We start from the raw sequence: 57,671 nt of genomic DNA, 5'->3' as shown, positions 1-57,671 counted from the left end.
TCCAGCACGTTCAGGTCAAAGTCGGTGGGGACCACGGATACCTCGACCAGCTCGTCGCCGCCGAAGATATCCAGTCCGGTCATTTCACAGTCGATCCAGATCAGTCGTGAATCCTTGGCGCTGTAGGTTTCTGCATCATGGCTGTCTACCATGCCCATGCCTCTTTTCGTGTTTCTCCCATGAGATAAGAACAGTTCAGACTATACCGCAGCATCTACATGCCGTTTCCCCGGTCTTCCGACTACGCACTTTTCGCACGAAAAGTCTCGAAAAGCCCCCTGCGAACCCCGATTCGTGCACTATTCGCGCGAAAAGTGCTGGAGAGACAGCGCTGGAGAGACAGCGCCGGAGAGGCTCCATATACGCAAAAAGGACCCGCATAAGCGGACCCTCTCGAAAGCAATCAAGGCAAATCGCCCCTGACCCGTTCCCAAAAAATATTGCCGTACTTGCTGTGGCCTATTTCGCGCGATGCCGAATCGGTGTGACTCGATTGTGTCGACGGGCGATGGCGGTGCCGATACTCGCGGTGATGCCCGCACCCGCAAGACTCCAGAACATGATGGTGCGTGGGTCATGCTGGCTATGTGCCGGTTTCGGAATCTGCCTGGGAATGGCAGCGCGGACGCCGGAAACAAGAAGCCGATGCGTGTTAATGCCATAGGGCGTGCAGGTCATAAGGGTGACGCGGTCTTCACCGGGTCTGATTGCAAATTGACTCAGATCGTTGGGTTCGATGACGCTGATACGGTCAATTTTGTAGCCGAGTTGTTCTCCCATGACTTTGATGTAGAACGAGTCACCGATCTTAAGCTCGTCAAGCCGAGTGAACATCATGGCTTGCACGAGCCCGCGATGTCCGGTGAGCACACTGTGGGTGGATGGTCCGCCGACAGGCAGACTGGTGCCGTATAAATGCCCCGATCCAGCCGCGAGGGCAGCGTCGCTGGTGCCGTGGTAGATGGGAAGGTTGACGCTGATTTTGGGAATGAGAATAGACCCCATAATGTTATCGCCGGCATCGAGCAGACTCATGTATTCGTCATCACGTGCGGAAGCATTGTTGCCATTGTTTGTTGAGGTGATGCCGGGTGCGCTGGAGAACGGGTCGGTCGCCTCGCCAAGGGTGCGATTATGGTCGGCGGCGAGCCGTTGATTGTAGAGTCGTGCAGCTTTGATGGCGTCTTCGGCTTGTGGATAGGGCCAGCCGTTAACAGTACGTTCGGTTCGGGCAACGACTTGGTCGTCGTAGATGCTGGACTGAATCCGCAGAATAATGGGATATCCAATTGCCGCCAAACCCGCGAGGATGACGGTCAGTCCGAACGCCAATAGGAGTGTCGACCGCCGTCGAGCATTGCGATATGCGGCTTTGAGCCGCATGGTTTCATTGTCCAGTCCGAGGATGAGCTCGTGGAACGTGGGCATCGGGTCCGGTGCAACGGTGACGGTCGTCATGGTGATCCTTGAAACGATAATTGGTGGAGCGAAATGGATATGGGATCCCGGCGAACAGGTGATGACCCTGTTCACCGGGATCCCTCAAACAAGAAGGAGTCCTTATCCTTTCGGATTTCTGCTCCTTCTCGGGCAATATCAGGCGACGCGGGCAATGCTCTTGCGGGACTTGACCACAATGGCCAAGCCACCACCGATCAGGAGCACGCCGAGAGCGACGAACATGGCGATGCCAGCAGCACCAGTGTTAGGCAGCTGATCCTTACGCTGAATGTTGGTGACGGTCCAGGTGCCGTTGTTGTCCTTGGCCAGACCGTAGTCGGCGAGGTCTTTGTCCTTGGCGAATTCAGCGGTGAAGGTCACGTCGGCGTTCTTGTCGGCCTGGGCGGCAGTAAGCGTCACCTTGAAGCCCGGCTGGTAGGCGGCGAGGTAACCGTTGGGAGTACCGGTTTCCTTGACGTAGTAGGTGCCGGCAGCAAGACCATCGAACTTCACAATGCCCTGAGCATCTGAAGTGACGGTGGCGATAACGTTCTTGTTGGCGTTCGCGTCGGCGGCGGAGGCGTACAGGCTGAAGGCCGCACCGGTCAAGCCGTTCTTATCTGCTTCGGCAACGCCGACCTTCTTGAAGGTGAAGGAGCCTTCCTGAACCTTGACGGTGTCGCCTTCGGAAGTGGCGCCGTTATCGGTGACGGTGGCAGTGTTGGTCAGCGGATCGGCAACAGCCTGATCGTTCACCTTGGCGGTGTAGGACAGGGCGATCACGTCGTTGGCCTTGATCTTCTGCAGACCATCGGCGGTGAAGGTGACGGTCAGCTGGTCGGTGCCGTTGCCGGCGAGCGGCAGGGCACCGGCATTGCCGTTAACGACCGTGGCGACGGTGTAATCAGTGCCGGCGGTGAACTTGACCGTGCTATCGGCCTGGTCGGTCACGGTAAGCGTGGTGTCGGCCGGGATGGTCAGGCCGGTGCTCGGAGTATCGGTGAAGGCGAAGCTGCTCGGAGCATCCTTGGTGGCCGTGTAGGTGATCTGGTAGGTCAGCGTGGCACCCTTGGCAACCGAACCGTTGTCGGCACCAGCAGTGACAGTCTTGGACGGCTTGTTGGCGGCGGAGTTCTTGATGGCAATGGTGCCGGCTCCGAACTGGTCGTTAGCGGTCTTGGTGCCGACCAGAATGGCGCTCGACGTGGTGGCGTGCGCACCTGTGGCGGCGGTCACGTCCTTGAGCAGGTACAGGCCGGGCTCGTCAGGCTTGTAAGTGTAGGCACCGTTCCTGGCGGAGGCATCGTCGATGGTGAAGGTCGGCTCAGCCGCGCTGACCTTGCTCAACGCCGGGTTGGCGTCGGCCGCGGTGGCGGCGGAGAGCTTGTCGGCGAGGGTACGAGCGGCAGCGGAATCAGCCGCAAGCTTACCCTGGTTGATCGCGTAGTCGAGCACATCGGCATTGCCGATGCCATCGAAGAAGCCGTTGTCATTGACGGCGGCCTTGACGGCGGCGTCTACGGCATCTTTGTTGGTGGCGTCGGTGGTCACGCCGGTGATGGTCGTGCCGTCGAGTTTGTAGCCAGCGATCTTGTAGACATCGAACTGGCGGCCACTGAGCTGGGCTTCAGAGCCGGTCAGCTGAATGCTGCCCTCTACTACCTGTTCGACCGGTGCGGCATTGGCCATGCCGGCACCGAACGCCAATCCGACGAGCGTGGCGATGGCGGCCACACCGGCGGCAAGTGTCTTGGTGAAGGTTCCCTTCATTGTTCTCTCCTTAGCGGGAGTGGTTTGATGTTCCTCCGAAGAGGACCTGAAAAATCCGACTGCTCGAACACCACCAATCCGCGCTGTGCAAACTGTTGGTGCTCGGTTCCGGGTTCAGGCCCCCGGAAGAATTGGGTAGGCTCACGCTGGGGCGGGTCGGATTGCCAAGCCCGGCATGGGATGGGGAAAAGAAGAGCAGATGATCTGATGGGTCAGACGCTGAGTGGTTGACGGCGCTTGCGTCCCAAATCGGAGCGGCCGATGGCCAGGCCCCCGGCGAAGAACGCGCAACCGGCAAGCAATCCAGCGAGCATGTTCGTACCCGCCGCACCGGTGAACGGCAACTTGTCGATCGGCTTGACGTATTCGTTCGTGAACACCATCGACTTGCCGGTGATGTCGTTCGCCGCCTTGTTGCCGGTGTCGCCGGTCGCACGATCGATGGTGGTCGCCGCCTTCAAGGTGTTTGTCGCCTCATCATCGCTCACTGTGATGGTCACGTGGTATACGGCTTTCGAATAGCTGAACGTACCGGTATCGTTTCTCGCGTTCTCGGTCACCGTGTAGTACCAAGTGCCGGCTTTGTCGAAACTGATCGTGCCGAGCGGCGCGGTCTTGCCCTTATAGTCGGTGGTCGGCGAAGAGTCCGCGTTCACACTCACCGTGCAAGCCGTGGCATTGCCGCTTAAGGGCGTGCAGTGCGCGCTATCAGGTAGCTTGGCGTCAGCTTCCTTGGCGTTGACGGTGAAGTCCTGACCGGTCTGCTGCACAGTGAACGTGAAACCGTTGCCAATCGCTTTCGCGCCGATCGTGTCGCCGCTCCACGCAGGAGCCGCGAACTGCGGGACGATCTTGGCCACTGCAAGATTGGCTTCCTGCACCCCGGCTGGCGGGATGGACGCCTGATAGACATTGACGAATGTCGGGCCGGACGCGGTGAACGTCGCGTCCACCGTGCTCGCGCACGTGCCGGAGGCCTTGTCGTAGGAGGCGAGACCGGAAACCGACAGCTTGTTCGCGGCGGAGTCAAGTGTCACCACCACACACACGTCTTTGGCAGCGTTGTCGTACTTCCAGCCTTGTGCCGTGGTCGTGGAAGTCTCGGTGGCACTCAGGTGATAGACGCCGGCTTCATTGAATGTGATTTGCGAGAACTTGGCGGTGTGCGAATCGGACTTCGTGCCGGTGTCCATCGTGAATTTGTCGGTCACGGTGCCGGTAGCGGCGGTCGCGGCGGTGGAGTCGCCAAAGCGCATGTCCTTCCGTTCGTCGCTCGCCTTGGTCAGCTGGAAGTTGAAGTCGTCGTCGGTGTCAAGGCCTTGGACGGTCTTGGTGAACGGCATCTGATAGGCCGCAGCCGTGGGGGCCGTCGTCACCGGTGCCTGGTCGGACGTGTTGGTGATCGTGATCGCGCCGGGCGCGCCGCTGACGCTATTGATGACGAAGGTCTCGGGCTTGCCATCATTGTCGTCGTCCTGTGTCTGCCCGTTACGCGGGGACGTGGCGATTGTGGTGGTCCATGTGGCAGTCTCGCCGGTGCCTTTGTGCATGGTTTCAGTCACCTTGTATTGGTGGCCGACTTCCACGTTAGAGAACTGGCCGGCCCAGTCGTCGCTGGCGTCGTTCGCCGTGGCGGAGCCGTCGACGAGTGTGATTTTGCCGACCTGCCTGCCGCCGTCGCTAGCGCTCGGATCCTGTGTGAGCGTCACATCGACGGTGGTGCCGGTGGCCGGTGTGGCCGCGGTAGTGCCGTCCTTCGCCTTCCATTCCTTCTTGACGGGGATGTCGACGATGCTGGTCGGCTGGTCCGGGTTCGGCACCGGCACCTCGATGTAGCCGCGGTACAGGGAGTGGCCGGCCTGCGCGTTTGCGCCAGTGACGACGCCTTGCTCAGAGCCGACGCCATCATCTGTCCAGTAGACGGGCTTGTACCACTTGCTCGGGTCCACGTCGGTGGCGTTCTTGTAGGGTTCGCGCTTCTTGAGGTCGGAGCCCTTGATCTTCTCCGCGTCGGACGACATGGCGAAGCCTTCGGCGTTCATCGGCTGAATGTTGTACGTACCGTTCAGGCCTTCCGGGGTCTTGTATACGTCGGTGACGGTGAACGCGCCGTTCTGGATGGTCATGTAGGCCACCTTGCTCATGCCGCCGGCCTGATAGTCCTTGCCGTCGGCGGTGAGCCCCGCGCCACCGCAGGTGTTGTCACAGCCGAACACCACGCGGTCATGGGCGGAATCGTAGAAGAGGGCCGCCACGGTCATCGCCTTGCCGTAGGTCTTGCCGTCGGCTGCGATCTGCAGCGCCTCGCGGGCGGACTGCGGCAGCTTGACTTCCTGCAGGATGGTGCCGGTGCCGTCCTCGTCCAGTTCCATCAGGTACATGTTGCCGTTCTGCTCAAGCCCAGCGAGGAACAGACCACCGTAATGGGCGGTGGTGCTCGGCGTATATGACTTGCCATCGATCTGGTACTGGTGGGCGACGAGATACGAATCGGGCAGGAAGGTGATGGCCTCGAAGCCAAGGTTCGCGTTCTTGTCTTTGACGGACAGTTCGTCGCCGAAGCGCACGTCCACGCCGTACTTGTTGCTGAGCTGGTCGTTGAACTGATATTCACGGACGGCGGTCAGGTCGTCGGCCACGTCGGTCTTGGCGCCCGTGGCATTGTCGCCTGCCTGATCCTTGAGGTTGGTCTTCGCGTTCTCCGCGTCATCGAGGTCGTAGACGAGAATCGAGTAACGGGGCACGTTTTTCGGCTTCTGGTCGCTGTTGCCGCTATAGGCGACTTTCTCCTCGCCGTTGTCACGTTCGGCTGCGGCGAACGCGTACTTGTGTCCGTCGGTGGCGTTGCGCACCAGCGTGACGCCTTCGGTGTCCGGACCGGACTGCCGAGTCGGGCTCGACGAATCCAAATCACTGCTCGCAGTGATGCCCGGATAGCGTAGCTGCTTGCCACCGTGGGTCTCGCCGCCGACTTGGAACGTCCAATTATTGTTGGGATCCTGCTGCCACGCGGGGTTGGTCGCACTGTAGTTATCTTGTGGCACCCATTTGCTGATGGCGCCCGGTCCCTTGAATTCGGTGCTGTCCATCGTGGGGTTCAGATCGTTGTCGATGGCCCACAGGATGCCCGGCCCACCGTCCATGCTGGGTTCGTAGGCAAGGTCGGAAAGGTTGCCGTCCTGATGGTTGCCTTTGGTGGAACCGCCACCCTGACCATACTCGTCCACGGCGTCGAGGGCCTCGGTCTCCTTGGGGCCGGGCCAATCCTTGAGCTCGGCGGCGGTGGACGGAATGTCGGTGTTACCGCCTTCAGTGCCTCCACCTTGCTGATTGCCGTTATCGGTGGGAGACGGAGCATCCTTTTTCCATGAACCAACACCCTTGTCGCGGTGCCAGGTTTCGTCGGTACCAGCTTTCTTCGTCCATGTGTACGAATCGCCGCTGCCGCTCAACGTCACCGAATCTCCGCCGTTACCAAGGCCGTCCGCATCAAACGTGCGGTACGTGCCGGGGGCGATATTACCCCTCAGCGTGGCAGCGACATTGCCTTTATCATCGGTGACCGTCCAACCGGTCAAGTCAACGGTCTGCGAACCCTTGTTATAAACCTCGACCCAATCGGTTGAATAACCGTTCGCACCGCACCCATTATCCGCGCATACCTCGCTGAACACGACATCACTGTTGGCCGCCTGCGCAACAGGATTCACGATTCCCAATGCCAAAGTAGTCAACATCCCCGCCGCAACACTTGCAGCCAGAAGCTTGACCCCCCGATTCTTTTCACTAACACGGCGCATAACCGGCTTCCTCTCATCCCTGAACTCACGACCAATTCCAAGGCTAGGGAGGCCAACGTGTCCAAACACCAGACGAAAAGTGAACCCGCATGAACAGCCAACACCAATGACGTTGCCTTCAATGTGAGCAACCGAACAATAAACCCGTTCGATACCTTTGGAGGAACATCGTTATCCCCCTATAATCCCCCGTATTGCACCGCAGTCAAAGCAATTAACCAGCACGACACGTAACAAGGCATTTCTGCGAAGCAGCTACATCTCCCCGGAATGCGCCGTCAGAGGCATGCGCATCCACGCGCATTCCATCAATGCGTTGCCATTCGCACACATACGAAAAGAGGGCCCGCATAAGCGGACCCTCTCGAAAGCAATCGAGGCGAATCAGTCCCTGACCTGTTCAGCAATCAGACAGGTCAGGAATCGGATCAGTTGTTGTGGAAGCCGGAGTAGTTCGGAGCTTCGGCGGTCATCACGATGTCGTGCGGATGGGATTCACGCAGACCGGCATCGGTGATGCGGATGAAACGGCCCTTCTCGGCCATCTCGCCGATGTTATGGGCGCCGATGTAGAACATGGACTGGTGCAGGCCGCCGAGCATCTGGTAGAGCACGGCGTTGAGCGGTCCGCGGTACGGCACTTCGCCTTCCACGCCTTCCGGCACGACCTTCTCGTTGGAGGTCACGTCGGCCTGGAAGTAGCGGTCCTTGGAGTAGGACTTCTTGCCACGCGGAGCCATGGCGCCCAGGGAGCCCATGCCGCGGTACAGCTTGTACTGCTTGCCGTGCAGGAGCACCTTCTCACCCGGAGCCTCCTCGCAACCGGCGAGCGTGCCGCCGAGCATCACGGAAGATGCACCGGCGACCAACGCCTTGGCGATATCGCCGGAGTAGTGGATGCCGCCATCGGCAATGCACGGCACGCCAGCGGCGCGGCAGGCCTGGGCAGCCTCATACACAGCGGTGAGCTGCGGCACGCCAACGCCGGCAACCACGCGGGTGGTGCAGATGGAGCCGGGGCCAATGCCGACCTTCACCGCGTCAGCACCGGCATCGATCATGGCCTGGGCGCCGGAACGGGTGCCCACGTTGCCGCCGATGATCTGTACGCCGTCGAAAGCGGAATCATGCTTCAGGCGGGAGATCATGTCGAGAGCCAGACGGGCCTCACCGTTGGCGGTGTCGACCACGAGCACGTCCACACCGGCCTCCATCAGCGCGGAGGCACGCTGCCAAGCGTCACCGAGGAAGCCGACACCAGCGGCAACGCGCAGACGGCCCTGCTCATCCTTGGTGGCATCCGGGTACTGCTCGGTCTTGACGAAGTCCTTCACGGTGATCAAACCGGTCAGGTGGCCTTCGGCATCGACCAGCGGCAGCTTCTCGACCTTGTGCTGGGCGAGCAGACGGTGGGCGTCATCCTTGGAGATGTTGGACGGACCGGTGACCAGGTTCTCCTTGGTCATCACGTCCTTGACCTTGAGGGTGTCGTAATCCTCGGAGGCGATGAAACGCATGTCGCGGTTGGTGATAATGCCGACGAGCTTGTTTTCCTTATCCACCACCGGCAGACCGGAGATGTGGAACTTGCCGCACAGCTTGTCGAGATCGGCCAGCGTGACCTCAGGGTTCACGGTCAGCGGGTCGGTGATCATACCGGACTCGGAACGCTTGACCACGTCGACCTGAGCGGCCTGATCGTCGATGGACAGGTTGCGGTGCAGCACACCGATACCACCGTTGCGGGCCATGGCGATGGCCATCTCGGACTCGGTCACCGTATCCATAGCGGCGGAAAGCACCGGGGCCTTCATCGTGATCTTACGAGTCAGATGAGTGGTGGTGTCCACTTCGGAGGGGATGACATCCGTCTCGTTCGGCAGCAGCAGCACATCGTCATAGGCAAGGCCGAGCTTGGCGAAAATCGGGGGAAGGGGGGCGTACGCCGACTGGGCGTTCAATTCATCAAGGTTTGTAGCCATGTAAACACTATATGAATATGCGCTGACCTTCACGACACCTGTGTTTGATGCTTTTCGTCCGAAAACTCTTCCTGAGTCTTTTCCGCAGACTGTTTCGGCGTCTCCCGCGCATCTTCGCCCATGGCCGCTTCCAAGGCCTCGCCCGAAACATGCTTCGCCTGCTGCCGAGCCGCCTCGCTAATCAGGTTCTCCGCACGGATCTCCGGAATACGGTGGCGCAAATACGGGTACATGGTAGCGGCCGTCAACAACACGACAGCGATAAGCATGCCCAATGCCACATACCGTGCCCTGAAGAACAGAATCGTCAGCGATCCAAAAGCGATCAGGGCCGCCCAGCCCCAGAGAATCAGCACGGCGCCGCGTACCGAATGCCCGATTCTCAGCATGCGGTGGTGCAAATGCATGCGATCCGGGTGCATAGGCGACTGCCCCTTGGCCAGACGTCGCACAATCGCCAAGCACATATCCAGCACCGGCAGGAACAATACGAGGATCGGCAGGAGAATCGGCATGAACACCGGCAGATAGATGCTGGTGTGAATTGAAGCCGGGTCAAGTCGCCCGGTCATCACGATCGAGGCGCAGGTGATGAGATAGCCGAGCAGCATGGAACCGGAGTCGCCCATGAACAGTTTCGCCGGATGCCAGTTATGCAGGATGAAGCCCACGCACACGCCCACCATCATCACGTCGATCATCGTGGCCAAGGAAGCGTAGCTCGGCGAGGATCGGGCGATCATATATGAATATGCGGCGAATGCAATGCCGCCGATCGCCACGATTCCGGAAGCCAGACCGTCAAGACCATCCACGAAATTCACTGCGTTGATCGATGCCACGATCAGGAAAGCGGTGATGGCCATGGACAGGCTCGGGCTGGCTGTAACCAGTGAATCACCGAGAGGCAATGAGATGATCTGCAATCCGCCCCATGCCACGAACACCGAAATCAGGAGCTGTCCGGCGAGTTTGAGCATCCAATCCAGATCCCACAGATCGTCCGCCATGCCCAACAGGCTGATCATGATGCCACCGGCGAGAATCACCCACATCTGGTAGTTGTCTTCAAATAAGCCCGCAAGGAACGGCAACCGGCTTGCGATAATCGTAGCTACGGTAAAACCGATCAGCATGCCAAGTCCGCCCATACGCGGGGTCGGAATCGTATGCACGTCTCGCGCACGGACCTCGCCCACAGCGCCGATCTCAATGGCGACGTGGCGAATCAGCGGGGTCACCAGCCAGGTGACGCCTCCTGCGATGGCTGCAATCAGTAGGTAGATTCTCATGCGCCCAGTCCTCCGCCATTAAGGTGAAGGGCCTTGCGAATCGTGGTTTGTGAGATGATTCCCTCACGTAGGATTTCGATGCCGTCACGGCCGTACGGATCGGCTTTGACGACGGTGCTGGACACATGTCCTTGCGTGGCCCCGCCATCCAAGTACAGATCAACGTCGGTACCGAACGCATGGAATGCCTCTTCGACGGTCTGAGCGCTCTCTTCTCCGGAACGGTTGGCGCTGGAGGCCGCCAGAGGACCGGTTGCCTTGAGAATCGCAAGCGTCAACGCCGAGTTGGGGATTCGCACACCTTGCGTCCCCGGCCGCCCATCGCCGGCATCGGCGACAGTGGCCAACGTACAATCGGTCCCGGCCACGGCGATCGGCGAAAAAGCGCCCGGCAGGAACGCCGCCGCCAAACGATTCAACGGTGAAGGAAGTTCAAGGCCAAGCTCGTCAAGCTGTTCGACTGAAGCCAGCAGCACCTGCAACGCCTTGTATCGCGGACGTCGCTTGAGCTGGTAGATGCGTGCGATCGCCTCCCGATTACGCGGATCGCACGCGATGCCGTACACCGTATCCGTAGGAATAACCACCAGGCCGCCCTCATGAATGATGCGCGCGGCCTCGGCCAGCGATTCGTCCGTGACTTTCAGCACTGATCCACGTTCTATGCCCATGTCATCTCCGTTCGCTTGTTCCATCACAATCTATCATTGCACCATTGCGCCCGGACGGTGAAAGGCAGCGGCACGGTTCGCATCATCGGTCGGCCCGCCGCATCGCCAACAGCAAAGTCAACGGGAGCCAACGGCAGGTTGACGATGGACGCGTCTGCGTATCACGGTTATCGGTTACTACAATGAAGCCTGTCTGTTCCCTTAGATCACGGAGGATCCATCATGAGCGACGTCACCGACGCCACCATCAGCCCAACCGACTCCCACAATGTCGCAAGCTCCGCAAACCCTGCGACATCGGCGAGCCCGACCGCCCGTACCACCGAGCTTCCGCCTGTCGAACTGCGCCGTCCACGGGCCAGCGAGCGCGAGGAGATGCTCGCCGGCCGTCTTTACAATCCCGCTGATCCGGAGCTCACTGCTTTGCGAGATAAGTCCGCCGATCTATGCACCCGATTCAACGCCACATCACGTGCCGATCACGCCACCCGTACCGCCATTCTCGACGAACTGCTGCCCGGGCACGGCAAGAACCTTGATATTCTCGGTCCGGTTTTCTTCGATTACGGATGCCACACCACCATCGGTGACCGCGTGTTCGCCAATTTCAATTTCACCGTGCTTGACTGCGCCCCGGTCACCATCGGCGACGATGTGCTGTTCGGTCCGAACGTCTCTCTGCTGCCGCCGATGCATCCGTTGCGTTGGCAGGATCGTAACGTACGTCAAGCTCCGGATGGTTCGATGTACGACTACGAATACGGCAAGCCGATTGTGATCGGTTCGAATTGCTGGTTTGGCGGCAATGTGACGGTAATCGGAGGCGTGACTATCGGCGAAGGCTGCGTGATCGGTGCCGGTTCGGTAGTGACTCGCGACATCCCGCCTCACACCGTCGCCGTAGGCAACCCCGCTCGTCCGATTCGTGAAATCACTGATAAGGATGCATCAGCTTTGCAATATTACGCGCAGTGACCGTTCGTTATTTTTCCGAGAACAGATATCGGTCGCGGCCGGTCCAATCCTTACCGGTTGAAGCATTGGCAAACCCAATGGCTCGCGCGTAGGCCACCAGTCGATCGCCTTGGCTGATATCGTGCTCCATAACGAGCGCCCCACCCGGCTTCAGCAGGCGGTAGGCACGCTCGATAATGCGCTCGGGAATCAACGTGCCGTCCGCCGAGCCGCCGTACAAGGCAAGCTCGGGATCCCAGTCACGCACTTCCGGCTGTTCGGGAACATCGGTTTCAGGCACATACGGCGGATTGGTAATCACCATGTCCACCGTGCCGTCGAGCTGGGCCAGTGTGACCAGCGATGTGGCATCGCCGATTTCCAGCTGATAATTCGAAGCGATGGAAGGATACTTCTTGGCCGTGTGCGTCAAGTTCCTTCGCGTCCATTCCGCTGTGCGGGGGGACAGCTCCACGGCCCATACCTGGCTTCCCGGCACTTCGGTGACCACGGCAAGCCCAATCGCACCTGAACCGGCGCACAGATCGACCACACGCGGATGCATAAGCCCGTGCTGGGTTATCCAATCCAGCCCTGCCTGAACCACGGTTTCGGTTTCAGGGCGCGGAATAAACACACCCGGACCGACTTGCAAATCCAAATACCTGAACGGCGCATGCCCCACGATATATTGCAACGGCTCACGCTTGGCCCGACGGTCCACCATACCCTGGAATCGGGTCTCGTCATACTCAAGCGCGCTACCCATGAGCATGGCCTTATCCACATCGCGCAGTTCCGCTCCGGCCGCTTCGGCCAGCAGCAGTTTCGCATCATGCTCAGGAGTCTCGATGCCAGCCTCGCGCAATCGCGCCGAGGCATCACGAACCACACTACTTACGATCACACCCAGCTCCTTCCCGAATATGGAACTACGCTATTCGGCAAGGCTTTGGCTGGCATATGTGATGTCCGACCGTAAAGACTTGGCCAGAGCGGCCCGGAGCGTGTCGGACATCACATATGCCAGCCAAAGCCGCACGCACTAATTACTGCTGGTTGGCCAGGCGCTCGGCCTCATCGGCCTGGATATCCGAATCGATGACGGCCTGCAGATCGCCATCAAGTACGGCATCCAAGTTGTACGCCTTGTAATTCGTACGGTGATCGACGATACGATTCTCCGGGAAGTTATAGGTACGGATTCGCTCGGAACGATCCAGCGATCGCACCTGCGAGTGACGCATATCAGCGGCCTCTGCAGCTTCCTGCTCATGTTTCATAGCCAGCAGGCGGCTCTTCAGCACGCGCAGGGCTGCGGCACGATTCTGAATCTGCGATTTCTCATCCTGCATGCTCACCACGATGCCGGTGGGGATATGGGTCATACGCACGGCGGAATACGTGGTGTTCACCGACTGTCCGCCGGGGCCGGAGCTCATGAAGATATCGATCTTCAGATCCTTCGGATCGATCTCGATCTCATCATCGTCCTCGTCGGCTTCCGGGAACACGATCACGCCAGCGGCGGAGGTCTGGATACGTCCCTGCGATTCGGTGACCGGCACGCGCTGCACACGGTGCACGCCACCCTCATACTTCATCGACGCCCATACGCCATCTTCCGGAGCGGGAGTGCCCTTGGCACGGATGGCGATCTGCACATCTTTCACGCCGCCAAGTTCGGTGGTGTTCTCGGATTGGACAACGACGTTCCAGCCGCGCTTCTCTGCGTAACGCGTGTACATACGCAGCAGATCGCCGGCGAACAGCGCGGCCTCTTCGCCACCGGTTCCGGCCTTGATCTCCATGATGGTGTCGCGCGCATCATCCGGATCGCGCGGAATCAATGCAGTGCGCAGCTTGTCTTCCACCGTCGGCAGTTCAGCTTCAAGACGTTTGGCCTCTTCGGCGAAGTCTTCGTCCTCAGCGGCCATTTCGCGTGCCGCTTCCAGATCATCCTTGACTTGCAGATAGTCCTTGTATGCGCTGACGATGGAGCCAAGTTCGGCATGGCGACGACCCAGCTTGCGCAGTTTGTCCGGATTGGACACGATTTCGGGACTGGCCATCTGCTGCTCGATGGATTCGTATTCCTCAAGCGCGGTAGCCGCCGCGGGGAACTGTTCGTCTGCCATGACGATTCCTTCCATGGTTGACATTCAAAAAACGAAAGAAATTAAGGGGAAATGGATACAAAAACGCCAGTCCTACCGGTGTTGGGCGCGCGAAAAAACGCGCCGAGCCGGACTGGACTGGCGTGAAGTATGCTACTTGCTCTTCTTGCCGTAGCGACGCTCGAAGCGAGCAACACGGCCACCGGTGTCGAGAATCTTCTGCTTGCCGGTGTAGAACGGGTGGCACTGGGAGCACACGTCAACAAACATGTGATCTCCCTTGCCAGCAGTGCGGGTCACGAAGGTGTTGCCGCACGAGCACGTCACCTCAACGGGGTGATAATCAGGATGAATACCCTGCTTCATTGTTGTCTCCTATGGATTCGGGGGACCCGGGTCGTCATGCCCCTATGGCAGACGTGAACCGGAACTTCTGGAAGTGTACTCTCGCGGCTGGACTGCCAAAACCATCATCGCCGAAGGGAGCTCGCACGTGCGCCATCACGTGCTTCACCGAGAACTCCGCAAGCAATAATCGACCGACAAGCACGCAACCGTTTCAGGTTTCAGATATGCCAACAAGAGCCCGGTAAAGAAAAGTGGGGCCGCAGGGGCTTGAACCCTGGACCGGGCGATTATGAGTCGCATGCTCTAACCGACTGAGCTACGGCCCCATGTTCGCTGCGAAACAGCCAACTTGCCAAAGTGTAGCACGACCCCACGCTCACCGACGAGACAGGCCACGCTGCCGCCTTCCCGAATACTCCATGGACGTCACTCCATGAACGTCAAAGGACTGTCGATAAACCGGCGCAATCCCATCTCAGCCGCACCATAGAGCGAGGGATGTGAAGCCACAGGCGGTACGAACACTCGAATCTTGGCATTGGGGTAGCCCAGAATTTCAGAGCGCAGACGACCGGACAGCACGTTGGCCAGCTCATCGCCGAAATGCTCCCATAGGCCACCGAGCAGCACGGTATCCACATCCACCAGATTCACCGCGGACGCGATGGCGGACACCAATGCGTCTGCAGCCTGATCGACCACGTGAGCTACGACCGGATCCCCGGCATTCCACCGTTTGAGGAATGTATTGATGGCTTCGCTGCTGGTCGCGTCTGCCCCCTCGGTGATTTTGGCCGCTTCAACCAACGCCCGGCGCCCGGCGAACGCCTCAAGGCATCCATGTCGTCCGCAACTGCACAGCGGTCCGTCCATAGCCACCGACAGATGACCGATTTCTCCGGCGAATCCGTGCGACCCCATCACCACTTCGCCGTCACGCACCACCGCGCCTCCGATGCCGATGTCCGTGGAAAGATAGATGAAGGAATCCATGCGGTCCACCACGTTCAGGAAATTGGCCCGTTGCGTGGCATAGCCCGGGATCTGGGCGATGGCCGCCATCTTCGCCTCATTGCCGGCCACCACGTCCAAACGTCGCACCACGTTGAAACGGGTCAGATTCACGTTCTCCCAGCCGAGGTTCCTGGCTACCAGCAACCACATATCGTCGGTCACGATGCCCGGCAATGCCAATCCCGAGCCGACGACCCGACAACCGCGACGCTTCAACCGGCTTTCCAACGGGAAGGTCATGGCATCAAGCTTGGCGAAGATCTCATAAGGATCCGTGCCGGTCATGTCTTCGCTGATCCACTCGCGTCCCAACGTGTCACCGTTCAAATCAAGAGCCAAGCATCCATAACCATCCGTGTTGATCTGCAATCCGATGCCCGCGATATGGCCACCCTGTATCTGCAGCGGAGTGCTGGGGCGTCCATAGGTAGTGGAGACCACCGGGTCTCCCTCGCATACCACACCGCTGTCAATCAGCATTGAGGCAAGCAGGGAAAGCGTGGCCTTGGTCAGTCCGGTTTCCTTGGCCAGATCGGCACGGCTCATAGGCTTCTGTGACCGCAACAGGGTGTCGAGCGTTACCGAGAGATTATGGTTACGCAGATCCTCCTGATTGATTCTGCGCAGATTTGGCATCCTCCCCAACCTCCTCACCTTCCCTTGAGTCGTAGACAGTATAAGCGACCGAGAGCGCTCTCAAAGCATTCCACCCAGGAACAACGAGCGCCCGCGAGCTGCATCCGGGCACGCATCTTCGCGTGTTTCCGTTTGCAATCGCACGTTGCAATACAGTATAGTTTAATCGTCTAACTTATTGGTTATGGCGCGCCGCGAATAGAGAGCGCGACCCTCATCGAGGAGGAATGCATGACAAGAGTACTGGTTGCCGGTGTCGATACGTCAACCCAATCCACCAAAGTCCGCATCACCGATGCCGCCACGGGAGAGCAGGTCCGTTTCGGTCAGGCCAAGCACCCCGACGGCACATCCGTCAATCCGGAATTCTGGTGGGAGGCGTTCCAGAAGGCGGCCGAACAGGCCGGCGGCTTGGATGATGTGGCCGCTCTCGCCGTCGGCGGCCAGCAGCACGGCATGGTGATTCTGGATAAGCAGGGCAACGTGATCCGTGACGCCATGCTCTGGAACGACATCAGTTCCGCCCCGCAGGCCGCCGCCCTGATCGACAAGCTGGGAGCAGCGCCGGCCGAAGGCGACGAACCCGAGGACGTGACCGCCCGTGGCAAGCAGCGCTGGGTCAAGGCCGTCGGCTCCTCCCCCGTGGCCTCCTACACGCTGACCAAGGTGGCTTGGGTGGCGGAAAACGAGCCTGAAAACGCCAAGAAGATCGCCGCCATCTGCCTGCCTCACGATTGGCTGAGCTGGCGCATCGCCGGCTACGGTCCGGTGGCCGAAGGCGAGGACGCCCATCTTGATGCCCTGTTCACCGATCGCTCCGACGCCTCCGGCACCATCTACTACGACGCCGCTCACGATGAGTATCGCCGTGATCTCATCGCCATGGTGCTGACCCCGGCAGAGGGCGAGGAAGCCGCCAAGGCCCATGCCGACACCATCGTACTGCCCACTGTGCTTGGCCCCACCGAATCCGCAGCGGTACAGGCCTCCCCCGCCGTCGCCGGCAAGGATGTCGAAGGCGGCTGCATCCTGGGCCCGGGCGGCGGCGACAACGCCATGGCCTCGCTGGGCCTCGGCATGGCCGTAGGCGATGTTTCCATTTCACTGGGCACTTCCGGCGTGGCCGCCGCCATCGCCGAAAACCCGGTGTACGACCTCACGGGCGCAGTCTCTGGATTCGCCGACTGCACGGGTCACTATCTGCCTCTTGCCTGTACGATCAACGGTTCGCGTATCTTGGACGCCGGTCGCGCGGCTCTCGGCGTGGATTATGATGAGCTGGCCGATCTGGCTTTCAAGTCCGAGCCCGGTGCCGGTGGCATCACGCTGGTGCCGTACTTTGACGGCGAGCGCACGCCGAACCGCCCGGATGCCACCGCTTCTTTGACCGGTCTGACACTGCACAACACCACCAAGGAAAACCTTGCGCGTGCGTTCGTGGAGGGTCTGCTGTGCTCCCAGCGCGACTGCCTGGAACTCATCCGCTCTCTCGGCGCTCAGATCAGCCGTATTCTGCTGATCGGCGGCGGTGCCAAATCCGTGGCCATCCGCACGCTGGCCCCTTCGATCCTGGGCATGGACGTAACCCGCCCGGCCACCGACGAGTACGTGGCGATCGGTGCGGCGCGTCAGGCCGCTTGGGTGCTTTCCGGCGAGGCGGAACCGCCCGCATGGAAGCTCAACATCGAGGGCGTGGAAACCGGCGAGCCTACCGAATCCGTCTACGCCGCCTACGCCAAGGCCCGCGGCTGAGCTTCAACACTGCGTATCATCAACCCGGATCGCAACTTCAGGCCGTCAGCCAAGAATCAACACTCATGCAATATGCATGCGTCGTTCTGGCTGACGGCCTTTTGTTGCCAGAGCATCACATCGTTGCGATACTGGCTCCGCGGTAAGCTCGGCCGGCAATCCTGACATAGCGGATGCTCGTTACGCCATACCATGTTGCGTTATAGCGACCTCGCTATAATCAAATGGCTTGCACTTTTTTGGAGAAACCTTATGAATGATCGCTCACGTATGATGCTGTACGCCCTGACCGCCTTGGCCTGTGTCGTCTGGATCTGGCAGTCTGTCCAGGAATCAATGGCGGACGGCACTATGATCAGTACGTCGAACATCATCTTTCTGGTGTGTATCGGCATCGCCGCCATCTATTGCGCGGCCAATGCCCTGATGTTGTGGTGGCACCAGCCCGGCAATGACGACAAGGGCGACGCACCGACCGACGATCATGACGACGACGCTGACGCCGACACTGACGAGCCCACGGAAGATGACGATTCCGAATCGCACAGCAACTGACCCTTCATTCCCTTCCGACAAACCGACCTTAATCACAACACATCGATAACTTTTCAGGCGGCGACGGCACAATCTGGCGGTTGCCGCTTTACTATTATGCTCAGGTCTTATATTGCCGTTTTATCGCAATCCACCGCTGGCCGAGCAGCGGAATCTGCGTAATCACAACGGCACTGCACATAGACACATGGGCACACATCATCAAAGGAGCATCATGGATTCAGCCACCATGGAAATTGCCATCAGCGCAGCGCTAGGCGTCGTTTGTGTCCCCTGCGGCACATTCCTTGGCCTTATTCCGATGAAGGCCGATCAGGTAACCACCAAACAGTCGCGCGCCTCACAGATGATGTGCTTCATCATCGCACTGGTGTTCATCGGTCTGCTTATCGCCGAACGAGACATGGAAACATGGGCCATCGTGGCCGGTCTGCTCATCGGTTTCGGCATCGGCAAGATTCCGCCTTTCCATCAGTGGGCGCTTGCCAAGTGGCCGTTCCTTGAGCCCAAGAAGCCTGTCGCCAAGCCAAAGCGCGTCAAGAAGGCCAAAAAGAAGTAAGCACCTACGCTTGCGGCTACGCAACAAACCGGCGTTATGCATGCGGTCCAATGAAGCCCGCGTACATAACGCCGGTTTTAGTGTCTTTGTCCTCACTAGGTATGCAGCTATGTATGCAGCAAGATGGTCCCGCCACGCACATAGTGAGGGTCGGAGGGCACACCGGACCAGCGCACGCCGCACACGCCGCGCATGAGTGCCCCCATACGTGCGAAAAAGGGACGCCGCATCAGCGACGCCCCTTTCGGAGGAGGAAGGGAACTATGGGTTCCTATCCTTGTGGGGTTCGATTCGTTGGAAGATTCGGACCGAACCCCACGGCTGTTCTCAGCCCTTCTTCTTCTTGGAGAGCAGATCGTAAGCCACAGCGGCGATGACCACGAGGCCCTTGATGGTCTTGACCCAAGCGGCGTCCACACCCATGATGGACAGACCCTGGTTCAGCACGCCCATGATCAGTGCGCCAACCATAGCGCCCGGAATGGTGCCGATGCCACCGGTAACGGCCGTGCCACCGATGAAGCAGGCGGCGATGGCGTCCATCTCGAACTCCATACCGGTCTGTGCGGAAGCGGAAGCCAGACGGGAAAGGGTGATGATGGAGGCGATGGAGACCAGGAAGCCCATGTTCAGGAAGATCTCGAAATCAACCTTCTTGGTGTCGATGCCGGAGAGGATGGCGGCCTTGCGGTTGCCGCCGACGGCGTAGACGTTACGTCCGAAGACCATGCGGTTGAGGACGAAGTAGTACACGCACACCAGCACGCCGATGATCACGAGAACGATCGGGATGCCGCCCTGAGTGGCGTTGCCGGACATGGCCAGCAGGTAGGTGACGTAGCCGATGGCGAGCGCGGCGACGACGCACTTCAACACCACGAAGCTCATCGGCTGTGCGGGCAGACCGTTCTTGACGGCCTTGGCGCGCTTGGTCAGCTGGCTCCAGATCACCAGCACGATGGCGGCGATGCCGACGATCAGCGCGGTCAATGCGTACGGTCCGACGAAGATGGTCGGCACATAGTCCTTGGAGATGGCGCGGAAGGCGGCGTTGGAGACCGGGATGGACTCGCCGGCCACGACAGTGGCGAGACCACGGAAGATGAGCATGCCGCCCAGGGTGGTCACGAAGCCGGGGACGCCGACGTAGGCGACCCAGAAGCCATGCCATGCGCCGATGACCAGGCCGATCGCGATCATGAGCAGAATCGCGGCCCACCACGGTACGCCGTGTTTCATGGCCAACGCGCCGACACCGCCGATAAAGGCGACCACGGAACCCACGGACAGATCAATGTGGGTGGCGATGATGATCATCAACATACCGATGGCGGCGATCAGCACGTAGGCGTTCTGCTGGAACAGTGCGACCACGTTGTTCGGGTTCAGCAAACGGCCCGAGGTCAGAATCTGGAAGACGACGATGACCAGCACGAGGGCCAGATAGATGCCGTAGGAGCGCATGTTGCCCAGCAGCAGGGACTTGAGGCTCTGCTCCTCGCCCTTCTTTGCGGCGGGGGAAACGGTTGCGGTAGACATTTGGAAATTATCCTTTCAAAGCTTCTTTGCTATAGGCGCTTGAAACGCCGGATTCGCGAAGGCCCGTCAAGCCGAAGCGCTGACGTTGCGCCGGACTCGACAAACCGGGACGACGTCAGGCGAAGACCTGATCCTTGGGCAGGGCCGTCGGAGAAGTCATGTACTTCATCAGCTCCTCCTGATTGGTGGTCTTGGCATTGAACACACCGGTGATCTGGCCCGCACTCATGGTGTAGATGCGGTCACAGATGCCCAGCAGCTCGGGCAGTTCGGAGCTGATCACCACGACGGCGGAACCGGAGTCGGCCAACTGGTCGATGATCTCGTAGATGTCGTACTTGGCACCCACATCGATGCCTCGTGTCGGCTCGTCCAGAATCAGCACCTTGGGGTCCGTGGCCATCCACTTGGCGAGCACGACCTTTTGCTGGTTGCCGCCGGAAAGGTTGCCGGCCGGCATTTCGATGGTCGGCGCCTTGGTGCGGAACTCCTTGCGGTACTTCTCAGCCGTTTGCTTCTCACGGGTCTCGTCCACCACACCCAGTTTGTTGGACAGTTCCTTGAGGCTGGCCAGAGACGTGTTCTCGCGGATGGTCTTCATAAGGTTCAGGCCATAGACCTTACGATCCTCGGTGGCGTAGGCCACGCCATGATCGATGGCGGAACGCACGGTCGGGAACTTGACTTCCTTGCCTTCCACGAAGATCTTGCCGGAGGCGTTGGTGCCGTACTGACGGCCGAACACGCTCATGGCGGTTTCGGTACGGCCTGCACCGATCAGTCCGGCCATGCCGACGATCTCACCGGCGCGCACGTTGAAGCTCACGTTCTTGGCGACCAGTCGGTTTTCGTCGAGCGGATGATGCATCTTCCAATCCTCGACACGGAACATCTCCTTGCCGATATGCGGCTCGTGCACCGGATAACGGTTGGTCAGCGGGCGACCCACCATGTCGCGGATCAGCACATCCTGATCCAGCGGATGCTCGGCGTCAATGTCGATGTGGCTGATGGTATGACCATCTCGAATCACCTGCACGGCGTCTGCGGAGTAGGCGATCTCGTTGAGCTTATGGGAGATGATGATGGCGGTGATGCCCTGCTCGCGGCGTAGGCCGTCAATCAGGTCAAGCAGATTCTTGGAATCCTCATCGTTCAGGGCGGCGGTCGGCTCGTCCAGAATAAGGAGCTTCACGTTCTTGGTCAGGGCCTTGGCGATTTCGACCAGCTGCTGCTTGCCAACGCCGATGTTGGAGATCAGGGTGTCCGGGTTCTCATCCAGACCGACCTTCTTCATCACATCGTAGGCGATCTTGCGCTGCTGGTCGGCATCGATCGCGATGCCCTTCTTTTTCTGGTTGCCCAGGAAGATGTTCTCCTGGATTGACATATATGGCACCAGTGCAAGCTCCTGATGGATGATCACGATGCCCTTCTCCTCGGAATCGCGAATCGTCTTGAACTTGCAGGTTTCGCCGTTGTATACGATGTCGCCCTCGTAGGTGCCGTACGGGTACACGCCCGACAGCACGTTCATCAAGGTTGACTTGCCGGCGCCGTTCTCACCGCAGATCGAGAATATCTGGCCCCTCTTGACCGTGATATTCACGTCGTTCAATGCGGTGACCGGGCCGAAGCGCTTTACGATATGACGCATCTCAAGAATCACGTCACCGTTTGTAGCCACAGTTACCTCCTCCGATAGTAATGTCCCTGTGCATGGTGGAGGCGCCGTACCGCAACGATGCAGTGCGGCGCCTCCTGTTCTGTGAGCTAGCTGCGAACTGCCATAGTCCGCGTACTTCTCTTGAGTTCGTTATGCCTTATGGCTGGTGATCGGCTTCCTCTGTACGATCACAGGCCGGCATCGGCAGCGGAGATATAGCCGCCGTCGACGAGGACTTCCTTGAGGTTGTCCTTATCCACGGTGACCGGGGTCAGCAACTGGGACGGAACGTCCTTGGTGCCGTTGTTGAAGGTATCCGGAGCGGACGGCTCCTTGCCGTCGACGAGGGCCTTGATCATCTCAGCGGTGGCCTTGGCCAGCTCGCGGGTGTCCTTGTAGACGGTCATCGACTGCTTGCCCTGGACAATGGCCTGAACGTTGGCCTTCTCAGCGTCCTGTCCGGTGATGATCGGGTAGTAGTCCCAGCCGGCGGCTTCAACGGTGTTGTAGGTACCGGTTGCCTCGGCGTCGTTCTGAGCGAGCACGGCGTCAAGCTTGGTGCCATCGTTGTAGAAGGAGTTAATTCGGTTCTCCATCTCGTTCTGGGCCTTCTGGCGATCCCAGTTGTCGATGCCGATGGACTGCCAATCGTCAGCGGAAGACGGAACCTTGCCGGACTTGGACTGCAGCACGCCGGACTTGAAGTACGGTCCGAGCACATCCCATGCGCCCTTGAAGTAGTAGCCGGCGTTGTTGTCGGTCGGAGAGCCGGCCATGAGCTCGACATTGAACGGGCCCTTCTGACCATCCTTCAGACCAAGCTTCTGCTCGATGTACTCGCCTTGCATGCGGCCGACGTCCTCCAGAGAGAAGGTCGCGTAGTAGTCGACGGCGTCGGTGTTCATGATAAGGCGGTCGTAAGCGATAACCTTGCCACCGTTGGCGGCCACCTGCTCTGCGGCAGCACCGGTTGCGGTGCCGTCGATGGAGGCGATGACCACATAGTTCATGCCGTTGTTGGCCATGTTCTGAATCTGGGAGGTCTGCAGATCGGTCTTGCCATCTGCATACTGCAGAGTGACGTCGTAGCCGTAGCCTTCAAGCTGCTTCTTCAGGTTCTCGCCATCGATCTTCCAACGCTCAAGCATCTGCTCAGGCATTGAAATGCCGACCTTGACGCTATCGGAGCCGCTGTTGCCACCGGCAGTGGTGCCACGCGTTCCGCCGCCGCAGGCAGCCAGTGGGACGAGCATAGCAGTCGCGGCAAGTACGCCGAGAGCCTTGGTCCACTTATTCATGGGGATTCCTTTCGTCATTGATAGGAACTTTGTTTCCTCTTCCTTGCGGTCCAGCAGCCTTCGCTGAACCTGTAAAAAATATACCACATAGTTTTTTGGTTTAACAATTACCAATTGGCTACTTTCGCTGAAATTGAGCCATTTTTGACGTATTTGATTCGTCCGTCTAACTAATTGTGAGCGGTAACAATGACAGTTTTTCAACATTCCACTAAACTATGACACACGTGATCTCATCGTTAAGAAAGATGCGACACGCCGAAATTCTTCCGCCCTTATCACACTCTCTTTCTCACATATTTCGACCAAAATCGCACATTAATATTTCACACTCGCCCACCGAACACCGGAATGACACAGTCAGCAAATACAGCGGACACACGATCACACAGCCAAGACCCGTCATACCCCGAGTATCTTCTTTACACCCCGGAGCATCTTCTTCACACCCACGACACAAACAAATAGGCCGTTTCACTATACAGCGAAACGGCCTAAGTCGAAACAATTCAATTAATCCAACGCACAGCACTGCATCAAAACAGGAAACACCGATACCGACCAATGGAGCACATGATCAACGCGCCCCTATCGTTCCGGCCTGCCGTTCATTGCAGTTCCATGCATCAATCGGCGGACAGCCTCCCCACCTCGAACAAGGCAAGGAATTTCGGACGCCAAGCATAGCGGGTAGAGACCAGCACCAATCCGGAGGCGGTCAGCAACGCTCCGATCGGCGCGGCTACGGGGGCCACAAACAACAGCACGGCATACACCGCGGCCAGCAGAATCAGTGAGAACAACAGTATTCGATGTGCGCGCATAGCAGTATCTCCATTGACGTTGCGTAGGTACGCAGAACGGTTACGGTTATTTAGTTTAATGATTTAACCATATACCTGTTTTATTACAAATGCAAATCCGCGTCATCTACTGGGCCTACCGGGCCGCCTAGTTTGATCCGGCGCAAGTAAAGAATTCGAGATGCTTCATATAAACATGCTTCATATGAACATGCACACAGTTCCGATGCGAATGCCCATCCCCCTCCATACGGACTCGATCACAGTTCCCAAACATAATGCTTGCCACACAAATGCAACACCGGTCAATTTGCGCTGACGTACCATTCGGGCGTGCCACGATAGCGCATTCCAAGGCTTTATACACTGTCGTACCACGGAAATCCCTACAATCTCGGTTGAAATGCCGATAACGCCGTGCCACATCACCGCAATAACGGCAATAATGCACTAACGTGGCACACATTCCACCCACGACACTCGGGAGAACGAGCATACAACCGATTCTCATGGCAAGAATCGAAAGTACAAATAATAATGGCCGGATGCCCAACAATTATTGCAAGGCATCCGACCGTTTCCCGACCGCGATCATCGACAAGACACGGCACTACTCCAGATGAGCACTACTCCAGATGAGCACTTCACCGCTCGGATATACGGCAAGAGGTCCGCGAGCGGATTCCTTACCGCGTAAATCACCCACCATGTCGCGATTCACCACAATCGGCGAACCGTCCGGTTGCTCAAAGTACTCCTCCACAATGCGAGGCTGGCCCAGATCAACGGTGGACACCACCGAACCAGTCGCGCCTCGTGCGGCATCAGGAAGAGCAAGCATAATCCACAACTCATCATCGGTCTCGCGCAAGCTCAAGGTACCGGCCTCGGCACATGCCACGGCATCCGTTTCCCGTGACGCAGCTTTCGCTCCATTGAGATACGTATTGGATGCGAGCATCATAGGCTGCAGGATGTTGCGATACAGCTCCTCGTCACCCAATCCCGCCTCTTCGATGCGTTGCTCATACTCTGCAAGAGAGCGAGGATAATCCTCGAAGCAGGACGTGCCCGCGTCGGTCACGCTGACGGAGCCGACGGCGTTCTGCGTCCGGTCAGACGGCACCTCGCCCTCAACCGCCATGAAAAGATTGTTGACGAATCGGTCGTCACCGCCATAGACGAATGCTTCGCCGGCAGGGGCGGTGGAATGCGGGAAGTGGTACGGCGTGGACCGGTCCAGCACCTGAGTGTGGCGTAGACGTCCGGCAAACAGGTTGTTCACGAACGCAGCGCCTTGTGCATAGTCGTCGAAACTGAATTCCGAGGCAAACACATTGTTCATAAAAGTGAGAGGACCATGGGTTACCTCAGTCATCACGTCACGCGTGTTGCGATAGAACACGTTCGCGTCCACGATGGTGCCCTGCGCCTGCCAATCCAACCACATGCCCAACACCGAATCATGCACACGATTGCCGCGCACCACGGTATCGACTGCGGCATGCATTTTAATCGATGCAACCTCCCAGCCGAAGAACTCGCGCTTGGTACCGATGCGGTAAATATGATTGCCTTCAATAAGGCTGAACGCACAGCCCATATGACCCACTACGCCGTTCTGCCCGCAGTCGAAAATCACGTTGTTGCGCACTATGTGTCCGCCGACCACGCCTTTCTCCCAGCCCGCGTGCAAAGCCTTGTATACCGCTTCCTTTTGGTATTGGTAACCGGACTTGCGGTGTGTACGCGTCGAATCATTATCTCCGGTGGAAATCTCCTTGCCGAGGCTGATGGCCGAGCATTTCGCGTCATGAATCACATTGTCCTCGATCACCCAGCCGCGCGACCAGTGCGGACCGATCAGTCCCACCTGGTCAGCGGTCGGCGGAGTATACGGGCAGGCCGCACGGCACAGTTCGAATCCGTGCACGGTGATGTAATTGACGAACGGACGCGATGGGTAGAAGCAGGTTTCACGCACGTTGATTTCAACGTTTTCCACATTCGGGTCTGCATCATGGAAATTCGCCCAAATCGTGGTGTTTTCGGCATTCGTCTCGCAATACCATACGTTCACCGTGGCGTCCGGATCCAACAACGGCACGACCGCTTCCGTCGCGGCATCCCTACCGGTATCCCAACGTTCAGGGGCACGCACCTTATCCAGCGAAGACACTTCATAGAACGATTTGCCATTGAGATATACATCGCCCAGGTGACGGACTTCAACTCTGGGATCCGGGTAGACGGTCCAGTCACCGAACACGGTCTCGACGTACGGGTTGTACTCGCCAAAGAAGGCGTTCGGAATCACGGCACGCCACACGCCATCTCCTTCAGGCACCCATGTGTCGACACGTTCGGCACCGGTGATAACCGGGCGCGGCTCGCCTTCTGCCGCACGGTAGACGATGCGGTTCGTCTCGCTTTCACCCCCGTAGCGAGGGTCCACGGACTCCCGATATGTGCCGGCATGCACGATAACCTCGTCGCCTGCACGCGCGACAGCGGCCGCCTGGCCGATGGACAGGAACGGGTCAGTCTCGCTGCCGTTGCCCGCCGGCGAACCGGCCGAAGCCGAAACATGATACTGCGTCATTGCATTGCTCCTTTGCGTATTGTCTGCGCATCCTTACGGATTCTCGCAAATTCTTTGAATATGGGGTGCCCTGTTAGCTTTATCCGTCCTTGGCCAAGAAGTTACCCAGAGGCTCAGTTCGGAAAGTCAAAAAGGTGACCGGCGGTCCGCGCTCGCCACCGGTCACCCTCTACGCTCACTCCTCTTCCACCTTGGCACGCTCCTCAGGCGACCAGTCCTCGGGCACCTGTCCGATCACATGGCAGGGATTGCCCACGGCGATGGAGTCGGCGGGAATGTCGTGTGTGACCACGGCACCTGCGCCGATGATGGTGTTGTCGCCGATGGTCACTCCGGGGCAGATCACCACATTGCCGCCGAGCCATACGTTATTGCCGATGGTCACGTCGGCGTTATGCTGCCATCCTTCCAGCCGCGGCTTCTTGGGGATGGCGTGGTTCGGCGTGTAGATGCTCACGCGCGGGCCGATCAAGCAGTCGGAGCCGATGGAGATCGGGCCGCCGCCCACAATGAGGAAATCCATATTGATGAAGGTGCGATCGCCGATCTTAAGCCCCAACCCGTAATCCAAGCGGATCGGCGGGCGGAAATCCACACCCTCGCCGGCCGCCGGCACCAACTCGCGGAACAGCCGCTCAGCTTCCGCCGTGTCTTCGAAATAGATGCGATTGATGCGGTCGCTCATCTCCTGCGATTCGCGCGTAAGCTCGGGCAGAATCGTTGACTTGCGATATTGCAGCCAGTCGTCGGCGAACAAAGCCCTTACATCCGGGTAATCATGCTTCAACTGTTCAAGATCGCGCGCCATTGCATTGCCTCCTTATATATGTTCAACGATTGAACAATATTGTAAGACAGACACCTGCTATCACTGGCATTCCACGCCAGCCAGGCATCCCACGAAACCACCAGCCCATTCCGTGCTAAGGAATCGGGCATCCCGCTCACCCAATACCCGAGCTTGCGTTGAATCACCATGAACAATCAGCACTGCATCACCACTGAATCCATCCGCTCCTGCAGCATGCCGCATAGCGAGGAATTGCATTCTATTATCAAATAGATGCACGCCCAGCCATTCATCTGGTGCAACAACATCCAACTCTAAATGTGCTATCTCACCACGATCAGTGATTTCAACATTGACTCGGCTATCCTGCACTCGCAGCGTAACGGCATGCGTTGAATCCTGATGCAGCATTAGCGCATAAGACGGAGCAGCTAGTACTGTATAGTTAGGTTCATCGACACGTATGAATCGATATCCATCACGTCCACGCACACCTATCAAACGGTTATCGTCATAACGAATCATTTCGGGCTCAGCATTCATTTCCGTATATTCAGCAATTTCTACTGAGCGCAGTTCACCATCATCATCCGCGATTATGTCAAGCGCCTCAGGCAGGTGACCCAAACCAGGAGCAACAACCGGCCAGCCAGGGTCATTGTCATTGTCCTGCTTGATGGGACCTTCACTTTCCAGCTTCCAGGAAACAGGATTGCGTTCCCAGACAACCGGTGCAATGAATGTTTCACGGCCCAGGTAGCTGAACAATTCGTCAGGCTCATCGCAGGGAACCTCTCGCACGCCTAGGCACGTAAGCAGCCAACCGGCTTGTGGATGGCACAACAGATCGGCATGACCCACACATTGAATGAGTTCGCTATTACCAAGATGGCGATGCGTCAGCACCGGGTTTTTCTTGCATGCCTCAAACAGGCGGTCATACCGCCCCACAACACTATGTTCGTCTTCGCGCGCTGGCTCAATCCACACGTCACGTGCTACGATGTTCCGCTCAAAAACGGCGAGCGCAGCGGCAAACCCCTGTGGCGCATATGTGCGCATCATCATCTCACTATGCTCGAAACTGGTGCCGCCCTCAGCGGTCATCAGATACACCCAATCCCCTACGCGGTAGAGGTGAGGTCCCTCAGCCCAAACCGCATTGACGCCATATCCACGCCAAATCACGGTTTTGCAACCTTGTAGCATCCAATCGGTTGGATCAATAGGCTGAGTCCATACCTCAGTCTGCCCCTCCCATTGCGGTTTCAACGCCGGGCGAGTCTGGGTCCACCAAACCGTGCCATCCGAATCTTCGAAAATGTCCGGATCGATGCCTTCCGCACCAGCAATCCAATACGGCCCCTGCCACGGACCTTCCAATGATGGTGCGGTAATCACGAAATTGCCTTGGGACGCCCGGCGACCTTCAATATCCTCGGGCGCACAACCGCAGGCGAGCGCACGTTCCTCGTTCACGCGAGCCACCGTACATACGATGACGTACTGCCCGCGAATACGGCGAATGGTCGGAGCATAGAGACCGCCCGAGTCTTCGACACCTTCGATAAGTAGACGTTTTGCCATTGCCGCATTCACGGCATCAGCCACATGCTCCCATGAGACAAGGTCACGCGTCACATGAATCGGCAGACCGGGTATTAACTCGAATGATGAATTGACCAGCACAATCTCATTCCGCGTCTCATCCCACATCCATGATGGATCCGGATACATGCCTCGCATTACCGGATTCGCCACCGTATGCGTGTGAGTAACCATATCAACTATTGCATTGTTCGTATTGTTCATTTGTTCATGCTTTCTCTCGTCATTGCGATGAGTAATCAGACTTGCTCCAGTTCAGGGGTTTCTTCGGCATTGAAGAAACGAAAATCATGAAAGGCCGCTGCACCTCCGCACTTCATAGTGGGCAACAAAAAGAGCCCTATTCGACATCCGATAAAATAATCCAACGTGTAATGCAGCTCATGCACGTCTCCCAGTCTGCTCCAACATGACTGTTGGGCATCAGGGTCCAAGTATTCAAATGCCACCAAGTCCTTTTTGTCAGTAAAGTCATAGATGGCACGCAACCTCACTCTTGACCCGCTCAGTTGGGCAGATGCATATTCCACAGCCGGACTGTCGTAGTCTCCATCTCCCCATATCGAGTCGCTAATATGCGGCTTACCCTGCACGCTGACGGTACAACCATCCCCATTATTGCTTATGGCGATAAATCGGTAATAGCCTTGTATGGCTGCAAGACCGGCAAAGTCACCGGGTTGCAACGCCGATGCATCAACCGTAACCTCGGCCATGCAGCGAGGTCCAACCGTACGTTGCGTCAGCGTATTCCATGCGTAATTGAGATTAGGAACCACACGGTGTCCATGAAGTACCAGAGAACCAGGGCGTTCAGTTAGTGACCACGCTTCATGATGCGGCTGATGATTGAACTGCCAGAACGGCTTAATCATGCGAAGGGATACTTCGCTATCACTGCCGGACCGATACTGGAAATCATCGCTTCCATTCAGTGGTTCGTAATGATAATCGGCATGATTTGTTGGCACACTGATATCAATCGGCACTACGCCATCATCACCCAATACGGGAAATCCGTCTTCACCGAAGCGCATTGGCATAATGGTGGGCACGCGACCCAATGCGCCGCGATCATGCATCATGAAGGCATACCATCGGCCGTCAGGTGTATCGACCATGCCTCCTTGAGCATCGCCCAAATCATGGTAGCCCAAATCATCATCGAGAATTTCGCGAGCTTCAAAAGGCGCATCCAAAGCCTCTGCCATCAGACAAACTTCAGTTTTGCGATGCCCTTTTCGATAATGGCAGGTCCACACATAGTAACGGCCTTCATATCTATAAATATGGCTGCCTTCGAATCCAAGGTCAGCTTCAGGATCATCTTCGGCGATAATCCGATTGAGCCCTCCGCTTTTCGGGCGGCTCAAATCCGGCTCCAGTTCAGTCAAATGAAGCTGCATATTGCCGTACACAATGTATACGCGCCCATCATCATCGTAAAGTACGCTGTTATCGTGGTAGAAGCCTTCGATGGCATGTTTTTTCCACGGCCCTGCTGGGTCACGGGCTTCAAGCACATACGTCTTCTTCGTATCGTTCGCGGTGAACACAATAGAAAAAATTCCATCATGATACCGCAATGACGGTGCCCACATGCCGCAGCCGTAAGCATTACGACCCTTCTCCTCCAACCGTTGGGCAGGCGTATCATCAAGCTCGTCGTAGGCGTGCGCAAGTAGTTCCCAGTGCACCAAATCATACGACTTCAGCACGTCGCAACCAGGCATGAGGAACATCGTGGTGGATGCCATGTAATAGGTTTCCCCCACCCGGATGATATCCGGATCAGGAAAATCACTGTGGATAACTGGATTATGCCCTATCGCCATCCTCATATGTTCGCTATTGCTCATGAAGCATCACCAGTTCCACTGCATATACGTATGTTCACCAAAATGCATCGCGGCATTGGTACACGATTCGAAACAATCCCAAATAGGCAGGGGATTGCCTCGACCGTCTGTCCCGTTCGGGTTCCCTGTTGCGGCAAAGCGTGTCCAATATCGGCTCATCGCATCACCAAGTTCGTAATGCCACCCGCTAAATGGTCGCCAGCAAACGCCAAGATTGTTGAAAGTGAACCATAACTCCGAAGAATGAAAAACTCCTGCATTGTCTCCGGGCATATCCACATCGAAACGGTAATAGTAAGGGTGGCCGGCACCTGATTTCGCCCACGTATGCAGCAGTTCAAGGTTGCCTTGCTCACCAGCTGCAACACGAGTCCCATCGGAGCTTGTCTCCATGAACTCGCCTGTGGTATTGCCAACGAGTATATCTACAGCCTGCTGCTTTCGATCCGCAATGGTTGCACCATATTGGTCATTCAGGAATCGCCCATCTATGCATGGCACCCAATTGGCTGGCATCGACCATCCACCAGGTACGGTACCAGCACCGTCCGGGGCGGGGAATCGTTCTGCAGCATCCAGCAGTTCATCCGCAGGTATACAACGTGCGTCTTCCACCGATTCAGCTCCTATGAATGCTAAGAATCGGGATCCGTTGCGCTGAGCTTGTGCCAGTGAGCGCACATGTGCATTGAACATGCCTAACCCGGCTCCGGATTGCATAATGGCACGATGGAATAAACCATTATTCATTGGCGAGCATATTTGCGAAAGCACGCTAGCAGCGCCCGCCGATTGACCAAACAATGTAATGGAATCAGCATTGCCACCAAACGCTGCAATATTGTCTCGCACCCATATAATGGCAGCACGCTGGTCCAACAAACCGAAGTTCGCGCATGGTTCCATAGCTGTCATCGATGATTGTTGAGACAAATCCGAATGGGCAAAGAACCCAAACACATTGAGTCGATATGCGACGCTGACCACCACTACGCCAAGACGAGCAAGCGCGCTGCCATCGAATTCCTTTTCTGCCGTGGAACCGCATTGATAAGCGCCACCGTGAATCCACACCATGACGGGGAGACCGCCGTTTGCAACAACACGACTATCGCACCGAGCCTCCCCACTCCCACACAGCGCGGGAGTCCAAATATTGAGATACAAGCAGTCTTCGCTGCGCGGCGATTCCGGATCCATTTGCCATTCCCTGCCATAAAAATCACGGGAATCCCACTGCGGCTGCATAGCGCTTGGACCGAAATCATGAGCCTGGAGTAGACCGTTCCAAGGTTCAACGTGCCGCGGCGGCCTCCAACGCAGATCTCCTACTGGAGGCTGGGCGAAGGGAACACCTCGAAACACCGTAATACACGGGTCTTCGGCGGCTATACCTTCGACTTTTCCGTATCGTGTGCGCACTCGCCTTAACACCATCGTCCAAACCTCCTTGTTGGTTATCCGCTCGACAGACAGGCATCTTCCTTACCGAAAGAACCGGTATGCAACGCTGTTACTGAGCCCAATCACCATTGGTATCGGTAATTACCGCTCAAAGCGAGCATGGCGAATGCGTACAGGAAGTTGTCGTAGTAGCGTCGAGAGCCTACACGCATTGGCGTATTCCACAGCAGGTGAACCCATACGCGCGCATTGTGACGGGCATCGGGCAAGAACGAGTGCCATGCGGCCAGCGACCCCTCGGCGGTGGCGGCCAGAAATCCCACTGGATGCAGCACCGTCTCGTCTACCGCGGTTCCATCCACCTCGTACACGCTGGTACGATCATGGGCCAGAAAGAATCGCTGCAACGCCGCAACGCGGTCGCACAACACCGAGTCGGCCGCTCCATTCCAGCTGACATCCAATCCAATATTGCCGGCAGTCCGATAGGCATCAGAATAGAACCAGTCGTGTCGTCCAAATCGTTCTTCCGTGTGGGGCGTGCCATCATATAAGGCATATTCGCCGTTCATTCCGGTATCGGCGTTACAAGCAGTTTTCAGATATGACCGGCTTGCAGCCGCGGCTTCGCGCCAGAATACGTGATCCTGTTCATCGGCTCGCAAGGAGAATACCTCATAAAAATGCGGCAAATGGTAGGAAGGATCACTCCATTCCGTTTCAGGAATGAACTTAATGAGTTTATTATCAGCGTTCCACATTGGCTCGCCTGTCTCATCGCGGCCCTTATGCACGCAATAGTGCAGCAGTTCGCGAGCGCGGGACGCATAATCATAGATGCCTTCCCTGCTTCCCCATCGACGGTCAGCAAGGAAGAGATCCATCGCAAAGTATTCCTCGCCATCCGGAGCCGGACCATCCGCACGCTCGGAACCGTCAGGCCGCACTGACCAGGAGAAATAATGCGCGTGATGACCTTCAGGCATGTACATGTATGTCATGACCCAACCCCATAGTCGGTCGAATACATCCTGCCTGTCGTATTGCACAGCGAGCATCATCGCATAGCTCATGCCCTCGGTCCGCACATCGTTATTGCCGGTATCCATAACATAGCCCAGACCATCTTCGGTCTGCCAATAGAATTTGTTTGGCCCTTCGAAAATCTCATACCAGACTTGCGCGACTCGCGCATCAATCTCGGATTGGGCGTAACCACATTCGGCAAATAATGAATTGCTCGTATTCGTCATCGTGATGGCTCCTTATCGTGTTATGCGAGAAGTAGTGCGCAGATGTACGCGTAATGGTGTGACCAACGTGCCGCTTTCGTTGCACAGCAACCCAATATCAGGATTGTTGCGCCACGCATAGCGCAACTCAGTGGGCATTCGAACCGGCAGTTGAATCGTCACCTGGCTACCGGCGATTACCGCTTTCGCAGGTGCTTGGCTCCCGCCGCTCCAGAAGAAGGTAAATTCACCCGGCTCCCGCCCGTCTACGGTATACAGCCGACTGGGTGATTTCCGCGCTGCTGCGGCGTGCAGGCAATCGGCAATCGGCTCATCGTCAAAGGTAAGAATCACCGCGCCATCCTTTACCTGAGCTCTCGTCATCACCGGCTGACGGGCCATGGAAGATTCCCCATACACCAGCTGCCGAGCAGCTTGGAACAATCGCTGTGCTATCGGCTTCTTGTGCGCTGGATGCAGATCATTCCAATCACCGGCATCGAGAGTGACTATCGTCGCGGTGTCAGGTACTGTTTCGCCAACCCGCCATTGTGCTTCGCGCACTGTAGGCCAACCACCATCCTCGATACAGTCAATGGAGAAATTCGGTAGCTGGACAATCAGGAACGGCAACCGGTTCTGATTCCAATCTCGCCGCCACAGCTCAATCATGGATGTAAGCATGCGCTGATACAGCGGCGCGAAATCGCCGGTATTCGACTCCCCCTGATACCACAGCACCGCACGAACACGATATGGCATGCAGGGAGCGAGCATGGCATTGTATAGTCCTATTGGTTTCCACCGGACGAAATCCTCCCAGGGACAATCCTGATTGGCTTCGACTACTACGGCATAACGCCATACGCCACTCACATCAAACACATCATCACCGATGATTATGGCCATGGTTTTGCCGGGAGTCACGCGACCGACATCGTGTTCGCATACAAGCCGAATACGCAGCTCGTTGCGTCCTTCCTTCAACACACCGACCGGTATACTGTAGTCACGCGGCTCATATTGGTTCGTCCTGCCGCCTAATACATGACCATTAATCCACGTGTGTTCGGCATCGGCCATGGTACCTAGACGCAAGAATGCCGGTTTGCCGGCAGCCGACGATGGCAGATATACCGTCTTGCGAAGTTCAAGTTCTCCTCGGAATCTGCTAAGCCCCTGGTTCGCAAAGAAATTAGGCAATGTAATGGAATGCCATTCCCTGGTTTCCGCATCATCGGTTTCCGATTTCTCATGATGCCAGTTCCATTGGCCCAGCGGCAGCCAGCTACCGGTCGTTGGAGCCTGATCATAGCCAAGGCTCCGATACCATCGATCGCGAGCCTCAATACTGCTCTTGCTGCGAGCCTTAGCGACGCCGTCTGCCAAGTACGGCTGCACTGTCTGCAATGCCTCGGGGAAATCCTCTAGCGACTTCGCATTCATCCATAATTCTATCGGCGAACCACCCAGTGACACATTCAGCAACCCCACCGGTACACCAAAATGTTCACGCAGCATACGGCCGAAGAAATATCCGATGGCGGAGAACCCGGGCAGTCCCTGTTCATCGCATGAGGACCATGCCGCCTGCTCATGATCCGACCGAGGACCCGCAAAATCATAGTGAGGCATCACCTTGTATTGTCTGAGCAGCGGGTCCGGCGTGCGCGTGAATTCACTTGGGTATTCGGCCCGAATCCATTCCATAGGCAATTCCATATTGGATTGCCCTGCACACAAGTAGACCTCCCCGACATACACCTCACGCTTCAGGCGCTCGCCGGCAGATGTTTCGATATGAAGCGCATAGGGCCCGCCAGCCGTCAACGGCTGCAATTCCACCGACCACGATCCATCTACAGATACTGCCGCCGCAACCGTTTGCCCCTGCAATGCAACGGATACGGTTTCACCGGAAGTTCCCCATCCCCAAATAGTGACCAACATGGAGGATTGCAACACACAACCGTTATCTAACAGTTTCGGCAAATGCAACATCATTGCGCTCCTTTCGTGTATATGCATTTGACCGGTTTACTGTACATAGGCAGAAAACCGGTCAAACGGGATGGTCACAACTCTCGGTAATCGAAGTGGTCGAAGGTGGCCTCCTTGCCGTAACCAGCCAAGTCCACAGCAGCCAAGCCAACGAACGCACCGGTGAAGAAACCGCCATAACGGCTAGCTACATAATCATCGGACAGCACTGCTGCGTCAAGCGTGACCGGGACGCTATGCCAAATCTCGCCGTCGAACGAATACTCATAGGTATAGGAGCTGGTACGAACCTTGACACGCAGCCAAACGGCCTTGGCATCGTCTGGCACTTCAATGGCCTTGTCTTTCAGGAACGATGTATACGTGTCGAAATCGTTCTGGGCAACCTCAATCACTCGCTTGTCTCGCCGTTCATCCCAAGTGACGAACACCCACGACCAACACAGGTGGTTGTAGTAATTCGTAAGACCGGCCATCTGCATGTAATTGTCCGGCTCGAACGAAACCTTGGTTTCGGCATCGAAGTCGAACGACTGCCAGCGGCGGCCAATCAGCGAAAGCTCAAAGAGATTGGACAGCGATCCCTGACCTCGCAGGGTAAGCGATCCACCGCCAACATGGCCCATAGCTTCAGTAAATGGCACACGTAATGTGTTCCAATTGATATCCAGCTCATTCGATTCAAATTCATCATGCTGTGAATGATCGGCCGAGGCCTTGGTTTCTATGGCGTCAACTGGAGCTTCCACATATCGGCGTCCGCCGTGACCGCCAACCACATATGGCCAGCCGTCTTCATCCCATTCGACCTTCTGGATGGAGGTCTCACGGCCGAGCGTGCACCAGCCACGCACGCCGTGGGCTGGCTCGGTTTCGTGTCTCCATGGGCGACCGCACAGGGAGGCGTAGTACCACTCGCCACTCGGTGTTTCCACTAATGCTCCATGACCTTGCTTCTGCAAGTAGGTATCCGGTGTATCGAAGTTGGAAATGAAGGGATTATGCGGATCGGCCTCGAATGATTGGGCATCCAAGGCACGCGAACGAGCCACTGACTCCTGATGCTCGTACTGCGTGCCACCTTCGGCACAAAACAGGTAATACCAACCATTGATCTTATAGAGGTGAGGCCCCTCCACAAGCTTGACATCCGTGCCTTGCCAAATGATACGAGCGGTTTCCGGCTTCAAGTGCATGGTGTTCGTATCGAACTCGGTTAACGTGATGCCGTTAAACGCATGATGGTATTCACGGAAGTCCCATGTTTGCTGAACCAGATACTTACGTCCGTCATCATCATGGAACAAACTGGAATCGAAGCCCACGCCGTTGATGCGAATCGGCTCGCTCCACGATCCATGAATATCCTCGGCGGTGACCAGATAGTTCGCGCAATCCTTGAATGCGCCGTTCACGATTTTCACATCGGTGTAGATAAGCCAAAACTTGCCGTCTGCATAAGACAGGTCGGGAGCCCAAATGCCGCCGCCTGAGGTATTGCCTTTCATGTCCAGCTGGGAAACACGGTTCAACGGACCGGGCAGCAGGTTCCAGTGAACCATGTCCTTGGATTCATGCAGACGAACGCCTGGCCACCAGTCGAACGTGGAATTGGCAATGTAATAGGTGTCGCCGACTCGAATCATTGATGGATCGGCATTGAAGCCGGGAAGTACAGGATTGGAGATTTGCATGTTCTTCTCCTCAGTGAAAAGAATGGGACCGTGGAAGAAGCTTGCGGAGGAGGAAACCGGCATTCAAGAGGACCGATCATTAACCTCTTCCACGGTACGTGGGTGGTTAGCACCGGCTAATCCGGCTTGGACCGCACTCAGCCCTTGACCGCACCGGTTAGGCCTCCCACGATCTTCTTTTGGAAGATCGTGAAGCAAATCAAGGCCGGCAGCATAGCCAGTGATGTGAATGCGAGGACACGAGCCGTATCTACAGAATGTTCGGAGCTGAACATCTGAACGCCAAGTGGCAGTGTGTATTTGCTATCGCTACTGAGTACGAACAGCGGGAGCATATAGGCGTTCCAGCTGCCTACGAATGTCAGAATGCCGGTGGTGGCTACGCCAGGCATGGAAAGCGGAATCACCATACGGACAAAAAAACCAAGGCGAGAGCAGCCATCCAGCAGCGCAGCTTCTTCGAGTTCCATGGGAATGGATTGCAGGAATGGCACCAGAATAATAATGGTTTGCGGCAATCCGAAGGCAATCTGCGGCAGAATGATGCCGACAAGGGAGTTCGACAGACCCAAATTGCGAATCATCAGATACAACGGTGTAATTCCGACTGTCATCGGGAACATCAGGCCAGCCGAGAACAGTGCGTACATCAGCGGTGCATAACGGAAGTGATAGCGCGCAATGACGAAGCTCACCATAATGCCCAGCGCCACGACGCCAATCATTGTGCAGATACCGACAATCAGCGAGTTCACCAACTCACCCCAGAAGATATCGCTGGTAATGACTTCCACATAGTTATCAATTACCCATGGATTCGGCAATCCAGCCGGATTATTTGTAATTTGCGAATTAGTGCGGAAACCACCGAAAATGATATACAGCACTGGGGTAACACAAATTGCCACCAGCACCAAGGCGAAGAAGTAGACGGCAGGATGCCCCCACGGTGTTTTTGAGGAGAGCCTATACCCGTTCTTCACGGAGTACTTAGTTTTTGTTGAAATTGCAGCCGACATATCATTTACCTCACTCACTGTGCAGCCGCAGCGAGACGCTGGGCTTCCTTGGCACGCTTTTGAGCACGCTTCTTCGCTTGCTTCTGTTCAGTTAACGCACCGTCTAAATCACGGCTCAGCACGAAGCGCTGGTAGGTCAATGCAACAATCAGGGAAATGATGAAAATGATGAGAGCCACAGCGGAACCATATCCATAGTTACCAGCTCCACGACCTTCACGAACCATGTAGGTAGCCATAGTGGACACACCTGCGGTTGTGGAGACATACTGCCCCCAAATGATGTAGACCAAATCAAACAGCTGCAGCGATCCAATCATCGACAGGAACACCCAAATGCGCAGGGTTGGTGCCAGCAGCGGTAGAGTAATGCTCTTCTGCATCTGCCAGAATCCAGCGCCGTCGACTCGGGCTGCCTCATACAACTCTTCTGGGATGGACTGCATGCCGGCAAGCATGAGAATGACAGCGAAACCGATGTATTTCCAACTAATAAGCAATAGCAGCGTCCAAATAGCGATTTTCGGATCAGCCAACCAATCCGGACCGTCAATGCCGAACCTGCCAAGAATTTGATTGATGGCACCGGTTTTCTGCAGCAGCAGACTCCAACCGGTACCAACAATGACCTCGGAAACCACGTATGGCACGAAAATGAGGGTACGAATCAGCGCACGACCCTTGAACTTCTGGTTGAGCAAAAGCGCGAACAGGATAGCCAGTGGCGCCTGAATGACTAGGGAACCAATAACAATTTCGAAAGTGTGCAGAATAGCTGCTTGGAAGTTAGGATCACTCAGAGCGGTAACGTAATTCTGTAGTCCGACGAATGTTCCATTTTTTGAAGGGGTTCCGAAGCCTTTCCACTTATAGAATCCGTAGTATGCGCCAAGGATAATGGGAAGGATCACAAAGGCGCAAAACAGAATAATCGCGGGTGCTGAAAGAACGAAAATCTCGATATTGCGGCGGACCTTACCATCAGTGACGCGCTTGTTCCGATGCCTCACAGATGTGCTTATACTCGTCATGCTCTTACTCCATAAATGTTGTAGCAGTCAATCAGGCATTGGGGCTGAGGAACGATACGGTATAAGCACCCGCAGCCCCAATGCTTATTGAAAAATCAGCCCTTAGCTGCCGCGTCTTGCATCGCCTTGACGATGTCTTGAGCGCCGCCCTTGCCGGACAGCATGTTGACGACACCGGAGTTCAGAGCAGTTCCAATGTTGGTGCCCAACGTAGTATCCATCCACAGCTGCATAGAATCGGACTTGTTCAGGTACTCAAGTACCGCCTTGAGAGATTCGTCAGTAACAACTCCACGAGCTGCAGTAGATGCAGGAATAGTGGAGAATGCAGTAGCGTACTTTTCCTGGTTATCTTTTTCTGCCATGAAGTTGACAAAATCAACGGCAATATCCGGAGCCTCAGGATTCACCTGGAAGTAGGTCACACCACCCATCAGAGCGCCTTCTTCTCCCTTACCGCCATCAACGGAGGGGAAAGCGAAAAAGCCAAGATCAGCCATCGGCTTCTTGTCCGGAGTCAGCTCCTTGAGAACGCCAGGTTCCCAAGCACCCATCAATTCCATAGCCGCCTTGTGATTTGCCAGCAAACCAGCCGAAGAATTTGCACCCTGCTGAGCGGTCGTGGTCATGTAACCTTCATTGAAGACATCCATGTCTGCAAGCTCCTTCAAATCGTTGCCGGCGCGAGTCCAGCACTTGTCGGAGAAGTCCTGCTTTTCAGTGCCCTTGGAGTATACGGATGGAGAGCATTCACGCAACGCCAGCCAGTAATACCAGTGGGCGGCGGGCCATGCGTCCTTGCCTCCTAGAGCAATCGGCGCGATACCTGCATCCTTAAGCTTCTGAGCATCTTCTTTCAGCTGGTCGAACGTAGTCGGGGTTTCGGTGATGCCTGCCCGTTCGAACAAATCCTTGGAATACCAAATGCCACCCGGCTCGACGGAAACTGGAACGCCGTATACCTTACTATCAAAAGTAGCTGCAGAAAGCGTCGTCTTCATATCCGATTTAACTGTGCTGGAAATTTTATCCGTCAAATCCATAGTCTGGCCGGCATCAATCATTTCCTTGGTCTTGGCTCCGCCAAGAGACATATATACGTCCGGACCAGAGGCTGGATCCTGCATGGCAGTTTGCAACTTACCTGCATAATCCTCGTTCTGAATTGCTTGAATCTCAACCTTCACGCCGGGATTCTTCTTTTCAAATGCAGCAGCAAGATCAACCCAATATTGTTTTCCTTCACCAGCTGAAGCGTTATGCCAGAACGTGATGGTTTTATCATCATTGGCGCTGTTGGAATTGCCGCAACCCGCCATACCGATTAATGTAGCGACGGCCAACGTTGCCGCTGCAATGGACTTGAACTTCATTGTCATCTCCTTTTCTGTATGACCGGCCTCTATACCAGTCAGCGATTTACGAAAGTTTTCGAAAGACCGTAGTATGCAAGATGAATAGTATCTTTTCGCTATCCTTTTGACATCCATGTCACTTTGACAGTCGACAATCTTTTTTAACTTTATCGAAAACTCGCTTTATATTTTCGATGTCTTTATCATAAGGCTCTTTTGGTTTAATGGTCAAACTTAGCTATCAAAAGATGCCATCCCCTCCAAATCCTTAATTTATCAACGTTCTAAGGTCGTCGAAAACCAAATTTATCACCCATTGACTTTCCGAAAGTTTCGAATATACTAAAATTATATTTTCGGTAAGGTAGGCAATGATGACATCAACCGGCTCACAACATGTTGGCGACGGTTCGAAAGTTAAGCTTTCGGACATCGCCAGGCAGACTGGCTATTCATTGGCCACGGTTTCCAAAGCACTCAACGGCAAGGGGGATATCTCCCAAACCGCTCGCCAAACCATCGATAAGGCACTGAAAGAAAGCGGCTACGTGCGCCGAATAGCCCCTGAGCGCAAGCAGCGAACCATTGAGGTGGTGTTCCAAGATTTCGAGACCATCTGGGCCTTGGAAGTGTTACGCGGCATTATCCACGAGACCAAACAGCATGACATCAACGTTATGGTGGCCGAAAGCGGAGACCGGCAGCATCCTGATTCAGCATGGGTCGAAGGCATTATCGAACGTCATCCCATCGGTGCAATTCTTGTGTTTTCCAACCTCACCGATGGGGAACGAAGCACTTTCCAATCACATGGCATTCCTTTTGTGGTCTTCGATCCTTCCGGCAACCCGGCATTAGACGATCTTTCCGTACAGGCGGATAACTGGATAGGCGGAGTCATCGCCACTCGTCATCTGCTGGAACTTGGCCACAAACGCATAGGCATCATCACGGGCCCGGATGAAATGCTTTGTTCCCGAGCCAGACTGGATGGCTATGCAGCGGCCTTGGCGGAGCGTAATATTCCGACTTCCCCCGAACTCATCACCGAAGGTGACTTCACCACGCCTGGAGGCTACGAAGGAGCCATGTCTCTGCTGGAGAACGAGCAAAACCATCCCACCGCAATCTTTGCCGGCAGTGATTTGCAAGCCATGGGCGTATATGAAGCAGCTCGTCAGCTGAAAATTCGTATCCCCGAAGATCTTTCCGTCATTGGCTTTGATGACATTCAGACCGCGGCTTACATGGGACCGGCCTTAACCACCGTACGTCAACCGTTGCGGGATATGGCAGCCACAGCCGCAAGAATGATTATCGACGCCACCGAGGGCCGTCAAATCCAAAAACGGGTGATTCTGCCTACATCTTTGGTGATGAGAGACAGCACCCAGCGAATACGCAAGCATAACTAATGCTTTTGGCCGCAAGATTCCATTCGGAAAGCTTGCGGCCAAATTGTATTCAAAAACCACAATGCCGCCCGGAGTGCCATTGCTACATCGGACCATTCTATTGGCTAAGGCTCACGTCTCAGCTCCGCGAAGCCGTGGCCTCACCGTATGCGAGCTAGCCATCGTGAGCCCAGCACCGGCTTGCCGCCAACACACCAGAACCGTCATTCCAGCAATCAGCAAACTCAATCGTTTGTTCACTCATACAGTTGATCGGCGGTTATGAGCCGCACGTCTTCATCCGACTGAGCGATACGCTGCAAAGTCTCGACAAAGCCGCCCAACGAAAACAGGTAGTAATACTTCCGCTCCCCAGAAAGTTTTTCGCCTTTGAGCTGTAACGAACGTAGCACCGAACCGTCAACCGGCTTGGAGCGAAACTTGCATTCACCTATAATCATCTGCTTGTTGGTCATACTGGTTGCAACCACATCAATTTCGTCACGGCCATCCCACCAACGTCCGATATTGCCCGCACGGAACGGGAGGTCACCGGCAATGCTTTTCCGCCGCAACCAGGCAGCGCATATGCGCTCAAACGGTGTCGCGGCAAAGTCATGCAACAGTGGGCTGATGCCATGGTCCCATACACCGTTCACATCACCCATCTCCAAATCGGAGCGGTTCGGAAATATAAACGCATACCAGAATCGGAAGAAGTTGTCGCTCACTTGATACAAGCCGCGCATGACTTTAGATCGTTCCACGAGCTTGGCATCAACCGGAAACTCTCGTTCCAGAATACCCACCTCGGTAAGGTTGCCGATATAAACACTAACTTTCTGCGCCGGCATCATCACGCGGTTAGCGATATCGCTAAGCTGCGTAGCCCCAAGCGCCACCGCTTGAATAATCGCGTTATATACAGAAATTTCGCGGAATTCCTGGCGCATCAAGAACTCTGTTTCGGAATATAACGCCGCCCCCTTCATCAGCATATGTTGCTTAACATTGGTTTCCAGATTCTCATCAGGATCAAACTGAGCAAGATAGTGAGGAATTCCGCCCAACATCGCATAAGCGAGAATGCGATCCTCGACACTGTATTCGGGAAGGAATTCTGCTGCTTCTCGATAAGACATGGGCTGCATCTTGAGAATACCTGTTGCCCGACCATATAACGGCGCTTTTTCCGAGAGCAGTTCCTTTTCGATAAAGTTCATAGCGCTACCGCAAATCACAATCATGATGTTTTCATGGCGTAGCGTATGGTCCCACAAGTTTTGCAATACGGAAGGCAGAGAGGGATCGGATTTGACCAAATATGGGAATTCATCAAAGATAACCAGCTTACGCTTGCTCCCAGTCGGCAGCGAATCAATGTCGCGTAACGCGCTTTCCCAGTCCGAATACTGGCTTACATACCGGCCGGCCGGTGCGCCAGCCGCAAACATTTTGCGAGAGAACGAAGCAAGCTGCTCCTCCTTCGTGGATGATTGCGCCGCGAAAAATACATTCTGCTTGCCTTCGGCGAATTTTGAAAGCGTCTCTGTTTTGCCCACACGCCTTCTGCCGTAGAGAAACACCAACTGTGCCTTCTTGCTTGCATAGCAGGATTCAAGAAATGCAAGTTCGCTCGCTCGTCCAATAAATCTCATATTCAAATTATGATTTGCCAAATCACGATTTGTCAAATCACGATTTGAATATGGTGGAGAAGGGGAAAACTGCTCATAAACCGGAAAAGCCGTGCGGGACGACGTTGTTCCGCACGGCTTTCCGATGGAAGGAAGGAGAAAGGAGAAAAAGGAATGGAAAATAAAAGAGCTACTGTCTATGCTCATCGATGACGCGCTTGGGTACGAAGCACCTGACGCCCATCGAATCTCATAGATATAACAAACAAGTTTTGCTGTTGGGCATGCGGACGAAACCACACGCCCAACAATGCAAACTATCTAGTCAGTCGTCGATCAGACTCACTCGACCTCAGCCAGGGCATCAACGATGTAGTTGTTGATGGTGGCCTTGACGGACTCAAGGTGATCGGACTTGGTGGCGGCGATGAGCTCGGACTGCGGCTTGTCGAGGCTGTAGGCTTCGAGGTCGGCCAAGGTGACGTTGCCCTCGTCGATGTCCTTGCCGATGCCGGAATCGTAGGAGCTGTAACGCTCGGCCATGAGATCCTGGATGAAGCCATCCTGGTTCATCTTGTCGGCGACCAGCAGGCCTGCGGCGTAGGAATCCATACCAGCAACGTGAGAGCGGAACAGATCCTCAGCGTAGAAGGAGGTACGACGCGGCTTGGCGTCGAAGTTCAGACCACCACGCGGACCGATGGAGCCGGCCTGCAGGACCTCCCACATCACGGCGACGGTCTCGTAGAGATCGGTCGGGAACTCATCCATATCCCAGCCGATGAGCTTGTCGCCCTGGTTGGCGTCGAGGGAGCCCAAGAAGCCGGACTCGCGGGCGACGCGAATCTCATGCTGGTAGGTGTGACCGGCCAGGTTGGCGTGGTTGCCTTCAAGGTTCAGCTTGAAAACGTCGGTCAGGTCGTAGCTGCGCAGGAAGTTGATGGCGGTGGCCGCATCGAAGTCGTACTGGTGCAGCGTCGGCTCCTTCGGCTTCGGCTCGATCAGGAACTGGGCGTCAAAGCCGATTTCCTTGGCGTAGTCGGCGCACATGTGGAAGAACTTGGCGATGTGGTCGGTCTCGCGCTTCATCTCGGTGTTCCACAGGTTCTCGTAGCCTTCACGGCCGCCCCAGAACACGTAGTTCTCAGCACCGAGGCGCTTGCCGATTTCGAGGCTCTTCTTCAGCTGGCCGCCGGCGTAGGCGTAGATGTCAGCGAACGGAGAGGTGGCAGCACCGGACACGAAGCGCGGGTTGGTGAACAGGGAGGAGGTGTTCCACAGCAGCTTGACGCCGGTGGCCTTCATGTTCTCTTCGATCTTGTCGACAACCTTGTCCAGGTTGGCGTTGGTCTCGCGCAGGGTGTCGCCCTCGGGAGCGATGTCGCGATCGTGGAAGCAGAAGTACTCGACGCCCAGCTTGGTGAACAGCTCGAAGGCGTAGTCGACCTTGGCCAGAGCCTGATCCATCGGATCGGTGTACTTGTAGTACGGACGGTGAGCGGTGCCGGTACCGAACGGATCAACCAGCTCCTGGTTCATGGTGTGCCACCAAGCAACACCGAAACGCAGCCAGTCCTTCATCTTCTTGCCGGCAACGACCTTGTCGGCATCGTAGTAATGGAAGGCCAGACCCTCCTTCGGCCCCTTGGCGCGACCGACGTACTCGACCTTGTCAACATCCCACAGACCCATTTGGGCGCTCCTTTGCAGTAAGTGGTTCAACGGATTACGGGATTAATAATAAAACCATTGAACTATGTTTGTCAAATGATTGAATTAATACGAAGCCGTTCAGCGTGTTGCCAATAAAATCAAGGGTTTTCAACGCACCAACCGGCGCACACGCCACCGTCTTTTTGCGAAAAACACCAGCATGTTCCGCATCCTGTATCCGCATCCTGTATTCGTATGTTCGCGCGACGAACGACTACCGCGCGAACATACGAATGACTTCACCGCCAAAAACGTTTGTATGTTCGCACAGCCCCCTTGCCGCGCGCGAACATACAAACATCTATCGCGCCCCGTCCGCATCTCCCCCAATCTCATCCACCCCGGCACCCCTCTATCTCTCGCAAGCCCGGCGAATCAGAGCGTCCAACGTCCCCTCCCGCAACGCCCGGTCCGTCTGTTCCCAATCAAGACCCGTATCTTTCGCACGACCATAGAAGAACCTCACCAGGCCAGGAAAATCAGGCCGGTATCCGCAATTGCGAAAATCACGGATGAGCTTGCCGCCAACTTCCGGATCATCGGGCCGACGTGCCTCATATATCGGAATCGCGCAGGTCCGCCAAGCCCCACGCGCGTAGGCGATGCGATTGACGATCATGCCGCCGCGCGCTCCGTCGTATTTGCCGGCGGCCGCATGATCCATGACGTCGTACGTTCCTCCTTGCACGATGTCTTCAAGGCGAAGACATCCGGACGCCGCATTCGCATCGCGAATCCAGAACATCGAGGCGAAATTGGTTTCGTCGATATCACGCAGATCGCAAATACCGCGATTGTCGATTTTGTCCGTGTGCTCGTACAACAATTCACCCATGGCGATGAACGGCGAAATACCCATACCCGGTCTATGCTCCAGCTCAAGCTCAAGATCCTCCGATTCATCCAAACTCAAGCCATGCCCGCTGATGGCACAGTCATAGGAGAACCAGTCCCAGAACATCCATTCCACGAATCGCAACGTGCTTTCCGCATGGGGTCTGAATGGATTCAAGTTCACTTCGCGGTAAAACTCGCGTCTTGCTTCGGCATAGATGGCGAGGTTGTACCGCTTAAAAGCATCGACAACATCTTTGGTGTCCAGCATTACCGGCAATCCGGAATCCTCGGTAGTTGCAGTGACGGTCATGGCAAATCCCCTTACATGAAAATGCAACAATCTCACGGTGGGCTTCGTTGCCCGCCGTGAGGCACACTGTATGGCGATATTCGATTCGCATGCAAGGAAGCACCACGAACTTGTGGATAAGTGGATAATCAGACGAGTGGACAACACGCAAATGTGTACAACCATTCGCGACTACGGTGTATAACGTATTCACAGAACCGGTTATCCACCGCGCCACACACCGGTTATGCACCGCGGCCATCATCATCGAGATCGGTTCGGGCGCGTCGCAACGCCGCCACAACATCCACGACGATATCGACCCCCAGCCATCTCCCCATGCTCGGCCGATGGACCCGATAACAACCGGCAACGCTCAACGCAACGAGACAAGGCGATGCATACAGCAGACCGGACCCGCATTCAGACAGAGACTCGGAAGAAATCCCGCAACAATCAAACAAGAATCAAACAGCAATCAAATGATGATGCCGTTGCAATGGTCGACTTCATGCTGGATGATCTCAGCGGAGAAACCAGTGAACACGGCGCGACGGGCGCGGAAACGACAATCCTCATAACTCACTTCAATGCGGCGATAGCGCAGCGTGCGACGTTCGCCCTGCAAAGACAAGCAACCTTCTTCGGTATCGTACGCACCGTCCATGGACGTAATCACCGGGTTGTACATCACCGTGATACGATCGCCAAAATCCTGATCCACAAATGCGATGATGCGTTTGTTCACACCGATCATATTGGCCGCCATACCAACGCAGCGCGAGCGATTGGCCTCCAAAGTGTCTACAAGATCCCGAGCCACAGACTCGTCTTCTGGCCCCGCCGTTTCGGACGGCATACGAAGAAAAGAACGCGAGGTCATAATCGGTCTCTGCACGGCTGTCAGCCCCTTCCATGACGTTGCGCAAGTTGTCGCGCAAATTCCCGAAACTCTGCATGTTCGCCGATTCCGCCCGGAACAGGAGGCAGATCCATATCAGGGCAGAAAAGCAAAAAGGCTTCCGAATCATCGGAAGCCTTAGTGGCGACCCCGGCCGGACTTGAACCGGTGACCTCCGCCGTGACAGGGCGGCGCTCTAACCAACTGAGCTACGGGGCCGTGTGTTTCTCACTTGCATGAGGCACGAGTGGTTACATTACCTGAACCTCATCCACATGCGCAACTTCGGCGTGTCGCAGCAGGTTGCCGCGTGTCGTGCCATAGCGCGACAGTGCCCCACCCCGCCAAATCGGCATCAATGCAACCGTTTGCTTCCCGATCGGTAATTAAGTGCCCCGAAATCGACTCCGATGTGAACGCTCTCATATATTCGCCAACCGGACAATCGATGCTGCAATTGCCGCAAATCATGCAAGCGACACCACACAACGTCTCACACAAACGTTATGATTCCAGTGTTTGTCGAGTAAGGAAAATGATCAAAGGAGAAGCAATGACTACGCTCGCCGTTGACATCGGAGGCACTAAGATCGCCGCTGCCGTGTGCGATGAAAACGATACCATTGTGCAGCGCTGGCGCGTACCCACCCCGATGGATGCCGACGCCATCAACCAGAACATCGCCAAGGTCTACAACGAGGCCATTGCCGCCGGCCACACCGACATCCAGGCCATCGGCATCTCCGCGGCCGGCAACGTCGGCGCCGACCGCAAAACCATGACCTTTGCCGCAAACATTCCCGCTTGGATCAACTATAACCTGTCCGAGAACGTAGGGGCCCTCATCAACCACGCAGTGCCGGTCGTCGTTGAGAACGACGCGAACTGCGCCGGCTGGGGCGAATACGTACACGGCGCCGGTCAGGGCAGCCGCAACATGGTGGCCCTAACCGTGGGCACCGGCCTTGGCGGTGCCATCGTGATCAACGGCGAACTGTACCGCGGTTCCTTCGGCATGGCTGCCGAGCTCGGCCACCTGCCCATGGTTCCGGATGGCGATCACTGCGGCTGCGGTCTGCGTGGCTGCGCCGAGCGTTACACCTCCGGCACCTCGCTGGAGAACTTCGCCAAATCGGCCATCCGTCGTCGTCCGCAGGACGCCAAGCGTCTGCTTGAGCTGTGCGACGGCGACATCACCAAGCTCGAAGGCCCGATGGTCTCTCAGGCCGCTCAGGAGGGCGACGTGCTTGGTCTGTACGCCTTCAACAAGATCGGCGAATGGCTCGGCCGCACGATGGCTGCAACCGCGGCAGTGCTCGATCCGGATATCTTCGTGATCGGCGGCGGTGTGGTGGCCGTCGGCGACATCCTGCTGGAACCGGCACGCTACAACTACACCCGCTTCCTGGAAGGCAGCGCCTACCGCGGTCACGCCAAGATCGTGGCCGCCACCGCCGGTCAGGACGCCGGATTGATCGGTGCCGCCAATCTGGCGCTGCGCTGAGCACAACAGTCACTGCATAAATTGCATAGGTGACCTCATAAACCCATCAGGGTGGTTGCGCTCCCATACACATAGGGAACGCAACCACCCTTATTGGTATTTGACGTAATTTCGTTGGCGCAATTACGTTTCCGTTTCCACTCACCTCGGCGCTGCGGCGTATCGCTATCATGGAATCGATCGTTCACGACGAATCGCTTACGACGGACCAAGGAAGGCAACGGACATGGCAGTCATCACCAATCAATCATCAGACAAGGAAAGCAACACAGCCGCCCTCCGGGATCCGGCCGAATCGCAGATCGACCCGCAGTTGGCCGAACGGTTCTCCTACTGGACCGAAATCGATGGCGACCTCGATGGACTGCCCGCCGACCGAGCGCAAACGTTCCGTATGAACCGATATCAGACCGCGTTGTTCGATCTGTCAAGGTCCGAATACTGGCATGATCCCGACACCGTGGACGCCATATGCGACATCGCATACCTGCCGGATGGGGGTACCGACCGAGCAGCCGGCCAATGTCGCGGCCATCTGCTCGACATTTATCTGCCTCATGAGGCCACAGTGCGCGGAGGACATACCACACCGGTGTATATCGACATTCACGGCGGCGGATTTACCTACGGGTACAAGGAGCTCAACCGCAATTTCAACACACATCTGGCATCGCGCGGATTCGCCGTGGTCTCACTCAACTATCGGCCGGCTCCACAAACCGATCTCAAAGGCCAACTGGCGGACGTGCAAGCGGCATTGCGTTGGTTGAGGGCACATTTGGGTGAGTACCCGGTCAATGCGGACGCAGTGTTCATTACCGGCGATTCGGCCGGCGGCGCTCTGGCACTGCTCACTCTGGCCATCGAAAACAGTGCGGATGCCGCTCGGGCGTTCGGTATCGAGCAGGCTTCCGGTTTGCGGTTTGCCGGCGGCGCTCTGGTGTGTGGCGTGTATTCGATGGCGTCCGAGGCCGCAGCCAAGCGAGACGGCAAGCTCGGCATCGGCTATGACCCGTCCAAGCGAGCGATGCTGGAGCAGATGCTCGGCGCGGAGTTCTTCGCCGGGCTCGACGCCGCCGACCCCATGTATTTGACGGCTGAGGGCATCGTGAACAACGTCGACCTGCCGCCATTGTTCATCCTCACCTCAAGCGATGATTTCCTTGAGGCCGACGCGCTGGCTCTGGCGACCGCACTGTCTCGCAAGGGCGCTGATTTCGAACTGTCGGATCGCAAAACAGGCCGGCATGAAACGCTTGGCCACGTCTACCCCATCGGCATGACGTGGCTGGACGAAAGTCAGCAGGCGCTCGATGAGATCGCCCGGTTCTCATTCGACCGCTGCTGACAATCGGTTCGAAAACGGCCTGCGAACAATCCGCGCATACCGTCAGGTTGGGGCGTAAGACCAGCGATGGTACGCTTTCGTCCCAACCTGCGACCGGCAGCCTTCCAGTCACACCGCCGGTTCGCGCCTATGTTCATCCCTATCGCTGCGCAACATCGGTCGCCGCCAATTCCGGCGGACGACGAGCGGAGAAACGGAACATGAGTGCAGCGAGCGCCACGCCAAGCAATGCCATACCGGCAAGCATCCACATGCTGGCGGGGAACGCCGAAAGATATGCCTGTGACTGACTGGCACCATCCGCAAGCTCCATCGCAGCGAATTCGGTGATCAACGCACTGGCCACCGCGGTACCGATCGCCCCCCGCCATTTGCTGCACGGTGTTCATTACCGCGGAACCATCCGCATTGAGTTGGCTCGGCAGCTGATTCAACGCATGCGTCTGATCGGGAACCAGCACGAATCCGGAAAATGCCATAAATACCGCGTATGCCACGGCAACCACCCAAACGTTGCCGGTTACGGTAATGAATATCGCATCCATTACCGTGACTGAGGCAAAGCCGATTACGATGAACTTTGGCGGGAAATGGTTTTTCAGGGAGCTGCCGATCAATGGCGCGGAAATTGCACCCACTACCGCGCCCGGCAGCAACGTCAAAGCCGCCGAAAGACTGCTCATGCCGAATCCGCGTTGCAGCAGAATCGGCAACAGGAAGTTCAGTCCCAGAACGCTGCCGGAAGCCATCAGCAAAATCATCATGCCCAGCAAGAATCCCGGATAGGCGAATACGCGGACTTCAATCAGCGGCTTACGCATCTTGAGTTGCACCATCGCAAATATCGCCAGCACAGCCACGCTCGAAGCCAATACCAGCCAGAATCGCCAATCGCCATTCCAACTGGCGAAGAAGCTTACGGCCACGATCAATCCGGACAATCCGACGGCAACCAGCAGCAACGACGGCACGCTGATGCTTGCCTGCGCCTTGTCTTCCGGATGACGAATTTCCGGCACCGTTGCCATGCCAAGCAGAAATGAAAGCACCAGGAATGGCAGCATGGTGTAGAAAATCCAATGCCAATTCAGGTATTCCATGACGATGCCGCCGAATACCGGGCCAATGGCCGGTGCGGCACAGGTCACCAAGCTTACGATGCCGAGCATGGCTCCGCGTTGTTCGAGTGGCGCTTTGTCCAAAATGATGTTGGTGATCAACGGCAATGAAATGCCGGTGCCTAGGGCCATTACCAATCGTGCGGCGAGCAGCAACGGGAAGTTGGTAGCGAACGCGCCCAGTATGGTGCCAGCGGTGAAAATCGAAACCGCGGCAATGAACAACGCTTTGGTGGCGAAACGACGCACCATGAACGGCGAGGCCGGAATCGCCACCGAAAGCAATAGTAGGTAGCCGGTGGTGAGCCACTGCACCACGGACGCATCAATCGCAAATTCTTGCATCAGCGTGGAATACGCGATGTTCAGCGACGTTTCCGACAGTATCCCCAAAAACGTCAGGATAGCCAAGGAAACCACCGCAATGACCAATGTTGACTGTACCGGCCGCTTGCCGCCATTGGGCAATCGATCGGCCGGTTGGGTAGACGCACCGCGTTCGTTCATAGGACTCCGTTCGTCCGAAGATTGTTGCATATCAAACAAAATGGTTATCCTACAGACAAATGTTTCGTGAAACTCCACAAAGGTGGATTATTGCGCGGCGGTACGATCGCTCGCACCCTGCTTGCTGTGCCAGCTGCATGATAGGGTGTGAACCATGTGTTCGTTATGTTGCGTTTCTTCACCGGACAATAACGCCCCGGTGTATGCTCCCGGTTTCATCTGACCGCCAGATTTCGACGCGCACCGACGCCGCTCTTTATATTGGCGTTCATTATGGTGACGTGTCGTCCAGCATAACCATGTTCATCTTGTCATGCGCGCAATGATCTGCGCATGACGGCAATACAGTCTTGAAGTAGCTCATATGTCTCATACTCTTGAATCAACTATGCCCGAAGCGCCTGTGACATCCGAAGCGTCTGTGACGCCCGAAACCGGCGAAGAGGATACCAGCTGGATTCGCCGTATCGCATTGCTCCTGACCGGGCAGGCGTTCTCATTGCTCGGCTCCAACATCGTGCAATACGCACTGTGGTGGTGGATTGTCATGCAGGAGAAAAGCGGCTGGTCCATGCTGCTCGCCACTTTGTTCGGTGTGGTGCCGCAAGGTGTGGTCTCCATTTTCGGCGGTTCGATGGCTGACCGGTATAACCGCAAGAAACTCATTATGTTCCCGGACCTCATCATCGCTGGCGTCACCGTGGTGCTGTCGGTGAGCTTTGCGATGGGCTGGGCGAATCTCACCTTACTGTTTGTGGTGCTGTTCATTCGTTCGGCGGGCGGCGGCATCCAAGTGCCTGCATTGCAGGCGTTCATCCCGGAAGTGACGCCAAGTGGCAAACTGTTGCGCGTCAATTCGATTTACAGCATCATCAACTCCGCGAACATGATTGCGGCCCCGGCTTTAGCTGCCGTACTGATCAATATTGCGCCGCTTTGGTCGATTCTGTTGATTGATGTGACGACCGCCATCATTGGCGTTGGTTTTGTAGCGCTGATTCGTGTGCCGAAGAACGACAAGGCGCCTATCGCGACGGATACAGATACCGCAGACGTGTCGTCGGTGCCGGAAGCTTCCGGCATTGATAAGACGACGGTAACGCAGCACACCGGACCGGTGAGCCAAGTGATGGCCGGCGTCCGCCGTACGTTCGCCGACCTGAAGGACGGATTCGTCTACACCATGAAGCATCCGTATTTGCGGGGCGTGATTTTCGGCGATGCGCTGACCTTCATCATGTCCGTGGCACCGATGAACCTGACGCTGCTTTTGATGACCCGCGAGTACGAAGGCATCGATCTGAACTTGGGATTCGTGAATCTCACCACAGCTTCCGATAAACTCGCCGCCAACGAACTCGGCTGGAGTATCGGCATGCTGGTAGGTGGCGCGATGATGTCATCGCTCGGTGCCCGGATGCTGCGCAGCACGCGCGTGCAGATGCGTGTGGCGTCATTGTCCGTAGCGTTGGTGGGACTTACCATTCTTGGCCTTGGTATTGCGCCGAATCTGTTGGTTTACCTCATCATCGACGTAGCCAGTGGCATTGCCACAGCCACTTGCGTCGGTCCGATGCGCACCATCATTCAGACGGAATCCGATGAGAAGATGGTCGGCCGCGTCTTCGGTCTTGATACCACAATGACCACCTTCGGTCTACCGATCGGCATGTTGGTATTCGCTCCTCTTGCCGACATCATCCCGATTTCCTGGGTGTTTGTCGCCGGAGGCCTGCTCACCCTGCCCGGCGCGTGGTACATGTTCTCGCTGACGCGCAAATATGCCGGAACTACGTTGCAGCAATAATCACAGTTGCTGTAGCAGCCGCACGAACAGCCGCACAAACGGCCATACGAACAGCCGCACAGTGAACAATAAGGCCGGATGAACGGAAACGAATAATATTGTTTGCCGTCCATCCGGCCTTATTGCCACTGCTAGACCAACGGCTCACGGGCATGCAGTTCGCAGATGACGCCGGTTTCCTGACGAATCCATTCTGCGGCCTGCAATGCCGCGATATTCCACAACGCGTGCGGAATGCCGCCGAAATCCGGCTGGGCAGACCAGAACGTCAGATCATCGGGGAATGCAGTCAACACCGCGCCTTCTTTGGCGGGCATGGCCGCGCGATACAAACGCTTCGCCAAGGTCGCCACGAATTCATTGGCTGCCGCGAATGCATCATTGAGATGTTGCTCGGCCACCACCGGCGGCCCGACGATCTCCCATGATTCCACATCCGAAGCATCCCAATGTGCGGATTCGCCGTCCACTTGACGTTCCAAAGTCACGAACAGTTTGGCGAACTCCGCTGAAGTCAGACCAGTAACCCGTCTGCGCGTTGCCAATTCAATCGGCGTCATTTCCACTCCCCGCGTTGGTCTCCGTTTTATGTATCTCCATAACGGCAATTGTATTGGCTCAGGGCATACTTGACGCATGTCCCGAGTCAACACAAGACAGGAAAACGTGCCACTATTTGCTGTAATCGGCTCTTTTTGAAAATGGTGGCAAGATGCCGTGTCCCCATTCGGGCGTCTAACGATTGACATGTCTATGGGGACAAATCACCATTCCCTCAAATCCTTGGAATAAAGCCATTTTTAGATTCCAGACCCAAAACCACGAAAGAAAGGGCTTGTCCCAATTTCGCAATAATGCCGAATTCCTGAAATAGTGGCAAACTCACAAGCCCAGCCAAGGCAATACATCCCATTCCACGCGCTCCGTGTGCATACAGCTGATGCAATATGGATGATGCGAGGTCGTATTGATCCCATAGCACACGAAGGTGAGCGCGAGCGCCTCAAGCCCGCCAAAGCCCCGGCCACCACATGCAACTTGCCGCCCCGAACTCCGCCCGTTAACCCGATTGCAGACAACGAAGTGACCGGGCGCACCCAGTTCCCTCGTAACAGCCCCGCCATTCCAGCCCTTCCGATACCATGGTGGGCGGTGGTTTGGCGCGGCATCAACCGATATGCGGACAGAAAAACGGGCACATGGACGCCCCGTTTCGTCGGCATGTCACGATTCACGCCATTCCTGAATGTGTCACTTACACGCTTGCGAGGTCCGGAAATCGTTGATTTTCCGGGCAAATAGGAGTGCTAGAGAACAACATGGCAGAATTCGTATTCCAGATGATCAAGGCACGCAAGGCCTTCGGCGACCGCGTGATTCTTGACGACGTGACCCTGAGCTTCCTGCCGGGCGCGAAGATCGGCGTGGTGGGCCCCAACGGTATGGGCAAGTCCACGCTCTTGAAGATCATGGCCGGCATCGAAACCGTCTCCAACGGCGAAGCCACGCTGACCCCGGGATACACGGTGGGCATCCTGCAGCAGGAGCCGCCGCTGGACGACACCAAAACCGTGGGCGAGAACATCAAGATGGCCTTCGGCCCGATCGCCGAAAAAGTTGCCCGCTTCAACCAAATCGGCGAAGAGATGGCCAACCCGGACGCCGACTTCGACGCGCTGATGGAAGAAATGGGCCAGCTCCAGACCGAAATCGACGCCGCTGACGGCTGGGATCTCGACTCTCAGCTGGAACAGGCCATGGACGCCCTGCAGTGCCCCGATCCGGACACCCCGGTGAACGTGTGCTCCGGTGGCGAGCGCCGCCGTGTGGCTCTGTGCAAGCTGCTGCTTGAAGCCCCGGATCTGCTGCTGCTCGACGAGCCTACCAACCACTTGGATGCCGAATCCATCCTGTGGCTGGAGCAGTTCCTGCACCAGTACAAGGGCGCCGTCATCGCCGTCACCCACGATCGTTACTTCATGGACAACGTGGCCGAATGGATCTGCGAGGTGGACCGCGGTCACCTGTACCCGTACAAGGGCAACTACTCCACTTATTTGGAGACCAAGGCCAAGCGTATGGAGATCCAGGGTGCCAAGGACGCCAAGCTGGCCAAGCGCCTGAAGGACGAACTCGACTGGGTGCGCTCCTCCCCCAAGGCCCGTCAGGCCAAGAACAAGGCTCGTCTGGAGCGTTACGACCAGATGGAGCAGGAGGCACGCAACAACAAGAAGCTGGACTTCTCCGAGATTCAGATTCCTGCCGGCCCGCGTCTGGGCTCGCTCGTGCTGGAAGCCAAGCACATCCACAAGGCCTTCGGCGATCGCGTGCTTATCGACGACCTCTCCTTCACCCTGCCGCGCAACGGCATCGTGGGCGTGATCGGCCCGAACGGTGTGGGTAAGTCCACCCTGTTCAAGACCATCGTCGGCTTGGAACCGCTCACCAGCGGCGAGCTGAAGATCGGCGACACCGTCAAGATCAGCTATGTCGATCAGAACCGCGCAGGCCTGGATCCGAACAAGAACCTGTGGGAGGCGGTCTCCGGCGGTCTTGACTTCATCGAGGTGGCCGGCGTCGAAGTGCCGACCCGCGCCTACGTGGCCAGCTTCGGCTTCAAGGGCTCCGACCAGCAGAAGCTCACCGGCGTGCTTTCCGGTGGTGAACGCAACCGTCTGAACCTTGCCCTGACCCTGAAGCAGGGCGGCAACCTGCTGCTGCTCGACGAGCCCACCAACGATTTGGACGTCGAGACCTTGGAAAGCCTGGAAAACGCACTGCTCGGATTCCCGGGCTGCGCCGTGGTGATCTCCCACGATCGTTGGTTCCTCGATCGTGTGGCCACGCACATCCTCGCCTGGGAAGGCGACGATGAGAACCCGGCCAAGTGGTACTGGTTCGAAGGTAACTTCCAGTCCTATCAGGAGAACCGTGTGGCTCGCCTTGGCGAGGATGCGGCCCGTCCGCACCGTCTGCATAAGAAGCTCGTGCGCGGCTGATTGATACGCGAGCGCTCGATTACTGAGCGATTACTGAACGATCATCGAGCGAACATTGAGCGCTCCAGTGTTTCCCGGAGGTCGTCACCAATATGGTGGCGGCCTCCTTTGTTATGACGCCGGTATCGTCCGCCGCTCCTCATTCTCAGTCACTGTTCATAGTCACGCCCGCATACCGGACAGATTTCACACCTAACCGACCGTTTACCTTTCTCACAGGTTCGTTACATCCATCTGCCGGCACTCTTAACTCCGTCTGCGTAAACTGCGAAGCAGCACAGAAAATGTACGACCCACACGAATCGAGGAATCATGGCTCAGGCTGCCACCGTCACGCCGTTGGATCATTTGGTGAAGGTGCTTACCTTGGGTGAACCTTCCAGCTACCGGGAACACACCTATATCAACGGGGAAAGTCTGTACTTCCCCACCGACCGTGTCTATGGCGGGCAGGTGATCGCCCAATCGGTGGTCGCAGCTTCTAAAACCGTTCCCGCCTCACGTCTGCCGCACTCGGTACATGGATATTTCATCGCCGCCGGAGATATTCGACAGGATCTGCTGTTCGACGTGGAAACGCTGCGCGACGGACGCTCGTTCTCCGCACGCCGGGTCAACGTCACACAATCCGAGGGGTCGATTCTCACTGCGATAGCCTCTTTCCAGGAAACCGGTCAGGAAGGTGTGGAATTCGCCGATCCGATGCCGGAAAACCTTCCGGAGCCCGAAAGTCTCACTTCAGCCAAAGAACTGATGCAACCGTTCGCTGAAAAGTCACCGTTCGCGAACTACTACGCCGAAAAATCGCCGTTCGATATTCGTCATG

The 57,671-nt window shown here is 56.5% G+C and carries 42 protein-coding genes and 2 tRNA genes (2 of these 44 only partly in view); 10 read left to right on the top strand and 34 right to left on the bottom strand.

Features of this window, described 5'->3' with window-relative positions:
• The 7 genes from orn to G1C97_RS01480 all read right to left on the bottom strand — a co-directional run.
• Nucleotides 1–152 carry the start of an oligoribonuclease gene (orn, locus tag G1C97_RS01510; protein WP_169240185.1) on the bottom strand. It extends 499 nt beyond the left edge of the window, so only the first 152 of its 651 coding nucleotides appear in the window; the start codon lies at nucleotides 150–152; the stop codon falls past the left edge of the window.
• A 307-nt stretch (nucleotides 153–459) separates the two neighbouring features.
• Nucleotides 460–1,458: a class C sortase gene (locus tag G1C97_RS01505; protein WP_240950946.1), complete on the bottom strand. Its 999-nt coding sequence runs from the start codon at nucleotides 1,456–1,458 to the stop codon at nucleotides 460–462.
• 138 nt (nucleotides 1,459–1,596) lie between these two features.
• On the bottom strand, nucleotides 1,597–3,210 hold the full coding sequence (locus G1C97_RS01500) for a SpaH/EbpB family LPXTG-anchored major pilin (RefSeq protein WP_169240184.1): 1,614 nt from the start codon (nucleotides 3,208–3,210) through the stop codon (nucleotides 1,597–1,599).
• A 212-nt stretch (nucleotides 3,211–3,422) separates the two neighbouring features.
• Nucleotides 3,423–7,010: a Spy0128 family protein gene (locus G1C97_RS01495; RefSeq protein ID WP_169240183.1), complete on the bottom strand. Its 3,588-nt coding sequence runs from the start codon at nucleotides 7,008–7,010 to the stop codon at nucleotides 3,423–3,425.
• A gap of 428 nt (nucleotides 7,011–7,438) precedes the next feature.
• Complete coding sequence (gene guaB / locus G1C97_RS01490) at nucleotides 7,439–8,992, bottom strand: IMP dehydrogenase (protein WP_100496216.1); 1,554 nt, start codon at nucleotides 8,990–8,992, stop codon at nucleotides 7,439–7,441.
• Nucleotides 8,993–9,021: 29 nt separating this feature from the next.
• Nucleotides 9,022–10,284 (bottom strand): MraY family glycosyltransferase, encoded by a 1,263-nt coding sequence (locus tag G1C97_RS01485; protein WP_169240182.1) that lies wholly within the window; start codon nucleotides 10,282–10,284, stop codon nucleotides 9,022–9,024.
• Complete coding sequence (locus G1C97_RS01480; protein WP_417852191.1) at nucleotides 10,281–10,979, bottom strand: L-threonylcarbamoyladenylate synthase; 699 nt, start codon at nucleotides 10,977–10,979, stop codon at nucleotides 10,281–10,283. The genes G1C97_RS01485 and G1C97_RS01480 overlap by 4 nt, the downstream gene beginning before the upstream one ends.
• Nucleotides 10,980–11,330: 351 nt before the next feature.
• Here G1C97_RS01480 and G1C97_RS01475 point away from each other — a divergent pair, with 351 nt between their 5' ends.
• Complete coding sequence (locus G1C97_RS01475) at nucleotides 11,331–11,930, top strand: sugar O-acetyltransferase (protein WP_417852197.1); 600 nt, start codon at nucleotides 11,331–11,333, stop codon at nucleotides 11,928–11,930.
• A gap of 7 nt (nucleotides 11,931–11,937) precedes the next feature.
• Here G1C97_RS01475 and prmC read toward each other — a convergent pair whose 3' ends face one another.
• From prmC to G1C97_RS01450, 5 genes are all read right to left on the bottom strand, one after another.
• Entirely contained in the window at nucleotides 11,938–12,816 is an 879-nt protein-coding gene (gene prmC, locus G1C97_RS01470) for a peptide chain release factor N(5)-glutamine methyltransferase (protein ID WP_169240179.1), read from the bottom strand.
• 142 nt (nucleotides 12,817–12,958) lie between these two features.
• Nucleotides 12,959–14,047, bottom strand: coding sequence for a peptide chain release factor 1 (gene prfA / locus G1C97_RS01465; protein ID WP_100496219.1), 1,089 nt, complete (start codon nucleotides 14,045–14,047; stop codon nucleotides 12,959–12,961).
• 132 nt (nucleotides 14,048–14,179) lie between these two features.
• Complete coding sequence (gene rpmE, locus G1C97_RS01460; RefSeq protein ID WP_169240178.1) at nucleotides 14,180–14,392, bottom strand: 50S ribosomal protein L31; 213 nt, start codon at nucleotides 14,390–14,392, stop codon at nucleotides 14,180–14,182.
• A 234-nt stretch (nucleotides 14,393–14,626) separates the two neighbouring features.
• Nucleotides 14,627–14,700 (bottom strand) — tRNA-Ile (locus G1C97_RS01455).
• Nucleotides 14,701–14,800: 100 nt separating this feature from the next.
• Nucleotides 14,801–16,024 carry an ROK family transcriptional regulator gene (locus tag G1C97_RS01450; RefSeq protein WP_169240177.1) on the bottom strand — a complete coding sequence of 408 codons (1,224 nt, stop codon included), beginning with the start codon at nucleotides 16,022–16,024 and terminating at the stop codon, nucleotides 14,801–14,803.
• 231 nt (nucleotides 16,025–16,255) lie between these two features.
• Here G1C97_RS01450 and G1C97_RS01445 point away from each other — a divergent pair, with 231 nt between their 5' ends.
• The 3 genes from G1C97_RS01445 (at nucleotide 16,256) to G1C97_RS01435 (ending at nucleotide 18,890) form a co-directional block, all read left to right on the top strand.
• Nucleotides 16,256–17,776 carry a xylulokinase gene (locus tag G1C97_RS01445; protein ID WP_169240176.1) on the top strand — a complete coding sequence of 507 codons (1,521 nt, stop codon included), beginning with the start codon at nucleotides 16,256–16,258 and terminating at the stop codon, nucleotides 17,774–17,776.
• A 252-nt stretch (nucleotides 17,777–18,028) separates the two neighbouring features.
• Nucleotides 18,029–18,331 (top strand): hypothetical protein, encoded by a 303-nt coding sequence (locus G1C97_RS01440; RefSeq protein ID WP_169240175.1) that lies wholly within the window; start codon nucleotides 18,029–18,031, stop codon nucleotides 18,329–18,331.
• A gap of 214 nt (nucleotides 18,332–18,545) precedes the next feature.
• Complete coding sequence (locus G1C97_RS01435; protein WP_169240174.1) at nucleotides 18,546–18,890, top strand: hypothetical protein; 345 nt, start codon at nucleotides 18,546–18,548, stop codon at nucleotides 18,888–18,890.
• A gap of 327 nt (nucleotides 18,891–19,217) precedes the next feature.
• On the opposite strand, the gene mmsB is transcribed toward G1C97_RS01435, so the two are convergent.
• From mmsB to G1C97_RS01360, 15 genes are all read right to left on the bottom strand, one after another.
• The gene (gene mmsB, locus G1C97_RS01430) at nucleotides 19,218–20,429 is read right to left on the bottom strand and encodes a multiple monosaccharide ABC transporter permease (protein WP_169240173.1); all 1,212 of its coding nucleotides are present in this window, start codon (nucleotides 20,427–20,429) and stop codon (nucleotides 19,218–19,220) included.
• 115 nt (nucleotides 20,430–20,544) lie between these two features.
• Nucleotides 20,545–22,086, bottom strand: coding sequence for a sugar ABC transporter ATP-binding protein (locus tag G1C97_RS01425; RefSeq protein WP_205832486.1), 1,542 nt, complete (start codon nucleotides 22,084–22,086; stop codon nucleotides 20,545–20,547).
• A 197-nt stretch (nucleotides 22,087–22,283) separates the two neighbouring features.
• A complete protein-coding gene (locus G1C97_RS01420) occupies nucleotides 22,284–23,393 on the bottom strand; it encodes a substrate-binding domain-containing protein (RefSeq protein WP_169240172.1) in 1,110 nt (369 codons plus the stop codon).
• 626 nt (nucleotides 23,394–24,019) lie between these two features.
• Entirely contained in the window at nucleotides 24,020–24,217 is a 198-nt protein-coding gene (locus G1C97_RS01415; RefSeq protein ID WP_169240171.1) for a hypothetical protein, read from the bottom strand.
• Nucleotides 24,218–24,806: 589 nt separating this feature from the next.
• On the bottom strand, nucleotides 24,807–26,798 hold the full coding sequence (locus G1C97_RS01410) for a right-handed parallel beta-helix repeat-containing protein (RefSeq protein ID WP_169240170.1): 1,992 nt from the start codon (nucleotides 26,796–26,798) through the stop codon (nucleotides 24,807–24,809).
• Between the two features lie 175 nt (nucleotides 26,799–26,973).
• Nucleotides 26,974–27,606: a sugar O-acetyltransferase gene (locus G1C97_RS01405; RefSeq protein WP_169240169.1), complete on the bottom strand. Its 633-nt coding sequence runs from the start codon at nucleotides 27,604–27,606 to the stop codon at nucleotides 26,974–26,976.
• A gap of 60 nt (nucleotides 27,607–27,666) precedes the next feature.
• Nucleotides 27,667–29,400 (bottom strand): glycoside hydrolase family 43 protein, encoded by a 1,734-nt coding sequence (locus tag G1C97_RS01400; protein WP_240950945.1) that lies wholly within the window; start codon nucleotides 29,398–29,400, stop codon nucleotides 27,667–27,669.
• A gap of 35 nt (nucleotides 29,401–29,435) precedes the next feature.
• A complete protein-coding gene (locus tag G1C97_RS01395; protein ID WP_240950944.1) occupies nucleotides 29,436–31,055 on the bottom strand; it encodes a glycoside hydrolase family 43 protein in 1,620 nt (539 codons plus the stop codon).
• A gap of 6 nt (nucleotides 31,056–31,061) precedes the next feature.
• A complete protein-coding gene (locus tag G1C97_RS01390) occupies nucleotides 31,062–32,489 on the bottom strand; it encodes a carboxylesterase/lipase family protein (RefSeq protein WP_417852196.1) in 1,428 nt (475 codons plus the stop codon).
• Nucleotides 32,490–32,581: 92 nt separating this feature from the next.
• Nucleotides 32,582–33,712, bottom strand: coding sequence for a family 8 glycosyl hydrolase (locus tag G1C97_RS01385; protein ID WP_169240167.1), 1,131 nt, complete (start codon nucleotides 33,710–33,712; stop codon nucleotides 32,582–32,584).
• 12 nt (nucleotides 33,713–33,724) lie between these two features.
• Nucleotides 33,725–35,695, bottom strand: coding sequence for a sialate O-acetylesterase (locus G1C97_RS01380; RefSeq protein ID WP_240950943.1), 1,971 nt, complete (start codon nucleotides 35,693–35,695; stop codon nucleotides 33,725–33,727).
• Between the two features lie 71 nt (nucleotides 35,696–35,766).
• On the bottom strand, nucleotides 35,767–37,386 hold the full coding sequence (locus tag G1C97_RS01375) for a glycoside hydrolase family 43 protein (RefSeq protein WP_169240165.1): 1,620 nt from the start codon (nucleotides 37,384–37,386) through the stop codon (nucleotides 35,767–35,769).
• Between the two features lie 137 nt (nucleotides 37,387–37,523).
• Nucleotides 37,524–38,405, bottom strand: coding sequence for a carbohydrate ABC transporter permease (locus tag G1C97_RS01370; RefSeq protein ID WP_169240164.1), 882 nt, complete (start codon nucleotides 38,403–38,405; stop codon nucleotides 37,524–37,526).
• Between the two features lie 14 nt (nucleotides 38,406–38,419).
• Nucleotides 38,420–39,436 carry a carbohydrate ABC transporter permease gene (locus G1C97_RS01365; protein WP_169240163.1) on the bottom strand — a complete coding sequence of 339 codons (1,017 nt, stop codon included), beginning with the start codon at nucleotides 39,434–39,436 and terminating at the stop codon, nucleotides 38,420–38,422.
• A gap of 95 nt (nucleotides 39,437–39,531) precedes the next feature.
• On the bottom strand, nucleotides 39,532–40,809 hold the full coding sequence (locus tag G1C97_RS01360; RefSeq protein ID WP_169240162.1) for an extracellular solute-binding protein: 1,278 nt from the start codon (nucleotides 40,807–40,809) through the stop codon (nucleotides 39,532–39,534).
• A gap of 353 nt (nucleotides 40,810–41,162) precedes the next feature.
• Here G1C97_RS01360 and G1C97_RS01355 point away from each other — a divergent pair, with 353 nt between their 5' ends.
• A complete protein-coding gene (locus tag G1C97_RS01355) occupies nucleotides 41,163–42,206 on the top strand; it encodes a LacI family DNA-binding transcriptional regulator (protein ID WP_417852190.1) in 1,044 nt (347 codons plus the stop codon).
• A 236-nt stretch (nucleotides 42,207–42,442) separates the two neighbouring features.
• Here the strand turns inward: G1C97_RS01355 and G1C97_RS01350 are convergent, their stop codons facing one another.
• From G1C97_RS01350 to G1C97_RS01330, 5 genes are all read right to left on the bottom strand, one after another.
• Entirely contained in the window at nucleotides 42,443–44,029 is a 1,587-nt protein-coding gene (locus tag G1C97_RS01350; RefSeq protein WP_240950942.1) for an AAA family ATPase, read from the bottom strand.
• A gap of 135 nt (nucleotides 44,030–44,164) precedes the next feature.
• Entirely contained in the window at nucleotides 44,165–45,514 is a 1,350-nt protein-coding gene (xylA, locus tag G1C97_RS01345; protein WP_169240161.1) for a xylose isomerase, read from the bottom strand.
• A gap of 373 nt (nucleotides 45,515–45,887) precedes the next feature.
• A complete protein-coding gene (locus G1C97_RS01340) occupies nucleotides 45,888–46,682 on the bottom strand; it encodes a hypothetical protein (protein ID WP_169240160.1) in 795 nt (264 codons plus the stop codon).
• Between the two features lie 457 nt (nucleotides 46,683–47,139).
• Nucleotides 47,140–47,559, bottom strand: coding sequence for a peptide deformylase (locus G1C97_RS01335; protein ID WP_169240159.1), 420 nt, complete (start codon nucleotides 47,557–47,559; stop codon nucleotides 47,140–47,142).
• A gap of 145 nt (nucleotides 47,560–47,704) precedes the next feature.
• Nucleotides 47,705–47,781, bottom strand: a tRNA-Asp gene (locus G1C97_RS01330).
• A gap of 334 nt (nucleotides 47,782–48,115) precedes the next feature.
• Here G1C97_RS01330 and G1C97_RS01325 point away from each other — a divergent pair.
• Both G1C97_RS01325 and G1C97_RS01320 read left to right on the top strand, forming a co-directional pair.
• Nucleotides 48,116–49,066 (top strand): ROK family glucokinase, encoded by a 951-nt coding sequence (locus G1C97_RS01325; RefSeq protein ID WP_169240158.1) that lies wholly within the window; start codon nucleotides 48,116–48,118, stop codon nucleotides 49,064–49,066.
• Between the two features lie 226 nt (nucleotides 49,067–49,292).
• On the top strand, nucleotides 49,293–50,414 hold the full coding sequence (locus G1C97_RS01320) for an alpha/beta hydrolase (RefSeq protein WP_205832457.1): 1,122 nt from the start codon (nucleotides 49,293–49,295) through the stop codon (nucleotides 50,412–50,414).
• Here G1C97_RS01320 and G1C97_RS01315 read toward each other — a convergent pair.
• Nucleotides 50,366–52,039: an MFS transporter gene (locus G1C97_RS01315; RefSeq protein WP_240950941.1), complete on the bottom strand. Its 1,674-nt coding sequence runs from the start codon at nucleotides 52,037–52,039 to the stop codon at nucleotides 50,366–50,368. The two genes, G1C97_RS01320 and G1C97_RS01315, sit on opposite strands and share 49 nt — an antisense overlap.
• Nucleotides 52,040–52,427: 388 nt before the next feature.
• Here G1C97_RS01315 and G1C97_RS01310 point away from each other — a divergent pair, with 388 nt between their 5' ends.
• On the top strand, nucleotides 52,428–53,846 hold the full coding sequence (locus G1C97_RS01310) for an MFS transporter (RefSeq protein WP_240950967.1): 1,419 nt from the start codon (nucleotides 52,428–52,430) through the stop codon (nucleotides 53,844–53,846).
• A gap of 131 nt (nucleotides 53,847–53,977) precedes the next feature.
• On the opposite strand, the gene G1C97_RS01305 is transcribed toward G1C97_RS01310, so the two are convergent.
• A complete protein-coding gene (locus G1C97_RS01305) occupies nucleotides 53,978–54,406 on the bottom strand; it encodes a hypothetical protein (RefSeq protein WP_169240156.1) in 429 nt (142 codons plus the stop codon).
• Nucleotides 54,407–55,165: 759 nt separating this feature from the next.
• Here G1C97_RS01305 and ettA point away from each other — a divergent pair.
• Nucleotides 55,166–56,845, top strand: a complete 1,680-nt coding sequence (gene ettA, locus G1C97_RS01300; protein ID WP_169240155.1) for an energy-dependent translational throttle protein EttA — start codon at nucleotides 55,166–55,168, stop codon at nucleotides 56,843–56,845.
• Nucleotides 56,846–57,157: 312 nt separating this feature from the next.
• On the top strand, nucleotides 57,158–57,671 hold the 5' portion of the coding sequence (locus G1C97_RS01295) for an acyl-CoA thioesterase (protein ID WP_169240154.1). The gene runs 401 nt beyond the window's last position; only the first 514 of its 915 coding nucleotides appear in the window; its start codon is at nucleotides 57,158–57,160; the stop codon falls past the right edge of the window.

Source organism: Bifidobacterium olomucense, assembly GCF_012932375.1.
GTDB lineage: Bacteria > Actinomycetota > Actinomycetes > Actinomycetales > Bifidobacteriaceae > Bifidobacterium > Bifidobacterium olomucense.
Note: the sequence above shows the minus strand (reverse complement) of the source record. Positions and strands in the feature narration are given on the sequence as shown.

Excerpts from the sequence above, each read along its gene's own strand:
- G1C97_RS01320 (WP_205832457.1), top strand. The coding sequence starts at position 49,293 with ATGGCAGTCATCACCAATCAATCATCAGACAAGGAAAGCAACACAGCC.
- G1C97_RS01355 (WP_417852190.1), top strand. The coding sequence starts at position 41,163 with ATGATGACATCAACCGGCTCACAACATGTTGGCGACGGTTCGAAAGTT.
- xylA (WP_169240161.1), bottom strand. The coding sequence starts at position 45,514 with ATGGGTCTGTGGGATGTTGACAAGGTCGAGTACGTCGGTCGCGCCAAG.
- G1C97_RS01385 (WP_169240167.1), bottom strand. The coding sequence starts at position 33,712 with ATGACGAATACGAGCAATTCATTATTTGCCGAATGTGGTTACGCCCAA.
- G1C97_RS01445 (WP_169240176.1), top strand. The coding sequence starts at position 16,256 with ATGACAAGAGTACTGGTTGCCGGTGTCGATACGTCAACCCAATCCACC.
- G1C97_RS01505 (WP_240950946.1), bottom strand. The coding sequence starts at position 1,458 with ATGACGACCGTCACCGTTGCACCGGACCCGATGCCCACGTTCCACGAG.
- G1C97_RS01375 (WP_169240165.1), bottom strand. The coding sequence starts at position 37,386 with ATGCAAATCTCCAATCCTGTACTTCCCGGCTTCAATGCCGATCCATCA.
- G1C97_RS01310 (WP_240950967.1), top strand. The coding sequence starts at position 52,428 with ATGCCCGAAGCGCCTGTGACATCCGAAGCGTCTGTGACGCCCGAAACC.
- G1C97_RS01365 (WP_169240163.1), bottom strand. The coding sequence starts at position 39,436 with ATGACGAGTATAAGCACATCTGTGAGGCATCGGAACAAGCGCGTCACT.
- G1C97_RS01380 (WP_240950943.1), bottom strand. The coding sequence starts at position 35,695 with ATGATGTTGCATTTGCCGAAACTGTTAGATAACGGTTGTGTGTTGCAA.
- G1C97_RS01340 (WP_169240160.1), bottom strand. The coding sequence starts at position 46,682 with ATGACCGTCACTGCAACTACCGAGGATTCCGGATTGCCGGTAATGCTG.
- G1C97_RS01370 (WP_169240164.1), bottom strand. The coding sequence starts at position 38,405 with ATGTCGGCTGCAATTTCAACAAAAACTAAGTACTCCGTGAAGAACGGG.
- G1C97_RS01440 (WP_169240175.1), top strand. The coding sequence starts at position 18,029 with ATGAATGATCGCTCACGTATGATGCTGTACGCCCTGACCGCCTTGGCC.
- G1C97_RS01360 (WP_169240162.1), bottom strand. The coding sequence starts at position 40,809 with ATGAAGTTCAAGTCCATTGCAGCGGCAACGTTGGCCGTCGCTACATTA.
- G1C97_RS01410 (WP_169240170.1), bottom strand. The coding sequence starts at position 26,798 with ATGACGCAGTATCATGTTTCGGCTTCGGCCGGTTCGCCGGCGGGCAAC.
- G1C97_RS01395 (WP_240950944.1), bottom strand. The coding sequence starts at position 31,055 with ATGAGCAATAGCGAACATATGAGGATGGCGATAGGGCATAATCCAGTT.
- G1C97_RS01405 (WP_169240169.1), bottom strand. The coding sequence starts at position 27,606 with ATGGCGCGCGATCTTGAACAGTTGAAGCATGATTACCCGGATGTAAGG.
- G1C97_RS01450 (WP_169240177.1), bottom strand. The coding sequence starts at position 16,024 with ATGCCAAATCTGCGCAGAATCAATCAGGAGGATCTGCGTAACCATAAT.
- G1C97_RS01315 (WP_240950941.1), bottom strand. The coding sequence starts at position 52,039 with ATGAACGAACGCGGTGCGTCTACCCAACCGGCCGATCGATTGCCCAAT.
- G1C97_RS01480 (WP_417852191.1), bottom strand. The coding sequence starts at position 10,979 with ATGGAACAAGCGAACGGAGATGACATGGGCATAGAACGTGGATCAGTG.
- G1C97_RS01305 (WP_169240156.1), bottom strand. The coding sequence starts at position 54,406 with ATGACGCCGATTGAATTGGCAACGCGCAGACGGGTTACTGGTCTGACT.
- G1C97_RS01435 (WP_169240174.1), top strand. The coding sequence starts at position 18,546 with ATGGATTCAGCCACCATGGAAATTGCCATCAGCGCAGCGCTAGGCGTC.
- mmsB (WP_169240173.1), bottom strand. The coding sequence starts at position 20,429 with ATGTCTACCGCAACCGTTTCCCCCGCCGCAAAGAAGGGCGAGGAGCAG.
- ettA (WP_169240155.1), top strand. The coding sequence starts at position 55,166 with ATGGCAGAATTCGTATTCCAGATGATCAAGGCACGCAAGGCCTTCGGC.
- G1C97_RS01400 (WP_240950945.1), bottom strand. The coding sequence starts at position 29,400 with ATGAACAATACGAACAATGCAATAGTTGATATGGTTACTCACACGCAT.
- G1C97_RS01500 (WP_169240184.1), bottom strand. The coding sequence starts at position 3,210 with ATGAAGGGAACCTTCACCAAGACACTTGCCGCCGGTGTGGCCGCCATC.
- G1C97_RS01475 (WP_417852197.1), top strand. The coding sequence starts at position 11,331 with ATGCTCGCCGGCCGTCTTTACAATCCCGCTGATCCGGAGCTCACTGCT.
- G1C97_RS01325 (WP_169240158.1), top strand. The coding sequence starts at position 48,116 with ATGACTACGCTCGCCGTTGACATCGGAGGCACTAAGATCGCCGCTGCC.
- G1C97_RS01415 (WP_169240171.1), bottom strand. The coding sequence starts at position 24,217 with ATGCGCGCACATCGAATACTGTTGTTCTCACTGATTCTGCTGGCCGCG.
- prfA (WP_100496219.1), bottom strand. The coding sequence starts at position 14,047 with ATGGCAGACGAACAGTTCCCCGCGGCGGCTACCGCGCTTGAGGAATAC.
- G1C97_RS01485 (WP_169240182.1), bottom strand. The coding sequence starts at position 10,284 with ATGAGAATCTACCTACTGATTGCAGCCATCGCAGGAGGCGTCACCTGG.
- G1C97_RS01495 (WP_169240183.1), bottom strand. The coding sequence starts at position 7,010 with ATGCGCCGTGTTAGTGAAAAGAATCGGGGGGTCAAGCTTCTGGCTGCA.
- guaB (WP_100496216.1), bottom strand. The coding sequence starts at position 8,992 with ATGGCTACAAACCTTGATGAATTGAACGCCCAGTCGGCGTACGCCCCC.
- rpmE (WP_169240178.1), bottom strand. The coding sequence starts at position 14,392 with ATGAAGCAGGGTATTCATCCTGATTATCACCCCGTTGAGGTGACGTGC.
- G1C97_RS01425 (WP_205832486.1), bottom strand. The coding sequence starts at position 22,086 with ATGCGTCATATCGTAAAGCGCTTCGGCCCGGTCACCGCATTGAACGAC.
- G1C97_RS01350 (WP_240950942.1), bottom strand. The coding sequence starts at position 44,029 with ATGAGCATAGACAGTAGCTCTTTTATTTTCCATTCCTTTTTCTCCTTT.
- G1C97_RS01420 (WP_169240172.1), bottom strand. The coding sequence starts at position 23,393 with ATGAATAAGTGGACCAAGGCTCTCGGCGTACTTGCCGCGACTGCTATG.